Genomic DNA, 56,532 nt, shown 5'->3' on the forward strand with positions numbered 1-56,532 from the left:
AGGCAGTGCGGGAGGAGGTGGCCTTCTTGCAAGCGGTCAAGGTGATGCTGACCAAAAAAGAGGTCACCCAGAAGAAGAAAACGGACGAAGAGCGCGACTTGGCCATTCGCCAGATCATCGGCAATGCCGTGGTATCGGGCGATGTGGTCGATGTGTTTGAAGCGGTCGGCCTCGACAAGCCCAACATCGGTCTGCTAGATGATGAGTTTCTGGCTGAGGTACGCAACTTGCCGGAGCGCAATCTCGCCGTGGAGCTGCTTGAGCGGTTGCTGGAGGGGGAGATCAAGGCGAAGTTCGCGACCAACCTCTCCCAGGAAAAGAAGTTCTCGGAGATGCTGACCAAGGTCATCCAGCGCTATCAGAACCGCTCCATCGAGACTGCGCAGGTCATCGAGGAACTGATCGACATGGCCAAGAAGTTTGCCGCTGTGAGCAAGCGGGGGCAGGCCTTGGGCCTCAACGATGACGAACTCGCCTTCTATGATGCCCTTGCCAACAATGAGGCATCGGTACGTGAACTGGGGGACGAGATACTGGCCAAGATAGCCCATGAACTGACCGCCAGCCTGCGCCGTAGCGTGACCGTTGACTGGAGTAGCCGAGAGAGCGTCAGGGCCCGGTTACGTCTGTTGGTCAAACGCATCCTGCGCAAGTACAAGTATCCGCCAGACCAACAGGAAGAGGCTGCCCAGCTGGTGCTGGCGCAGGCTGAGAGCTTGTGTGAGGTGTGGTGTTGAGTGGGGGAGGCGCGAGCCTTCCTCGTTGTTTCGAGTGTCAGGTCAGGTGCGCTTTTTGTAGCGAGCTACTTGTTCGAGGAAGTAGCGGCCCAGTTCACCTTGATGTTGGCTCGCTTCGCTTTCTGCGCTGGCCAAGTGACCATTGCGCTCCTTCCATACCGCATATGCGGCGGCCTTCTCGACTTCGACCCGTTCTTGCTGCTCTTTCGGTAGGACACACAGATTGTGACTCATACTGACCTCTTTGTTATCTATTGGCGCCATGGTACGCCATCACTGGCATGCGGGACTTGCGCTGGTTCAAAGGTGGTGCGCTATAATGGCTGTATATAAATACAGGTGTTGTTGCCATGAAGCTGTTAACCCCAGACCCATCACCCGCCGAAGTGACCATCCCGCTGTTCTTGCATCGCGCCTCTTGTGGCTTTCCCAGCCCAGCCAGCGACTATCTGGAAGGAAAGTTGGACCTCAACACCCACTGCGTGTCGCACCCTGCAGCAACCTTCTATCTGCGTGCCGAGGGGGAGAGCATGACCGGGGTCGGCATCTTTCCCGGTGACTTGCTGGTGGTCGATAAGAGCCTGACCCCGCGCCATCGTGATGTGGTAATTGCACTGCTTGACGGCGGCTTCACGGTCAAGACCTTGCAGCTCAAACCGAGGCTGCGGCTGTTGCCAGCTAATCCGGCGTTCGCACCTATCGACCCTTGTATGAGCCTCTCCCTGGAGCTGTTTGGGGTGGTCACCCATGTGATTGGCAATCTGAGGCAGCGTGATGGCCATAGCGCTCGTTGATGTAAACAACTTCTACGCCAGCTGTGAGCGGTTGTTTCGCCCTGAGCTACGTGGCCGCCCAATCGTGGTGCTCTCCAACAACGATGGATGCGTGGTGTCGCGCAGCCCCGAGGCCAAGGCGATGGGCATCAAGATGGCCGGGCCCTACTTCAAGATCCGCGAGCAGTTCGAGGCCAATGGCGGTGTGGCGTTCAGCTCCAACTACGCGTTCTATGGCGATATGTCTGGCCGGGTGATGAGCACGTTGGAGACCATGTCCCCCGAGCTGGAGGTCTACTCCATCGATGAAGCATTCCTGTCTCTGTCAGAGTCGTTTGCCGGGGACCTGACAGCCTATGGGCAACAGATCCGGCAGCGAGTGTGGCAGTGGACCGGCCTAACAGTAGGGGTTGGGATTGGCCCCACCAAAACCCTTGCCAAGCTGGCCAACTATGCTGCCAAGAAGTGGCCTGCCACAGGCGGCGTAGTGGACTTGCGTGACGAGCCGCGCCGCGCCCGGCTGATGGCTATCACCCCGGTGGATGAGGTGTGGGGCATAGGGCGGCGCTTGGGGGCCAAGTTGGTGGCACAAGGCATCAACACCGTTGCGGATTTGGTGGCTAGCGATGCCAAAGGGTTACGCGCCCAATACGGCGTGGTGGTCGAGCGGATCGTACAGGAGCTGCGTGGCCTGCCTTGCGCAGAGCTGACCGTTGAACCGGCAGCGAAGCAGCAGATCCTCTCGAGCCGTTCCTTTGGGGAGCGCGTGACTGACCGTGGGGAAATGGCCCAAGCGTTGTCAGGCTTTATGGCTCGCGCAGCCGAGAAGCTGCGGGCCGAGGGGATGTGTTGCCAGCGGGTGCACCTGTTCGTGCGGACCAGCCCCTTTGATGAGCGAGGGCCTTACTACAGTGAGCAGGCTGGCGTTCGGCTAGTTTGCCCTAGCGATGACACCCGGTTGTTGCTGCAGCAAGTGAACGTGCTGCTACCGCAGATTTGGCGCGATGGTTACCGCTATCAGAAGGGGGGCGTCATGCTGAGTGAGTTCACCCCCAAGGGGCAACAACAGGCCGATCTGTTTGCTCCGTCTTCCGCTCAATCGGATGCGCTGATGGCAGTGATGGACCAGATCAAAGCCAAGGGATTGGGGCGGGTAGGCTTTGCCAGCCAAGGCTCGGGGTCGCCTGAGTGGATGATGCGACAAGAGCACCTGAGCCCCTGTTACACCACACGCTGGGAGGACCTGCCGGTGGCCAGGTAAGTGGATACAGTAATGTGCCTACCGTTTGCTAGATGTGGTACCCCACGTGGTACCCCAAGCCAAAAAGCACAAATGGCTAGCTTCACCAAGAAGCTAACCCTTTGTTTTATATGGTGCCGATAAGGGGGATCGAACTCCTGACCTTCGCATTACGAATGCGCTGCTCTACCAACTGAGCTATACCGGCGTGCCACTAGATTCCCGAAAACAGCGGGGCAAGTCAATGAGCTGTACTCAGTTTTATGAGTGGGCTCATGGAGTTACGGCCAATGTCAGAGGTCGGCGAACTCCGGAATATGGGCCCGGCCACGGCTTTCGAGAAAATCGAGCAGCGCACGGGGGGAACGCGCCAGGATCCGCTCTGCCGGGAAGTCGGCCTCGGTGACCAGTCGGTGGCAGTGCTCGAAATCCCCGAGGCTGAAGGCCACGTGGGAGTCGGAACCGAAGGTGAGGTAGGCACCCATGTCCCGCGCTGCCTCGACGATGGCGCGGCAGTTGCCTTCACTGCCCGGGCGGGAGTGGCTGAAGGAGGAGTTGTTGAGCTCCAGCGCTACCCGATACTCTGTCGCCGCCTTGACCACGGCCTGGATATCGATGGGGAAGGCGGGATTGCCGGGGTGGCTTATCATGTCGACCCGGCCGCTCTTGATGGCGTTGATCATGGCCTGGGTGTGGGTGGCCTGATCGCAGGGGGGGAACACCGGCTCGTGAAAGCCTGCCATGATCATGTCGAGCCGCGATTCGTAGCGTTCGGGGAAGTCGATCTCGCCATCGATGTTCTTGATGTTGGCTTCGATGCCGCGCAGGATGCCGACCCCGTCGACCACCCGTGGCAACACGTGCAGATTGACGAAGTGCCAGAAGTGGGGGGCGTCCGCCATGTCGGGGCCATGATCCGTGGTGGCGAACAGCTTGATCCCCTTTGCCTTGGCGATGGGCAGGTAGTCGTGAATGGTGCTGTAGGCGTGGGTGCTGGCGACGGTGTGGGTGTGGGTATCGACCGTGTACTTCATCTTATCTTCCCCTCTGGCGTGAGGCGCCAGCATAGCAAAGGCGGCGGGTCGAGACCATGTCGTGGCTTGTCATACTTTGTCACAAATTGGGGCCTGGCTGACAAAGTTTGAACACGCTTGGCGGTCATGATGGTGTCATCGATGAAAGCCTGAACTCGCATCGATGGGTTGGATCAGGATGGTGCAACCTCATTTCCCCGCCGTCGCGCCCTGCGACGGTTTTTTTTGCCTGTTTGCCAGCGGTCTGCGAGGTTATCGGGCAAAAAAATGCCCAACTAGCATGGAGCAGGTTGGGCGAGACTTAATGTTTAATTGCAGTGGCATAGATATAGAGTCCGATTCGTCCGTGAAGTTCCCGCCTTGTTCCCCATTTTCAACAAAAACATTTCACTAACACCCATTCACATTCTCTTGACACAAAAGGTTGTGAAACGTACTTTTTAAACATTCGTTTAAGTGAGGTGTCCTGTGAGTAAAATCGATACCAAAAACCGCATTCTCGATGCCGCTGAGGTGTTGTTTGCCGAACGGGGGTTCGCCGATACCTCTTTGCGTCTGATCACCAGCGAGGCCGATGTCAACCTGGCCTCGGTGAACTACCACTTCGGCTCCAAGAAGGAGCTGATCCAGGCGGTGCTCGATCGCTATCTGAGCCTGTTCATGCCCGAGCTGGATGCACGCCTGCATACCCTGATGGCGCAGGAGCAGCTGACCCTGCTGCAGGTGTTCGAGAGCTTCGTCGACCCGCTGATGAAGCTGGTGGCGGTGCGTACCAATGGCCCGGCCATCTTCATGCAACTGCTTGGTCGTGGCTACATCGACAGCCAGGGCCACCTGCGCCGCTTCATCACTGCCCACTATGGCCCCATTTTGCAACGGATCACCCAGGCAATCTCCAAGGCCAATCCGGCCTTGTCGCCAGCGGATCTCTTCTGGCGCCTGCACTTCACCCTGGGCACCGTCGTATTCACCATGGCCTCCGCCGATGCGCTACGCGACATCGCCCTGGCCGACTTTGGCCAGCAGCTCGATGTGGAAGGGCTGGTGCGCAACGTTATTCCTTATCTGGCGTCCGGAGTCGGGGCGCCCGTGGAGTCGACCAGGCTCTCCCTGGCCGTGTAACAACCAACAATAAATCAACGGAAACAGTGAAATAGAAGGAACTTGAGTATGATCACATTGCTTATCCTGCTGGTGCTGGCGATAGCCGTCGTGCTCGGCGTGCCCTCCATCCGTAAAAAGGTGGTCACCCGCCCGGTGTTCGGCATCTTCAAGAAGATACTGCCGCCCTTGTCGGCCACTGAGCGGGAGGCCATGGAAGCCGGCTCCGTCTGGTGGGATGGGGAGCTGTTTCGCGGCAACCCCGACTGGAAAAAACTGCACGGCTACGGTAAAGCCGAGCTGAGCGCCGAGGAGCAGGCCTTCATCGACAACCAGGTCGAAACCCTGCTCGCCATGGTTGACGATTTCAAGATAGTCAACGAAACCAAAGACCTGCCGGAGCCGGTCTGGGACTATCTGAAGAAGGAAGGTTTCTTCTCCCTGATCATCCCGAAATCCTACGGCGGCCGTGAATTCTCGGCGATCGCCAACTCCACCATCGTCACCCGCATTGCCACCAAGAGCCTGAGCGTGGCGGTCACCGTCATGGTGCCGAACTCCCTTGGCCCGGGCGAGCTGTTGATGCACTACGGCACCCAGGCCCAGAAAGATTTCTGGCTGCCGGGGCTGGCCAATGGCAAAGAGGTGCCCTGCTTCGCCCTGACCGGGCCGGAAGCGGGCTCCGATGCCGGCGCCATTCCTGACAAGGGGATCGTCTGCAAGGGGATGCACAAGGGTGAAGAGGTGCTGGGTATTCGCCTCAACTGGAACAAGCGCTACATCACCCTGGCCCCTCGTGCCACCGTGCTGGGGCTGGCGTTCAAACTCTATGACCCGGAAAAACTGCTGGGTGACAAGGAAGAGCTCGGCATCACCTGCGCGCTCATCCCGACCAGCCACCCCGGCGTGCGCGTCGGCGATCGCCACTACCCCATGGGGCTGGCGTTCCTGAACGGCCCGACTTTCGGCAAGGATGTGTTCATTCCACTCGACTGGATCATCGGCGGTCCGGATTACGCCGGCCGTGGCTGGCGCATGCTGGTGGAGTGCCTCTCCGCCGGTCGCGGCATCTCGCTGCCAGCCCTTGGCACCGCTTGTGGTCACATGGCGAGCCGCACCGTGGGCGCCTACTCCTACGTGCGCAAGCAGTTCGGCATGTCCATCGGCAAGTTTGAAGGGGTGCAAGAGGCACTGGCCCGCATCGGCGGCCTCACCTATCAGCTGGAGGGGGCCCGCCGCATGACCGCAGGTTCCCTGGACCTGGGTCAGGCTCCGGCCATCGTCACCGCGATTTCCAAGTACCACATGACCGAAATGGCGCGCCAGATCATGGATGACTCCATGGACATCCACGCCGGCCGTGCCATCCAGCTGGGCCCGAAAAACTACACCGGCTACGCCTACATGGGCATTCCGGTGGCCATCACGGTGGAAGGGGCCAACATCCTGACCCGCAACCTGATGATCTTCGGGCAAGGGGCCACCCGCTGCCACCCGTACGTGTTTGCCGAGCTGGAAGCGGCGGCCGATACCGATGTGGAGCGCGGTCTCGAGAAGTTCGACGCCCTGCTGATGAAACACATCGCCTTCGGTGCCGGCAACTTCTTCGGTTCCCTGTTCCAGGGGCTGACCCTGGGCCAGTTCAACAGTGCGCCGGTGGCCGGCGAAACCGCCCGCTACTACAAGCAGCTCTCCCGCATGAGTAAAGGGCTGGCCCTGTGTGCCGACGTCTCCATGCTGATGCTGGGTGGCGATCTCAAGCGCAAGGAGATGATCTCCGCTCGTCTGGGTGACGTGCTGAGCCACCTCTATCTGGCCTCCGCCACCCTCAAGCATTACGAGGATCAGGGCCGTATGGTCTCCGATCTGCCGTTCGTGCAGTACGCGGTGGAGCGCAACCTCTACCTGATTGGCAAGGCGTTCGAGGGCTTCTTCCAGAACTTCCCGAACAAGGTGGTGGGTGCCGTGCTCAAGCGGGTGGTGTTCCCGTTTGGCGTCGGTTACAAGATGCCGGCAGACGATCGCTGCCACGCCATCTGTCTGGCTATGATGAAGCCGGGTGAGTTCCGCGACCGTCTGACGGCGCTGTGCTACGTCGGCAAGGACGAGGCGGATCCGGTCGGTCTGATGGAGCGTGCCTTCCAGGCCATGGTCTCGGTGCAGCCCTACGAGAAGAAGCTGGTGCAGGCCCAGAAAGAGGGCAAACTGCCCCGCAAACTGGCGCTGCCGGAGCTGGTTGCCGCTGCCCTGTCCCAATCCATTCTGAGCAAGGACGAAGCGGACAAGCTGCTGGCCGCCGATGCCCTGCGCTACGAGGCGATCCAGGTGGACAACTTCGCCCCGGGCGAGCTGGAGGGGTTATCCCAGCAAAATCCGGTGGTGCACGCCGCCTGAGAGGGCTCTCACTTCTGAACCTGAAACCGGCCATCATGGCCGGTTTTTTTGTTTGTTAACCCTGCATTTACAACCTCGATTAATTCCAGTCTAATGCAATGGCCCCTCACCCTTGGGGCAGGAAGCAAGGCCAGCGGAATGGCCGACAACAACAAACTCAGGAAGAGTGAATGAATCTCGCCAAAACGGCGATCGAACGCCCCATCTGGGTGGCGGTCTCGATCGTGCTGATTTTTCTGCTGGGCCTGCTCAGCATCCGGGGGCTGCCGATCCAGCTGTTTCCCGACATCGATCGCCCGCACCTCAATATCTCGGTGGACTGGCGCTCGGCCTCGCCCCAGGAGATGGAGTCGGAGATAACCGACCCCATCGAGCAGGAGATGCAGGGGGTGCAGGGGCTCAAGAACCTCACCAGCAACAGCTTCCCCGGCTTCACCGAAATCGACCTGGAGTTTGCCCTCGGCACCGACATGCAGCGGGCCCAGCTCGACGTTATCTCCCGCCTGAACCGGGTCTCCGGCCTGCCGGACAAGATTGGCGGCCCCTACGTCAACAACTACAGCAGCAACGACACCCTCACCTTCTTCTTCATCCAGCAGCTGCCCGGTGCCAAGGGGCAGATCGACGATCACCAGGCGCTGATCGAGGCGCGGGTCAAGCCGGAGCTGGAGCGCATCCCCGGGGTGTCGACGGTCGACATCGAGGGGATCAACGAGCGCCAGATCCAGATCCGTTTCGACCCTTACCGCGCCGCCGAGCTGGGGGTGGAGATCCCGGTACTGGCCAGTCGGGCCAGCACCGGCTGGGATGTCTCCGCCGGCACCCTCGACATCGGCCGCTGGGAGTACAAGCTGCGCTTTGCCGGTCGCTACGACGTGGCGACCCTGGGGGACAAGGTGGTGGACTGGCGCGACGGCCTGCCCATCTACCTGCGTGATGTGGCCGAGGTCAGGTTGGCCCGGGAGGAGAACCCGGTACTGCGCATCCAGAACGGCAACACCGCCATCGCGGCCCAGATCTTCAAGGAGAGCGGTGCCAACGCCCTGGCGGCGCTGGAGGCCATCAAGCTCAAGGTGGGCGAGCTCAACCGCGAGGTGCTGGAGCCGGTCGGGCTACACATGGAGCAGTCGTTCGACGCATCTCTCTACATCAACCGGGCGGTGGGCATGGTGACTGCCAACCTGGGGCTCGGCGTGCTGCTCTCCTGCGCCATCCTCTGGGTCTTTCTGCGCCAGCTCAAGGCGACCCTGATGATCGCGATCTCCATTCCCATCAGCATCATGCTCACCTTCTGCCTGCTCAAGGTGCTGGGGCGGACCCTCAACGTCATCTCGCTGGCGGGGATTGCCTTTGCGGTGGGCATGGTGCTTGATGCCGCCATCGTGGTGCTGGAGAGCATCTACCGGCGCCACGAGCGAGGGGATCTGAACAAGGCGGAGGCGGCGCTGGAAGGCACCAGCCGGGTGTGGACCGCGCTGGTGGCATCCACCCTGACCACGGTCGCCATCTTCCTGCCGGTGCTGCTGCTCAACGACGTGGAGGGTCAGCTGTTTGCCGATCTGGCGCTGACCATCGCCTGCGCAGTGAGCGTCTCCATGCTGGTGGCGGTGACCGTGCTGCCGGCGGTGGCGGCGCGCTGGATGGGGCGTGAGCGGCTGATCGATCCCTATGAGGGGCTGTGGCAGAGCACCACCCGACGGGTGATCCGCTGGACCGGCACCTCCCGCCAGCGCTGGACCGTCATCACCCTGATGATGAGCCTGCCGGCGCTGGCCACCTGGGCCCTGCTGCCGAAGATGGACTATCTGCCGGACGTGAAGCGCGATGCGGTGGATGTCTGGATGAACTTCACCCCGGGCTTCAACCTGCAGGCCCAGCGGGAGGAGGTGATCGACACCCTGATCGCCCGTCTCGCCCCCTACATGAAGGGGGAGCGGGAGCCGGCCCTCAAGAACTACTACATCCTGCGCTACCCGGGCGGCGCCCAGATCGGGGTGCGGCCGAAAGAGGAGGATCAGATCAAGGTGCTGGAGCAGCTGTTGATGAAGCAGCTGCTGGTGGGGATCCCCGACACCCAGGTGTTTGGCGGTCAGGGCTCGCTGTTCGGCGGCTTTGACAGCGAGAACGGCATCTCTCTGCTGTTGCAGGGGGGCGATCTGGCCGAGCTCTACCAGGCGGCGCGGGCCGCCATGGCCATCGTCAAGCAGGATCTGCCGGGCGCCCAGGTGAGGCCGCAGCCGGATCTCGATTTCACCGCCCCCGAGCTGCGGCTGGTGCCGCAGGACAGGCGTCTGGCCGAGGTAGGCTGGGATCGCTCCCCCATGCCCGCCATCATCCAGACCTTCGGCGACGGGCTGCGGGTTGGCGAGTATTTCGACGGGGAGGAGCGGCTCGACATCATGCTGATGGGACAGACTTCGGCCAACCCGGACGAACTCAAGGCGGTGCCGCTGGCGACCCCGTCCGGGCGCATCGTGCCGCTTGGCGAGCTGCTGCGGGTGGAGCACGACATGGGGCCGGCCAGCATCTTTCGGGCCGACGGCCGGCGCAGCATCAGCCTGCAGATCTCGCCCCCGGCGGGGATGAGCATGGAGCAGGTGCTCGATACCCTGCAGAGCAAAAGCTTTGCCGCCATCCGGCCACTGCTGCCCGCCGGCGGTGAGCTGCGGGTCTCCGGCAATGCCGACAGCCTGCAGCAGGCGCTGGGCAACCTGGGGGCCATCTTCCTGTTTGCAGTGATGATCCTGCTGATCCTGTTGTGGGGGGTCTTTGCCTCCCTCAAGGATGCCGTGCTGGTGCTGCTGACCCTGCCGCTTGCCACCGTCGGCGGCGTGCTGGCGCTGCACCTGAGCGGCCTCCTGGTGCCGCTGCCGATGGATCTTCTGACCATCATCGGCTTCGTCATTTTGCTGGGGCTGGTGGTCAACAACGCCATCCTGCTGGTGCATCAGACCCGCACCGCGGAGCGGGAGGGGATGAGCCGCCAGCTGGCGGTGGCCGATGCCCTGCAAAGCCGGATGCGGCCCATCGCCATGACCAGCCTCACCAGCATCTTCGGCATGCTGCCGCTGATGCTGAGCCCGAGCGAGGGCAGTGAAATTTACCGGGGGCTGGCCACCGTCATCGTCGGCGGCATGAGCTGCAGCACCCTGTTTACCCTGATCCTGTTGCCCGCTTTCCTGCGACTGGGAGAGCGGGTCGAATCACCGCTCGCCCTGCGCCAGCGGGCCTGAGCAAGGAGCTCATCGATGACACACGGTTATACAAGGATGGTAGTGGGCGCGGCGCTGCTGGCGGGTAGCGTGCTCCCCGCACTGGCGCAGGGCAAGATGGTGACCCTGGCGGACGTGACCCGGGGGGAGGCGGCGGCCAGTATCTGGGTCAGCGGCACGGTGGCGAGCCGCCAGCAGGCGGCGCTCAGCGCCGAGGTGAGCGGCCGGGTGGAGTGGATCGCCGAGTTCGGCAGCCGGGTCAGCAAGGGGGATGAGCTGCTGCGCCTCGACAGTGCGGCGCTGCGGCTCTCGCTGGAGCAGGCCCAGGCCGAGCAGGCCAAGTGGGAGAGCAACGTGCGCTTCGCCCGCGCCGAGTTTGGCCGGCTAGCGACGCTGCACCGTCAGAAGAGCACCTCCCAGAGCCAGTATGACAAGGCGCGCTTCGACGTGGAGCAGGCTGAACTGGCCGAGCGGCTGGCGCGGGTACAGGTGCGCCAGATTGAGGAGCAGCTGCGCAGAAGCCACATCTTCGCGCCGTTCGACGGGGTGGTGAACAACCACTTCATTCAGCCGGGGGAGCACGTGGATGCCGGCGAGCAGGCGCTGGAGCTGGTCAATCCCGATCAGCCCGACATCCGGCTGCAGGCCCCCATCGTCTGGGCCGGTCAGCTGGCGCCCCAGACCCGGCTGCGGGTGGAAGGGGAGCAGCTGAGCGGCCACGGTGTCTATTACCAGCGGGCGGCGAGTGCCGATCCCAAGTCGCGCCTCATCGAGCTGCGCCTCAAGCCCGAGGCGGGCCGCTTCATCATCGGCTCGCCGGTGCGGGTGGCGCTGCCACTGGCGGAGCAGCAGACCATGCTGCTGCCGCGTGATGCCCTGGTGCTCAACACCGAGGGGAGCGTGGTCTATCAGGTGGAGCAGCGCGGCGAGGAGCTGACGGTGAACCGGGTGCCGGTGACCGTGCTGTTTGGCGACAGCCGGCAGGTGGCGGTGAGCGGAGCGCTCAAGCAGGGGGACAGGGTGGTGGTACGCGGGGCCGGCAGCCTGCAGGACGGCGACAAGGTCGAACTGTTTCGCGGCTGAGGCGGCGGTTTCGCCATAAAAAAACGGCTCCCGCGGGAGCCGTTTTTGGTGCCGGTGAAGGGCGATTACTCGACCATCATCACCTTGCAGGTGTTGGTACTGCCGACGGTTTCCATCTTGTCGCCGTGGGTCAGCAACACCATGTCGCCGCTTTGCAGCAGCCCCTTGGCCTTGAGCACGTCCAGCGCATCGCGGCACACTTCGTAGACCGGCTTGGTCTCGTCGCCGTCAAACAGCACCGGGGTGACGCCGCGGTAGAGGTTGGTCCAGGCCAGGGTCTTGTTGTGCGGTGACATGGCGAAGATCGGCAGGCCGGAGCTGATGCGGGACATCAGCAGCGGGGTGGTGCCCGATTCGGTCAGCGCCACGATCGCCTTGACCCCTTCCAGGTGGTTGGCCGCATACATGGTGGACATGGCGACGGCCTCTTCCACCGAGGTGAAGGTGTAGCTCATGCGGTGGTTGGAGACGTTCAGGCTCGGGTGCTTCTCGGCACCGACGCAGACGCTGGCCATGGAGGTGACGGTCTCGATGGGGAACTGACCGGCGGCGGTTTCGGCGGAGAGCATCACCGCATCGGTACCGTCCAGCACGGCGTTGGCCACGTCCATCACTTCGGCGCGGGTCGGCAGCGGCGCGTTGATCATCGACTCCATCATCTGGGTGGCGGTGATGACGACGCGGTTCAGGCGACGGGAGTGGCGAATGAGTTTTTTCTGCACGCCGACCAGCTCGGGATCGCCGATTTCGACGCCCAAGTCACCACGCGCCACCATGACGGCATCGGAGCCGAGGATGATGTCTTCCATCGCCTCGTCGGTGGCGACGGTTTCGGCGCGCTCGACCTTGGCCACGATCTTGGCGTTGGAGCCGGCTTCACGGGCCAGCTCGCGGGCGTAGCGCAGGTCATCACCGCAACGGGGGAAGGAGACGGCCAGGTAGTCCACGTTCATGCGGGCGGCGGTCTTGATGTCTTCCTTGTCCTTTTCGGTCAGCGCCGGGGCGGAGAGGCCGCCACCCTTCTTGTTGATGCCCTTGTTGTTGGAGAGCGGACCGGCCACGGTGACCGTGGTGTGGATGCGGGTGCCTTCGACCTGCTCCACCTTCAGTTGCACGCGACCGTCGTCCAGCAGCAGGATGTCGCCTGCGATCACATCGCTCGGCAGGCTCTTGTAGTCGATGCCGACCTGCTCCTGACAGCCTTCACCCTTGCCGAGGGCGGCATCGAGGATGAACTTGTCGCCGACGGCCAGATAGATCTTGCCGTCCTTGAAGGTGGAAACGCGGATTTTGGGGCCCTGCAGGTCGCCCATGATGGCGACATGACGACCCAGCTTGGCGGCGATGTCACGCACCTGGTTGGCGCGCAGGATGTGGTCTTCAGCAGTGCCGTGGGAGAAGTTCATCCGCACCATGTCGGCACCGGCACGGATGATCCCCTCGAGGATCCCTTCGCGATCGGTGGCCGGACCGAGTGTGGTTACAATCTTTGTACGTCTTGGCATGAAAGACTCCAGTTTTGAAGTTGATATGACTTGAGATACTGCCCCGTCAAGCGCATGACCCATTGCACCCGCTTGCAAGCCATCTGGGTGGCTTTTGTTACTAAATTACAATACTACACCAAGGAAGGTGGCAGAGACAGCCGGGGGCCGAGGCCCCCGCTGCTTACGAAGAGTGGGGTGTATCAAAGCGGGATTCGCGCAAACCTTCTTTGACTTTCTTCAGGTTTTCGCGAAATTTCATGCCGCGGCGCAGGGTGAAACCGGTCGCCAGCACGTCCACCAGGGCGAGCTGGGCGATGCGCGACGCCATCGGCATGTAGACGTCGGTGTCTTCCGGCACGTCCATGGAGAGCACCAGGTTGCACTCGCGCGCCAGCGGGGAGTCCTTGGCGGTCATGCCGATGACGGTGGCGTCGTTTTCACGGGCCAGCGCGGCAATCTCCACCAGTGCCTTGGTGCGGCCGGTGTGGGAGATGAGCACCACCACGTCCCCTTCGCTGCTGTTGATGCAGCTCATGCGCATCATGACGATGTCATCGAAGCTCACCACCGGGATGTTGAAGCGGAAGAACTTGTTCTGGGCATCGCGGGCGACGGCGGAGGAGGCGCCGAGGCCGAAGAAGCTGATCTTCTTGGACTGGGTCAGGATATCGACGCAGCGATTGATGGCGGAGATGTCCAGGCTGTTCTTGGCGGCATCGAGGCAGGCCATGGTGGATTCGAAGATCTTGGCGGTATAGGTATCGGGCCCGTCTTCCGCCTCCACGTGGCGGTTCACATAGGGCGTGCCGTTGGCCAGGCTCTGGGCCAGATGCAGTTTGAAATCGGGAAAGCCTTTGGTATCGAGACGGCGGCAGAAACGGTTGACGGTCGGCTCGCTGACGTCAGCCATCTTGGCGAGGGTGGCGATACTGGAGTGGATGGCCGTCTGCGGGGAGGCCAGGATGACCTCGGCGACTTTACGCTCTGATTTACTGAAACTTTCCAAATTATTAGTAATTTTATCAAGGGTATTCATCATCACCACCAGGCGTTTTTGTAATTTAGCTTCAGTGTCTTTGCACTAAATTCATGGCTAAGCAGGTTTCCAATCAACTTGATGACTATACAAGACAAGCTCTTATCGAAACTAATCTCGGCCCTGCAAAGTATGACTCATGTCTAATTATTTCGTTGTTTTGGTTACAAACTTCCAGTCATTCCGTGAAAGCGCTTACAAATGTTGCAAAGCAACAACACTGTGAGCGGGCGCACAGTTGCACCCATCAAACGCGCCGCAAGGGGAGGGGCTCGGGTAGAATTGGCACCAAATAATAAGTGCGGGACGGTAACGGCCGCCCCGACCCCAGTAACGAAGGAGTTGTTTTATGCAGCATACCCATGCGCTGGTCGGCGACGTAGGCGGCACCAATGCCCGGTTGGCCCTGTGCGAGCTGGCAACCGGCACCATTTCCCAGGCCAAGACCTATTCCGGGCTGGCCCATCCCACTCTGGAAGCCGTGGTTCGCCTCTATCTGGATGAGCACAAGGTGCAGGTGGGCGAAGCCTGCATCGCCATCGCCTGCCCCATCAACGGCGACTGGGTCGCCATGACCAACCACAGCTGGGAGTTTTCCATCAGCGAGATGCAGGCCAATCTGGGCCTGAGCCGGTTGCAGGTGATCAACGATTTTACCGCCGTCTCCATGGCGGTGCCGGTGCTGGACGTGGCTGACTGCATCCAGCTGGGGGGCGCGGCGCCCGTGGCCGGCAAGCCCATCGCCATCTACGGGGCCGGCACCGGCCTTGGCGTGGCCCACCTGGTGCACACCGGCGAGCAGTGGCTGAGTCTGCCGGGCGAGGGCGGCCACGTGGACTTTGCTGCCAACAGCGAAGAAGAGGATGCGGTGCTGCAGGTGATGCGCGCCGAGCTGGGCCACGTCTCGGCCGAGCGGCTGCTCTCCGGCCCCGGCCTCGTCAACATCTACCGTGGTCTGGTGAAATCCGACGGCCGCGAGCCACAGGCGTTCGAACCCAAGGACATCACCGAGCGGGCGCTGGCGGGCGAGTGCCTGGACTGCCGCCGTACCTTGAGCCTGTTCTGCGTGCTGATGGGCCGCTTTGCCGGCAACCTGGCGCTCAATATGGGTACCTTCGGCGGCGTCTACATCGCCGGCGGCATAGTGCCGCGCTTTCAGGAGTTCTTCATCGGCTCGGGCTTTCGGGTGGCCTTCGAAGACAAGGGGCGTTTCAAATCCTACCTCAAGGATATCCCCGTCTTCCTCATCACCCACGAGGGGCCGGGTCTGCTCGGCGCCGGCGCCTATCTGCGCCAGTCGCTCGGCATCAAGCTATAAGCAGGAGGCTTGCCGGGGGACGGATCGGCCATGGTTCAGCCTTGATTCAGTGACCATGGCGTAGAGTGTCAACACGTACTCAAGAAGGCAGGGCTCCATAAGGAATTGGGACTTGTCTTCATCCGCTGGGTGCGTTTGTCACCTGACAAGCCTGAACTGTTTCACCGGCCCTCGCGGCCGGTTTTTTTATGCCTGCGCTTTGCCGGCTGGATGGGGATGTCGTCATCTACAACAAGGATGGGCCTGCGCCGCAATGCACTGCGCCTGCCGGGTGGCAGACGCAGTGGGTAGGGATGGGCTCAGGGCAGGTCGAGGGTGAAGCGGGCGCCCCCGAGCGGGGATTCATCCACCATGATCTGGCCGCCGTAGCTGTGCACGATTTCGGTGACCACCGCCAGCCCGATGCCCTGGCCAGGGGAGCTGTCGGCGCGCACTCCGCGCTGAAAGATATGCTGCGACTTGCCGGGGTCGATGCCGGGGCCGTCGTCCTCGATTTCGATCCGCAGCCGGTCGAGCCGGCGGCTCACCGTCACCTTGATCTCGCTGATGGCGAACTTGAAGGCGTTGTCGAGCAGGTTGCCCATCAGCTCCATCAAGTCCCCCTGCTCGCCGGCGAAGAAGACGTCGTCATCGAACTTGAAGCGGGTCTGCAGCTTCTTGTGGCGATAGACCTTGGCGAGGCTGGCCAGCAGCTTCTCGATGAGGGGCACCGGCTCGGTGCCCTTGCTGGCGAGGCGCTTGCGGCCGGTGACGGCGCGGCGCAGCTGGTACTGGATGATCTGATCCATGGTCAGGATCTGCTCATTGATGTTGTCGTGGATGTCGCGCCCCAGCTTGACCTCCTGCGCCGTCATCTGGATCAGCGCCAGCCGGGTTTTCAGGCTGTGGGCCAGATCGTTGAGGGCGTGCTGGTAGCGCTGGGTCTGCTGGCGTTCGTTTTCCAGCAGCTGGTTGACCGACTCGGTCAGCGGCGTCAGTTCCCGCTCATAGTCGTTGGAGAGCGCCTCCCGCTTGCCGGCCCGGATCTCGTCCATCTGGCGCGCCATGGTGCGCAGGGAGCCCAGGCTCCAGAAACTGGTGAGCAGCAGCAGGGCGCCGAGCAGGGAGTAGGCGAGCAGGGCCTGGCGGATGCACTGGTAGAGGTAATCACGGGTCTGGGCCAGGTAGCGCTTGGCCGAATCGACCATCACCACGTAATAGGTGGTGGGGCCGTCGCCGTGATTGCGCAAAAAGCGCAGGCTGTAGATGAAGTAGCTCTCGCCGTTCTTGATGGTGTGGCGCTTGAAGAAGTAGTCCTGATCCAGCCCGCCCAGATACTTCATCAGATCCTGGCAGATGGTGTCCCTGGCCTGGATCACCTCCGGCATGTGCATGCTGGACCAGCTCAACTGGCCGTCGGCCCGGCAGATCAGGGTATCCAGATTGGGGTCGACGGCATCCGGGGTGATCCGGCCCAGATCCGTGGTGGCATGGGCGTCCGGCAGCTTGGAGGAGAACAGCTTGGAGAGGTTCTCCTGCATGCGGGTGCTGGCCTTCTGGGCCTGCTCCTCGGTGTGACCCAGATAGAGGATGTAGACCGAGAAGGCCATGATGAGCGCGATGACCAGCATGGCGCTCAGCATCAGCTTGATGTGCAGCGAGCGGCGGATGAAGCGCATGGGGCGCAGCAGACGAGAGTCCATCAGTTGCACGACAGGTTGAAGATGTAACCCTGGCGGCGGATGGTGGAGATGGGCTGGATGGTCCCCTCCGGATCCAGCTTCTTGCGCAGCCGGCTCACCATCACCTCGATGGTGTTGGGGTCTCCTTCACCGTCGCCGTAGAGCTGGTCCAGCAGCTGCTGCTTGGAGACCACCTGGCGGGCGTTGCGCATCAGGTATTCGAGGATCAGGTATTCAAAGCTGGTGAGCACCACCGGGGTGCCGGCGATGGTCAGCTCCTTGCGGGAGAGATCCAGCTCGTAGTCGCCGGCCTTGACCCTGGGGGAGATGAAGCCGGCGCTGCGGCGCACCAGGGCGTTGAGGCGGGCCAGCAGCTCGTCCTTCTGGAACGGCTTGACCAGGTAGTCGTCCGCCCCGGCTTCCAGCCCTTCCACCTTGTCCTGCCAGTTGCCACGCGCGGTCAATACGATGATGGGAAAGGGGATCTGCTGCTCGCGCAGCTGGCGGATGAGCTGCAGGCCGTCCATGTCCGGCAGGCCCAGATCGATGATGGCCACGTCGATGGGATAGTCGGCGGCGTAATGCAGTGCCACCTGGGCACTGTCGGTGCTGTATACCTGATTCTGGGCTTCGGTCAGCAGGGTGCTGAGGTGGTGATTGAGCAGCTTGTCGTCTTCGACCAACAATATTTTCATAAGGTGCGCGATCATGGGGATCCAGGCTGTCAATTAGATGGTTTATGCCGGGGAGAGTCAATCCGGATCCTAACAGGAGTGCCTGTATCGGGACTGAATCAGTGTCTCCTTTATGGTGCCGTGAGTACCCCCTCTCCGGTATACCGCCAGGTATACCGTCTCAACAAGGCCAGCAGTTCGTCGTGGCGGTCGGATTCTTCGAGTGGTCCTGTGTCCATCACTGGTCGGTCTCGCAGAAGATATCGAGGTGACAGACGATACTGGTCAGGGGACGTCCGTGGCGGGTTGCCGCCTCGGATTTGTAATCAAGAACCAAGGTGGCCTTGCTGAACAACGGTCTCTTGGGGTTGCGCCCGGTACGGCGGCACAAGGAACATCAACAAAAAAGCCAGTCAGGGTCACTGACTGGCTTTTTTTATTGGCGCCTGCCGGACAGGCGCCATCATGGACTGCGGACTTAGCCTATCAGGCTGGCCCAGAGGTCGTATTCGTCCGCTTCGTCGATGCGGACCTTGACCAGATCGCCGGGTTTGAGGCCGGTTTCACCGTTCAGGTAGACCAGACCGTCGATTTCGGGGGCATCGGCGAAGGAGCGGCCGGTAGCACCCTCTTCGTCCACCTCGTCAATCAGCACAGTCATCTCCTTGCCGACCTTGCGGGCCAGCTTGCGAACGGAGACCTGCTGCTGCAGTTCCATGAAACGCTGGAAGCGCTCTTCCTGTACTTCTTCCGGCACAGGATCCGGCAGTTCGTTGGCCTTGGCACCCTCGACCGGGCTGTATTTGAAGCAGCCGACGCGATCCAGCTCCGCCTTGTCGATGAAGTCCAGCAGCATCTGGAACTCTTCTTCGGTCTCGCCGGGGAAGCCGACGATAAAGGTGGAGCGCAGGGTGATCTCGGGGCAGATCTCGCGCCACTTCAGGATGCGCTCCAGGGTGCGCTCGACGGTGCCGGGGCGCTTCATCAGCTTCAGAATGCGCGGGCTGGCGTGTTGCAGCGGGATGTCGAGGTAGGGCAGCACCTTGCCATCGCGCATCAGCGGTATGATGTCATCCACGTGGGGGTAGGGGTAGACGTAGTGCAGACGCACCCAAATGTCGAGCTTGGCCAGCTCTTCGCACAGGGCCACCATGCTGGTCTTGACCGGCATGCCGTCATAGAAACCGGTGCGGTGCTTGACGTCCACGCCGTAGGCGGAGGTGTCCTGGGAGATCACCAGTATCTCTTTGACGCCGGCTTCTTTCAGGCGCTTGGCTTCGGCCAGCACTTCGCCGATGGGGCGGCTCACCAGATCCCCGCGCATGGAGGGGATGATGCAGAAGGTGCAGCGGTGGTTGCAGCCTTCAGAGATCTTCAGATAGGCGTAGTGACGGGGGGTCAGTTTGACGCCGTGGGCCGGCACCAGGCTGGTGAAGGGGTTGTGGGTCGGCTTGGCCACGTACTTGTGGACGTGACCCAGCACCTCTTCATAGGCGTGGGGACCGGTGATCTCGAGCACCTTGGGGTGGATCTCGCGGATCTGGTTCTCTTTGGCACCGAGGCAACCGGTGACGATCACCTTGCCATTCTCGGCCAGGGCTTCGCCGATCGCTTCCAGGGATTCCTGTACCGCGCTGTCGATGAAGCCGCAGGTGTTGACCACCACCAGCTCCGCATCGTCATAGCTGGGCACCACGTCGTACCCTTCGGTACGCAGCTGGGTCAGGATGCGCTCGGAATCGACCAGGTTTTTGGGGCAACCCAAGGAGACGAATCCTACTTTGGGGGCCTGTTTTGTGTTGGACATCGCTCAATCACTCTTAGGTGGCTCTCTTATAAGGGCGCGGATTTTACCGGAATGGCTAACCAAAAACTATACAGCCAGCACGGCAGAATCGAACAATATCTCTGACGGGGTCAGATTGTCCGTGCGTAGCAGCCGCGACGGGTGTCTCTTGCGGGATGTTGTTTGCATAGACGCTGGTTGCGTCATTATTGATATTTCAATCAACCTGTTGGGAGGGGAAGGGCGGGTATCACTATACTCCCAGCAGGCACATCAAGGGGGAAGGGTGAGATGGATAGCTCATTTGGCGAGAAAATGCAGAATGTGCACGCCACGCTCAGGCAGCGCTTTGACAAGTTGAGCCGGGTGGCCATCGCTATCTATGACCAGCATACGGATCAGCTCAAGACCTTTGCCCACAGTACGGAGGGGCGATCCCCTCTGGTTCAGTACGAGGTCAAGTTGAGCGAGGTACCCTCCCTGCGCTATCTGGCCGAGCATAAACAGCCCCGCGTGCTCGACAATCTGGATTCCCTGCTGGGTTCGCGCTCGGAACACAGCCTCAAACTGCTGGCGGCCGGTTATGAGTCAAGCTACACCGAGCCGCTGCTGTTCAACAACAAGCTGTTCGGCTTTCTGTTTTGCGATGCGAAAGAATCTGGTTACTTCGATGCGGCCATTCGCACTGAGCTGGCGGCCTATGCCCAGATCCTGGCGGCCATCATTGCGGTGGAGTTTTTCTCCATTCAGACCCTGAGCGGAGCCCTCAGCACGGCGCGGGAGTTCAGTCGCTACCGGGATGAAGAGACTGCCAACCATCTACATCGTATGTCGGCGTATTCTCGTCTGATTGCCAAGACGCTGGCCCCCGCTCACGGCCTGAACGACGAGGAGGTGGAGTTTATCTATCTCTTTTCCGAGCTGCACGACATCGGCAAGATTGCAGTACCAGATGCCATACTGCTCAAACCGGGCAAGCTGACGCCGGAAGAGTTCGAGATCATGAAGATCCACCCTGGCAAAGGGAGGGAGATGATTAGCCTGATGATCAACGAATTTGGTCTTGATGGCATTCACCACACCGACATGTTGAAGAACATCATCGCTTGTCACCACGAGCGATTCGACGGCAATGGTTACCCGCAGGGGCTGGCGGGGGAGGCGATCCCGCTGGAGGCCCGCATCGTTGCGGTGGCCGATGTGTTCGATGCCCTCACCAGCGAGCGTCCTTACAAGCAGGCCTGGGCCTTCGAGAGTGCTATCGAATATATCGAGGAGCATGCCGGCAGCCAGTTTGATCCCGCCTGCGTCGAGGCAGCGCTTTGCAACAAGGAGGCGTTTCTCCTCATACATCAGCAGTATCAGGATCCCGACACCCACTAGGGCTGCCGCCATTGCGTACTCCTTCACTCAAGCATGTCGTCCCACCTTATCCGCAAGTCATGCCGGTCACGGTACTCCTCGATGGGGAATTCAGCTGCAGGTGTGGCCTGGGCTTCCCCCCTTGCCCTGCTGACACCCGGTTTTCCCTTCGCGGTGGCAGCATCCCCCCTGGCAAGCATGACGGCCATGCTCGTCTGCATTGGTGTGACTGACGGGCTTGATGGCGTGAATGATGGATGGGCGAGCCTTGCACCGGGACGGACGACCCTGACTGGCTTCAGTCAGTGGCAGCAGGCTGCTCGATGTCAGCAGTTGCGGCCACGGCAAGCGCGCTGAGCGACACTGCATCACTTGCATGCCACTGGCGAGCAGGCGTCCCAGCATGCGTTCACCTATGTTGCGCACCAGCACCCGATCGACCTGATGGGCCTTGAGCGCCGCCAGCAGCGCCTGCTTGCCGCTGCAGCCCTCGCCAGCCGCCGGGTTGGGCAGGGTGGCGAGCACGGCACCCTCCGGGCTCATGATCTGCAGTTGTTCGGCGCGAGTAAAGTGTGCGGCCAGCCGGCCCTGGCTCAGCATGACGGCGCTGTTGGTTGTCTGGTTATCTGTTTGATTCATTGAAATTCTTCTCCATGAGGTTCGGGGTCGCCGGCCTGCATCATCAGGGCTTTGCCCTGGCTCAGGCAGTCCACCACCTTGTAGCGCGCTTTTTTCAGTATGTTGGCCAGGGTCTGACGGGAGACGCCCATCACCAGGGCGGCCTGTTGTTGCTGCATGCCTTCCAGATCTACCAACCGCAGCGCCTCGAACTCGTCGGCGGCCAGGGTGATCTTTTCCAGCTGGTGCATGGGGCGGCCATTGGGTTTGAAGCAGCTGTTGGCGGGGCGGCCGCAGATCTGGCGGGCAATCTTGGGTCTGGGCATGGGGGCTCCTGATTGGCATATGCCATATATCTCGATGGTAATTAGCATATGCTAATTAAGGGAAGATGTGATTCAGGTACATGATCGGCTGATCCGAACGAGCAGCACGAGCGGCACCAGCGTATTGCCCTGATGTGATGGGGCGCAGTGATGTATATGGGCAAAGGTGGTTCAGTCATCGGGTTTTGCTCGTGACTTGATCATTTCAATGATTCTTGTATAATTGAAATGACAAATCGTTGAGAACAAGGGTGAACAGCATGGACAAAGAGACGGCCACCAAGGTGTTTGAATCGCTTGCCTCCGGCATTCGGCTGGATGTGTGGCGGTTGCTGGTGAAAGCGGGGCTGGATGGGCGGGTCGCGGGCGAATTGGCCAGCGAACTCGATGTCGCCCCCAATACCCTGTCGTTTCATCTCAAGGCCATGCTCAATGCCGGCCTGCTGTCGGTGGCGCAGGAAGGGCGCTTCCTGCGTTACCGCGCCAACATTCCCTTGATGCTGGACATGATCGGCTATCTCACCGAGGAGTGCTGCGCCGGCCATCCCGAGGCGTGTGGCATGATGCGCGCCGAGTCTGCCTGCTCCCCCCATGTTCTGCCTGCGCAGCCCTGCTGCAACAAGGAGTAATGCCATGTCAGCCATTCAGATTTTTGATCCCGCTCTCTGCTGTTCCAGCGGTGTCTGCGGCACTCAGGTCGATCAGGCGCTGGTCACCTTCGCCGCTGACGTGGCCTGGGCCAAGGAGCAGGGAGTTGCCATCGAGCGTTTCAATCTGGCGCAGCAACCCATGCAGTTTGCCGAGACATCGGCTGTCAGCACTTTTCTGACCGACTCGGGGGAGGAGGGGTTGCCGCTGGTGCTGGTGGAGGGTCAGGTGGTGTTGACCGGCCGCTATCCGAGTCGCAGCGAGCTGGCCCGCTATGCGGGTCTGCCCGCGCCGCAGGCGGCCATCAAGGGGATCGTCAAGGGGGATTGCTGCTCCGGCAGCGGTTGCTGCTGATCCCCTGAGTCAACCCAGATTGCCCAGCCGGGCTCGTCACTCTGTCGACAGGAGTTCGTCATGTTTCAGTTTCTGACCGATCCGCCCCCCTTTCTCTTCTTCACCGGCAAGGGCGGGGTGGGCAAGACCTCGCTGGCCTGCGCCAGCGCGGTGGCGTTGTGTGATTCTGGCAAGCGGGTGCTGCTGGTGAGCACGGATCCCGCCTCCAACGTGGGGCAGGTGTTTGCCACCGAGATCGGCAATCGCGTCACCGCCATCGCCGCAGTGCCGGGTTTGTCGGCGCTGGAGATAGATCCCCCCGCAGCGGCCAAGGCCTATCGGGAGCGGATCGTCGGACCGGTACGCGGCAAGCTGCCCGAGCGCGTGGTGCGCAGCATAGAGGAGCAGCTCTCCGGCGCCTGCACCACCGAGATTGCTGCCTTTGACGAGTTCACCGCTCTACTCACTGACCAAACGTTGCTGGCCGAGTATGACCATATCGTGTTTGATACGGCGCCCACCGGCCACACCATCCGGTTGCTGCAATTGCCGGGGGCCTGGAGCGAGTTTCTGGAGCAAGGCAAGGGGGATGCCTCCTGCCTTGGCCCGCTGGCGGGGCTGGAGAAACAGCGCAGCCAGTATGCCGACGCGGTCGCCGCACTGGCCGATGCTGCCCACACCCGGCTGGTGCTGGTGGCTCGCGCCCAAAGTTCCACCCTGCGGGAAGTGGCCCGCACCCACGAGGAGCTGGCCGCCATCGGCCTGTTGAACCAGCAGCTGGTGATCAATAGCCTCTTCCCCGAGGACGCCATCGCCGGTGACGGGCTGGCCCTGGCGCTCTGGCAGCGTGAGCAGCAGGCTCTTGCCGCCATGCCGGTGGCCCTAAGGGCCTTGACGCAGGATCAGATCCCGCTGCTGGCCACCAATCTGGTGGGCGTTGAGAGCCTGCGTCAGTTGCTGCAACCCTGTGCATCCAAAGGGAGTCAGGTATCCGTTGCCCAGCCTCACGACAGTGTGACCCAACCCGATCTGGGGACGCTGGTGGACGAGCTGGCCGCCGACGGCCATGGCCTCATCATGCTGATGGGCAAGGGCGGGGTAGGCAAGACCACGCTGGCGGCCGCCGTGGCGGTGGAGCTGGCAAGCCGCGGTTTGCCGGTTCACCTCACCACCTCGGATCCCGCTGCTCATCTGAGCGAGACGCTGGCTGGTAGCTTGCCCCATCTTGAGATGAGCCGTATCGACCCCCACGCCGAGACCGAGCGTTACCGTGCCCAGGTGCTGGCTACCAAGGGGGCTGCGCTGGACGAGCAAGGTCGGGCACTGCTGGAGGAGGATCTGCGCTCCCCCTGTACCGAGGAGATCGCCGTGTTTCAGGCCTTCTCGCGCATTATCCGCGAGGCGGGCAAGCGCTTCGTGGTGATGGATACCGCTCCGACCGGCCACACCCTGCTGCTGCTCGACGCCACCGGTGCCTACCACAGGGAGATCGCCCGCCAGATGGGGAGCAAGGAGCTGCACTTCACCACCCCCATGATGCAGTTGCAGGACCCCAAACAGACCAAGGTGCTGATCGTGACGTTGCCCGAGCCGACGCCGGTGCAGGAGGCGGCCAATCTGCAGGCCGATCTGCGCCGGGCCGGCATCGAGCCCTGGGGATGGCTCATCAACCACAGTTTGCAGCAAGCCGCAGTCAGCTCGCCTTTGCTGCAACTGCGGGCCGAGCGCCAGTTGCCCCATATCGAAGCGGTCGAGCGGCAGCACGCCAGCCGTTACGCCGTGGTGCCGCTGCTCGCCGAGGAGCCGGTGGGGCCGGATGCCCTGCGCCGCCTCTGCCAGCACCATTGAGCTGCCGGGGCGGCTTGAATATGCCGTTAACTTGTTATGAACCCTTGTTTCGAACCTCTTTTTTGAACAAATAGGAGATGCGGGATTGCGCCGCATCGGGAGCTGTGATGTCTGCAACCTGTGATGCCAAGGCAGTCCCTGCCATCGGTTTTTTTGAACGTTATCTGACCGCCTGGGTCGCCCTCTGCATTCTGGTGGGGATTGGTCTGGGGCAGGGGTTGCCGGATCTGTTCAAGGCAATCGGCGCCATGGAGGTGGCCAGGGTCAACCTGCCGGTGGGGCTGCTTATCTGGGTGATGATCATCCCCATGCTGCTCAAGATTGATTTTGGCGCCCTGCATCAGGTGAAGGGTCACCTCAAGGGGATTGGGGTCACGCTCTTTATCAACTGGCTGGTCAAGCCCTTCTCCATGGCCTTCCTTGGCTGGCTGTTTATCCGCGTGCTGTTTGCCGACTGGTTGCCAGCGGATCAGCTCGACAGCTACGTCGCGGGGCTGATCCTGCTGGCGGCGGCCCCCTGTACCGCCATGGTGTTTGTCTGGAGTCGCCTCACCAACGGCGATCCCTACTTCACCCTGTCGCAGGTGGCGGTGAACGACCTCATCATGGTGTTTGCCTTCGCGCCGCTGGTGGCGCTGCTGCTCGGGGTCTCCAGCATAGTGGTGCCCTGGGATACCCTGCTCACCTCTGTGGTGCTCTATATCGTCATCCCTGTCATCATCGCCCAGCTGCTGCGCAATGCCTTGCTGCAAAAGGGGCATGATCATTTTGACGGCGTCATGACCCGCATCCAGCCCTGGTCGGTGGCGTCCCTGCTGCTCACCCTGGTGCTGTTGTTCGCCTTTCAGGGCAATGCCATCATCGAGCAGCCACTGGTTATTGCCCTGTTGGCGGTGCCAATCCTGATCCAGGTGCTGTTCAACTCGGGGCTCGCCTACTGGCTCAACCGCAAGGTGGGGGAGAAGCACTCGGTCGCCTGCCCTTCAGCCCTCATCGGCGCCTCTAACTTCTTCGAGCTGGCGGTGGCCGCCGCCATCAGCCTGTTCGGCTTTCACTCCGGCGCCGCGCTCGCCACCGTGGTCGGCGTGCTGATCGAGGTGCCGGTCATGCTGCTGGTGGTGCGCGTGGTCAACGCCAGCAAACCTTGGTACGAAGCGGGCCTGCGCCGCTAAGGTTTGCTATCTATTTTTTATTCACTTGAGCCATGAGAGACACGCAAATGAGTGCAATCACTATCTATCACAACCCGGAATGTGGTACCTCCCGCAACACCCTGGCGCTTATTCGCAACAGCGGCGTCGAGCCCACCGTGATCCACTATCTGGAGACGCCCCCCTCCCGCGCCCAGCTGGTGGCGCTGATCGCCGCCATGGGCATGCCGGTGCGCGAGCTGCTGCGCAAGAACGTGTCCCCCTACGAGGCGCTCGCTCTGGCGGAAGATCGCTTCAGCGATGATGAGCTGATCGATGCCATGCTGGCCCACCCGATCCTCATCAACCGCCCCATCGTTGTCACCCCCCTTGGCACCAGGTTGTGTCGCCCGTCGGAGCTGGTGCTCGATATTCTGCCCGATCAGCAAAAAGGGGCCTTCGCCAAGGAGGATGGCGAGCAGGTGGTGGATGCGGGCGGCAAGCGCCTCAAGTAATACCCGCGCTCAGGCAGACATGATGAATGATCACGAGGGCGCCAGGCGCCCTCGTGCACAAGCGCGCGGGTGCCGATGGCGGCACTTATTGACCACGTCGTGAGCATCGCCTTATCCGGCGGCGTCCAAATCTGCTACTGTGACCATCGATTCATCACAGAGGGTGGAGAACAGCATGAAGATTCGATTCCTGGTGATTGCAACGACGCTGGCACTGGCGTCGGCCCCCGGTCTGGCCGATTGGGCGAAGCTGAAGGCGGCTGCGACCGACCTTGGCATTGCTGTGAGTGACACCAGCAAGGAGGCGTGGCAAAGCGTGACCGACTTCTCCAAGGAGACCTGGGCGTCCGTCTCCCAGTGGGGTTCGGAGGCGTTCAATACCGCCGGGGTCTGGACCGACAAGAGCATAGCGACCGGCAAGGAGTGGCTGGTGGTGGCCGACAAGAAACTCGACGAGATGCTCGAGCCCAAGACGGCCGACGAGGCGCGACTCGCCCTCGACACCATGGCCGATACCGCGCTGGTGCGACTGTTCAACGAACAGCCTTCCGCCAAGTTGTTGTTTGACAAGGCCTATGGCTATGCAGTGTTTGATTCGCGCAAGTTCTCCCTGATGCTGCATACCAACCAGGGCGCCGGAGTAGCGGTCGATCGCAAACGCGGTCAGCACACCTACATGAAAATGTTCGGTGCCGGCCTTGCGGCCGGGCTCGGTGGTAAGTTTTACCAGCAAGTGATCCTGTTTGAAGACAAGGCCAGGTTCGATGCCTTCGTGACTCAGGGCTGGGAGGCCACCTCGGAGATGGGGGCCGTCGCAGGCAAGGACAGCGCCGAGCTCACCGCCAAGTACAACGGCGGCATGGCCATCTACCAGATCGGCGAGAAGGGTCTGCTGCTAGATGCCAATATCTCGGGATCCAAATACTGGGTGGACGAGGATCTGACCAAGTAAAAATACGTTGCAATAATGGCAAGTATTTTTTCTTCTATCATGTTGAAATACTGTCTGTTTAAATGATGCGACTTGCAGTAAAAAGAGGGCCTCGGGCCCTCTTTTTTCATGGGCGAAAGGATGAATATGTCGTTGCATCAGGAGAGTGGTATGGATCAAGCACAGGAACCCGCAGTCGCCGCACAGGCCCAGAGCCGGGAGTGGGACAGACAGAGTATCTATCTGCGCCTGCAGGAAGGGATCCCCATGGCCTTCTGGGTTTGGGGCGATCTGGTTGCTCCCCTCGAGCCCAGGCCCGATCTGTTCGAGCATGATGGCGGGTTTGACTGGGGCCGACCACAGGCGGCAACCATGGCCCTGGCGGTCGCCATCATCGCCAAGCTGGTGGACGTGGGGCTGGTCGCGCCTGAGCAGGCGAGCGCCAAGGCGTCCTACCTGCATGATGAGGTACTGGTCAAGCTGCCTGCCGGTGAACACTATGATCTTCACCTCAGTTACCTGAGGTTGCTGCTGGCGTAAGCGGCCAGTCTCCATTTCCTGATACCCAGCCGTCACTTGCGGCGAGCATGCCACCCTCTGGCGGGGTGGTTGCACCATTCCTGTTAAACAGACCTTCTCCATTTCTCGGTAAGTTGCTCTGGTTGGCACCCTAATTGCTTGTTGCCTGTCAGCGTCAATGATTTGTCTGGGGATGGAATATGGAAATTAGTGCAAGCAGCCTGATGCAAGAGATGCAGGCACTCAAGGTGGAAGCCGGAGCGACACCGCTGGCTCAGCCCGGTCGTCAGGTCACGTCCGACTTTGGTCAGTTGCTGCAGCAGGCCCTTGGCAACGTCAACGAGTTGCAAGGGGCCGCCAATGATCTGCGCACTCGCTTCGACATGGGCGACAAGTCGATCGACCTGTCCGAGGTGATGATCGCCGGCCAGAAATCCTCTATCGCCTTCGAGGCAACGGTGCAGGTGCGTAACAAGATGGTCGATGCCTACAAGACCATCATGAACATGCCGGTATAAGGATCGTAAATCGTGGCGACTGAGCATCATGAACATGTCAGCAATAAGGACATAAATCGTGGCTACTGACCAAAACGGCGAACTGCTGATGCACGATGAGGGCTCCGCCGCCCTCGATGAGAATGAGCAGAAGAGTTCCGCACTCGGCTTCCTGTCCAACACGGATGTGCTGCGGCAAATCACCCTGATCCTGGGCTTGGCCATCTGCCTGGCGATCGCCGTTTTTATCCTGCTGTGGGGCAAGGAGCCGGACATGCGTCCGCTTGGCACCTACAGTACCCAGGAACTGGTTTCTACCCTCGATTATCTGGATCAGCAGAAGATCCCCTATGAGGTGGATGGCAAGAGCGTGCTGGTCAGCGCCGAAAACTATGCCGATATCCGCCTGCGTCTGACCCGTGCCGGTCTCGCTACCAATACCGATGCCAGCAACGATGGCGAGTCCATCTTGCTCAAGGACTCCAGCTTCGGTGTCAGCCAGCGCATGGAGACGGAGCGCCTCAAGCTGAGCCGCGAGCGCCAGCTGGCGAGCGCCATTGAGCAGTTCCAGAACGTGGCCAAGGCCCAGGTGCTGCTGGCCATTCCCAAGGACAACGTATTCGCCCGCAACGAGCGCAAACCCAGTGCGACCGTGGTGCTGAACCTCAAGGGCAACGCCCTCGGCCAGGGGGAAGTAGACTCCATCGTCGACATGGTCGCCTCGGCCGTGCACGGCCTGGAGCCGACTCGCGTCACCGTGACCGATCAGAGCGGCCGCCTGCTCAACTCGGGTTCCCAGGATCCCGTTTCTGCCCAGACTCGCAAGGAGTTTGCGATGCAGCAGAAGCAGGAGCTGGAGTACAAACAAAAAATTGACGCCATCCTGATACCCGTACTTGGCGCCGACAATTATACGGCGGAGGTTGATCTCTCCCTCGACTTCTCCCAGCAGGAACAGACCCGCAAGACCTACAACCCGGACTTGCCGGCCGTGCGCTCCGAGATGACCCTGGAAGAGAACAGCGCCAATGGCAGCAGCGGCGGTATACCCGGCGCACTCTCCAACCAGCCACCGGCCGCCTCCAATATTCCCCAGCAGGCGACCGGCCCCAATGCCGATGCCAGTGCCGCTGCCTCCGGTCGCTCCCGCAAGGAGGCGACCCGCAACTTCGAACTGGATACCACGGTCAGCCATATTCGGCGCCAGATGGGTGGCATTCGTCGCATGACAGTCTCGGTCGCGGTGGATTACAAATCGGCCACCGCCGCCGATGGCAAGGTGACCCGCGAGGCGCGCACCCAGCCTGAACTCGATACCCTGCGCCGTTTGCTGAGCGGCGGGCTTGGCTTTGATGTGACCCGCGGTGATACTCTGGAAGTGGTCGCCATCCCGTTCAACCGGCCAGAGCTTGAGAACGTGGCCGAAGCGCCCATCTACGAGCAACCCTGGTTCTGGCGCGCGGTGCGCATCGCCGCCTCCGTGCTGGTCATCATAGTGTTGATCGTCACAGTCGTGCGGCCCATGCTCAAGCGCCTGCTCTACCCGGATGCACGTCCGGAAGGGGATCTGGATCTGGACAACAGCATAGTGCTGGGCGGGGATGACGAGCTCAGTCTGCTGGCCGCTCAGGCCGAGTCCGAGCCGGTGTTCGGGGTACGTGACGGCCATCTGAAACTGCCGGATCTGCACCGTGACGAGGATTTGCTCAAGGCGGTACGTGCGCTGGTGGCGAACGAACCGGATCTGGCCGCACAGGTCATTAAAGAATGGGTAACGAACAAAGATGCCTGAAGAAAGTAAGACCCAAGTCACCGGCAATGACATTACCGACAGCCAGCGCCAGATCCTGGACCAGATGAGCGGGATGGAGATGGCGGCTGTGCTGATGCTGAGCCTCAACGAAGAGGATGCCGCCCAGATCTTCCGCCATCTCGAGCCCAAGCAGGTGCAGCGGCTCGGCATGTCCATGGCCTCCATGTCTGACTTCAGTCACGACCGGGTGGCGGCGGTACACCGTCAATTCATCGACGATATCCAGAAATACACCAACATCGGCATCGGCAGCGAAGACTTCGTGCGCAAGGCGCTGGTGGCCGCCCTTGGCGAAGACAAGGCCAGCAATCTGGTGGATCAGATCATCCTGGGTTCCGGTGCCCGTGGCCTCGATTCCCTCAAGTGGATGGATGCCCGCCAGGTCGCCAGCATCATCCAGAACGAACACCCGCAGATCCAGACCATCGTCCTCTCCTATCTGGAGCCGGAGCAGTCCGCCGAGATCCTGAGTCAATTCCCGGAGCAGGTGCGCCTGGATCTGGTGATGCGCATTGCCAACCTGGAAGAAGTACAGCCGGCGGCGTTGCAAGAGTTGAACGACATCATGGAGAAACAGTTCGCCGGTGCGGCGGGTGCCCAGGCAGCCAAGATGGGCGGCCTGAAGGCGGCGGCCAACATCATGAACTACCTGGATACCAACATCGAAGGCCAGCTGATGGACTCCATCCGCGAGTCGGACGAAGAGATGAGCCAGCAGATCCAGGACTTGATGTTCGTGTTCGAAAACCTCATCGATGTGGACGATCGCGGTATCCAGACCATGCTGCGGGAAGTGCCGGGGGATCTGCTGCAGCGGGCCCTCAAGGGCTCCGACGACCAGATGCGCGAGAAGGTGTTCAAGAACATGTCCAAGCGGGCCGCCGAGATGCTGGCGGACGATCTGGAGGCCATGGGGCCGATCCGGGTCTCCGAGGTGGAAGCGGCCCAGAAAGAGATCCTCTCCATCGCCCGCCGTCTGGCGGATGCCGGCGAGATCATGCTGGGTGCCGGTGGCGGCGAGGAGTTCCTCTAAACCATGGACCATCAACTATACGGTGTCGCCGGGCCGCATCTGGTAGTGGCGAGGAGCGCTTCTAAAGCATGAACAACAAGCTGCGTGGCTATGTACGCCCCGACGGGGACGACGCACGGGTCGAAGCTTGGGGCTGGCCAGAGATGGAAGTCGAATCCGAGGTCGAGACCAATGCTCTTGGACTGACGCCAGACTGGTATCAGCAACAGGAAGTGGAGGCACCGGTCGAGGAGCCGGCAGAGGAGCCGACTCCCAGCATCACGGCAGAGGAACTGGAAGCCATCCGTCAGGCCGCCTGGGACGAGGGCATGGCCGAAGGCCAGGCCGCCGGTTTTGCCAAGGGGCTGGAGGAGGGCAAGCTTGAAGGCCTGCAACAGGGTCATGCCGCTGGGTTGGAGCAGGGCAAGGAGGAGGGGCTGGCCATGGGCCGCGAGCTGGTGGATCAGCAACTGGCCCACTGGCAGTCACTGGTTGATCGTCTCGCCACCCCCCTCAACGAGCTGGATCAGGCGGTGGAGCAGCAACTCATCGCCTTGGTGCTGCAGCTGACCCGCGCCCTCATCCGGCACGAGGCCGAGACGTCTCCCCGTATCCTGCTGGAGGCCCTCAAACAGGGGTTGGCCTTGCTGCCTGCCGCCGAGCAGGGCGTCACCCTGATGCTGCATCCCGATGACATCACCCGGGTCGAGCAGGCGTTCGGGGTGGAAGAGTGCGCCAAGCGTCACTGGCGGTTGCAGAGCGATCCCACCCTCTCCCCCGGCGACTTGCAGCTGGCGACCGAACTCTCCAGCATCGACCTGACGCTGTCGGGACGCATCGATCAGCTGCTGCGCAACTTCTTGCGGGACAATCACGAATAACCTGCGACGGGCCGGCGCAAGCCGGCACGTCGCAGGCATGACCCATCTCAATATCGCTTTCAGGAGGCCAGATGAGCGGCTCGTTACTCACTCGGTTGCAAGGGTATCGGGTGCGCGATATCGCACCCAAGCCGCCCGTCGCCGGCAAGTTGACCCGGGTGGTGGGCCTCACGCTGGAAGCCATCGGCTGCCGCGCCGCCATCGGTGCCCTCTGTCGCATCGATACCCAAGACGGCATGCTGGAAGCGGAAGTGGTCGGTTTCTCCGGCGATCGCCTGTTTCTGATGCCGAGTGAACAGCTCAAGGGGGTCATTCCCGGTGCACGGGTGGTGCCTATCACAGAGGAGCATGGCATTCCGGTCGGCATGAACCTGCTGGGCCGGGTCATCGACGGCATAGGCCAGCCGCTGGACGGGCTCGGCCCCATTCTCTCCTCCCAGACGGTGCAGTTTGCCCAGCACCGCATCAATCCGCTCTCCCGTCGTCCCATCCATCAACCGATGGACGTGGGGGTGCGCGCCATCAACGCCGTGCTGACCGTGGGGCAGGGCCAGCGGATGGGGCTGTTCGCAGGCTCTGGCGTTGGCAAATCGGTGCTGCTCGGCATGATGACTCGCGGCTCGGTGGCGGACGTGGTGGTGGTGGGCCTCATCGGTGAGCGGGGCCGGGAAGTGAAAGAGTTCATCGAAGACATTCTGGGGGAGGAGGGGCGTGCCCGCTCCGTGGTGGTGGCTGCCCCGGCCGATGCCTCGCCGCTGATGCGCCTCAAGGGGTGCGAGACGGCGCTCGCCATTGCCGAATACTTTCGCGATCAGGGGCTCAACGTGCTGCTCTTGATGGATTCGTTGACCCGTTACGCCCAGGCCCAGCGGGAGATCGCGCTGGCGGTGGGCGAGCCACCGGCGACCAAGGGGTATCCGCCCTCGGTATTTGCCAAATTACCGGCGCTGGTGGAGCGGGCCGGCAATGGCAGTGACGGCCAGGGCTCCATCACTGCCTTCTTCACCGTACTGACCGAGGGGGATGATTTGCAAGACCCCATCGCCGACGCGGCGCGGGCCATTCTGGATGGTCATATCGTGTTGTCGCGCGAACTGGCCGATGCGGGCCACTACCCGGCCATCGACATCGAAAAATCCATCAGCCGGGTCATGCCCATGGTGACTTCGCCCCAGCACATGGAGCTGGCGCGGACTCTCAAGCAGTTCTACTCCCTCTATCAGCAGAACCGGGATCTCATCACCATAGGTGCCTATAGCCAGGGTTCGGATCCCCGCATCGATCGCGCCATCGTGCAAAAACCCTATCTGGATCAGTTCTTGCAGCAGGGAATGCGCGAGGTCATTCACTACGATGAGGGCCTGCAATCCCTGCAACTGGTGGCCATGCCCCTGATGCGTTGACGATGTGATGAAGAGGGAAGGCGGTCATGAGTAAAGGCTTGGTGATGTTGTCCGAGCGGCTGGTGGAGGCCGAACAGCAGGCGGCGCTGGCGTTGGCCAAGGCCCAGCAGGATCTGAAAATCTTCATGGAGCAGCAGGAGGCGCTCAACCAGTACCGCCAGATCTACCATCAGCAGTGGACAGATCGCGGCCTGCAGGGCATAGCAGCCCAGCAGAATGCCCAGTACCACGCCTTCATCAACAAGCTTGAGCAAGCGGCCACCCAGCAGTACGAAGGTGTGCTGCAGGTGCGCCAGGCATTGGCGTTGCGGCGCGAAGAGTGGCTGGCCGCCCAGCAGAGGCGCAAGGCGGTGGAGTTGCTGCTGGCCAAGCAGGCTGGGCGTGAGCAGTTGAAGGCCCAGCGTCAGGAGCAGAAGATGCTGGATGAGTACGCCATGCTGCGCCGCTTCCATCATTCTGGCCTGTAACTTGCTTTCTTCTGCCCATCCAGTGTGCGCCTCACCGCCATCGCGTTCGTGAGGGCCGCACCAGAACCCGATTGTCGTCAGGGATTTTCATCATGATGCAGACACTGCTTACCACTACCCCTCCCGTTCAGGCTGCTGCGCCTGCCGACAAGAGTGCTCAGCTCCCGCCCCCCTCCGACAGCGGCGAACCGACGCCGCAGGGTGAGCCGAAAGGCGGTTTCTCCGATGTGATGGCCAAGGCCCAGGCTGATGGTGCGCCTGTGACCAAGGCCGCTCAGGCTGCAGCGGGCGAGCCTAAGGCCGATGGTCAGGTCGTCACTGACCCGGTGGCCGGTGACAAAGGTGCCAGTGACAAGCACGCCGATGCCAAATCTTTGGCGAATGCCACCGAAGGCACGGCGGCCAGCGACGATAAAAAGAAGAAAATGGAGGAGGCCGAGAGCAGTGCCTCTCCCATCGATTTCTTGCAGCGTTTGCAAGATGCCCTCAAGCAGGACACCAGCCTGGTCTCCCCTGCGCCCCTCAACCTGGTAGCGACCGCGCCAGCCGTGGACACGGACGGCAATATGTTGCCGCAAGCGGGGGAGGACGCAGAGGCGGCCGATGTGCTGGTCGGCGCGGGCGACAAGCCGCTCAGCCTGGATGACAGAAAAGCCGCAACCGGCGCCGCCTTGCAGGCACAACAGGCCGCCAGCCTGCTCAAGGGGGAAGGGGTCGAGGTGCCGGCAGCTGAGGGCGAGGCGCAAGCCATGGAGAGCGATGCTGCCGCCATGGCTGCCCAGCTGAAAGAGGCCGGCAAGGAGCCGAAAGAGGCAGGCAAGGACAAAAGCGCGGCTGGCACCGACAAAGCGGGCAAGGCCGAACTCACCGGCGCCGAGCGGGCCGCCTTGCTGAGCAAGGTGTTGCCGACCGAGGCGGTGGACAAGGCCGCCAAAGGCGAGGGGAACAAGTCCGTCGAGATCGATGCCAGCGCCAAACCCGTCACTCCTCCCATGAGCAACAAGGAGGGTGCCGAGAAAGCACATCCCCAGCGTGCGATGGAGCAGGCCGTGCCCACCCAGACGAGCGCCACCAGGGCGTTTGAAGCGGGTCAGGAGCGGGCCGACACGGATACGACCCGCTCGGCGGATGGCGCTCAGGCCAGGGGCGCTGCCGAGGGGGGCGAGCAGCCCCAGGCCAGGGCGACCACGGCCGCCAAGTCCGAGAGTCCACTGGCCGCCGCTGGCAGCAGCGCCACGGCGCCGGCGGCCGAACCCGTGTTGACGGCCCCGCAACAGGTGCTGGCCAGCAGTGAATCCCAGGGGCCACAGGCCTCGCTGAGCGCCTTGTCGGCCGGGATCAAGCAGATGGAGGCCAGCGAAGGCCGCGAGGCTGCCAAGGTCAGGAGCGAGGTCAAGGTGGACGTGAAGCAGAAGGTGGCCGAGTTTGGCAAAGGCAGCGCCCTCGGGACCGAGTCCAGCACCCACGACAGTCATCACAGCCAGCAGGTGCAGCAGAACAGCCAGCCCCAGGTGGCCAACAACGACAGCAAACCCACGGTCGACATAGCGGCGCGGCGCGATCCCCAGAATCTGCCATACCTCAAGCTGGCCAATCCGGAGGCACCGGCCCAGCTGCACCAGAAGGTGAATCTGATGCTGGCGGACAAGTTGCAGCAGGCGGAGATCCAGCTCGATCCCCTCGGCCTTGGCAAGATGAAGATCCAGATCCAGATTGGCGCTGACAGCCAGGCCAACGTGCACTTCGTGGTACAACATGGTCAGACCCGCGAAATGCTGGAGCAGGCCATGCCACGGCTGCGTGATATGCTGGCCGGGCAGGGCATCCAGCTCGGTCAGACCGTGGTGCAACAGCAGCCGCAGCAACAGTCACAGGGCCAGTCGGCATTTGCCGGACAGGGCCAGCAAGGTCAAAAAGAGAGCGGAACTTTTGCCGAAACAGGCCAAACTGAGGCAGAGGTCACGGCCACAGGCAGTCGTTTGCTGACGGAATCGACAAACGACAGCGGAATTGATTTCTATGCTTGATGCCTGCCTGAGTAAGTTTATGATATCGAACAAGTTTGAGACTAGGGTGGACAAGGGATGGCAGATGATAACGAACTGACGCTGAAAGACCCGGCGGCAGGCAAGAAAAAGAAGCTGATCATGATCATCGCCCTGGCCGTGATTGTGCTGGGAGGCGGTGGTGCCGGTGCCTGGCTGATGCTGTCCGGCGGCGACAAGCCGGCGGCCGAAGCGTCGGCGGAAGGGAAGGATGCCAAGCCCAAGGAGACTGCGCCCCAGCCTTCGCTCTATGTGGGCATGCCGCGCCCCTTCGTGTTCAACGTTTCGGGTGGCGAGCGGGATCGACTGGTGCAGATCAAGATCCAGCTGATGGTGCGTGGTGCCGCCGATGAGACCCTGGCCAAGCAGAATATCCCCCTGATCGAAGGCACCTTGCTGCGGGTCTTCAGTGCTGCTACCAGCGAACAGCTGATGACCTTTGAAGGCAAGGAGAAGCTGCGCAAGGATTCACTGGAAGAGTGCCGTCGGGTGCTGAACGACCTGGTCTCTTCCCCCGTTATCGAACAAGTGCTGTTTACCGGCTTTGTAATGCAATAAGGGTGATGCGTGAGCGATCTGTTAAGCCAGGACGAAATTGATGCCCTCTTGCACGGTGTCGATGATGTCGAAGAGGAAGAGATAGGCGCGGCGGGTGATCCCGGCGTTGCCCAGTTCGACTTCTCCTCCCAGGACCGCATCGTCCGTGGTCGCATGCCGACCCTGGAGCTGGTGAACGAGCGCTTTGCCCGCCACATGCGGATCAGCCTGTTCAACATGATGCGCCGCACCGCCGAGGTCTCCATCAACGGCGTGCAGATGCTCAAGTTTGGCGAGTACGTCCATACCCTGTTCGTGCCGACCAGCCTGAACATGGTGCGCTTCCGTCCGCTCAAGGGCACGGCCCTCATCACCATGGAAGCCCGCCTGGTGTTCATCTTGGTGGAGAACTTCTTCGGCGGCGATGGCCGCTATCACGCCAAGATCGAGGGGCGCGAGTTTACCCCCACCGAGCGGCGCATCATCCAGATGCTGCTCAAGCTGGTGTTCGAGGATTACAAGGATGCCTGGGCACCCGTGATGGATGTGGGCTTCGAATACCTCGACTCCGAGGTGAACCCGGCCATGGCCAACATCGTCAGCCCCACCGAGGTGATCGTGGTGAGTTCGTTCCACATCGAGCTCGATGGCGGCGGCGGCGATTTCCACGTGGCCATGCCTTACTCCATGCTGGAGCCCATCCGCGAGCTGCTGGATGCCGGTGTACAGAGCGACAAGGGTGACACCGACGTGCGCTGGAGCAAGGCGCTGCGCGACGAAATCATGGACGTCAAGGTCGAGCTCAGAGCCAAGCTGCTGGAAACGGATCTGACCCTGCGCGAGCTGATGGAGCTGCGACCCGGTGACATCATCCCGGTGGAGATGCCGGAGAACCTGCTGGTCTATGTGGAAGATTTGCCCACCTTCCACGCCAAGATGGGGCGGACCAAGGAGAATGTGGCGCTCAAGATTACCGACAAACTCAAACGCCCGGAAGGGGTCAAGACAGAGATGCATCTGGTGACCCGGGGCGGCATACGCATCGATGGTGAGGCCGAGCTGGAAGAGCTTGAGCGCAGCATCGAAGATCAACAGCGATAACATGGACTGCCTGTCACGACAGACGGTCACGAAGCAGCATAAGGAAGCAAGATGAGCGGAACTGATGAAGAGGATCTGATGGCGGACGCCTGGGCTGCCGCCCTGGAAGAGCAGGTGATTGCCGAAGCCAAGCCGGCTCCCCTCGAGGAGCTGACCGATGACGCCCCCATCAGTGCCGAGGAGCGGCGCAAGCTCGACACCATACTCGACATCCCGGTCACCATCGCCATGGAAGTGGGTCGCAGCCAGATCAGCATCCGTAACCTGCTGCAGCTCAACCAGGGCTCGGTAGTGGAGCTGGATAGGGTAGCGGGCGAGCCGCTGGACGTGCTGGTCAACGGCACCCTGATCGCCCACGGCGAGGTGGTGGTGGTAAACGACAAGTTCGGTATCCGTCTGACCGATGTCATCAGTCAGATTGAAAGGATCAAGAAACTCAAATGATCAGAACCATTGCGTTGACTGGTCTCATCATCAATCAGGCCGAAAGGATCAAAAAACTCACATGATCCGCGCGTTCCCGTTACTGCTGTTGTCCCTCCCGGCACTGGCCAATCCCGGTGCGGGGGCCAATCCTCCCAGCCTCACCTCCTGGCTGCTCTCCAGTCTGATGGTCATAGGCCTCATCCTGGTGCTGGGCTTTCTGCTCAAGAAGAGCAAGATTGCCACCGCCATGGGCGGCGGCCAGATGCGGGTCATCGCCAGCCTGCCGGTGGGCTACAAGGAGAAGCTGCTGGTGGTCAAGGTGGGCGAGCAGCAGTTGCTCATCGGGGTGACGCCGCAGCAGGTCAACTTCCTCTATCGCCTGGAGGCGCCGCTGGACGAAAGCCAGCCCCAGGCGTTTTCCCAGCAGCTTGGCAAATTGATGGGCAAGCATGAAAAAACCTAACCGCTTATGGTCACAGCTTGGGCTGCTGGTCGGCCTGTTGGCATCCCTGCTCCTGTTGTCACCGCTGGCACTGGCCCAGGATGGCATGTCGGCTGTCACCATCAAGACCATGGCGGACGGCAGTCAGGAATACAGCCTGACCCTGCAAGTGCTGGCGCTGATGACGGCGCTCTCCTTCTTGCCGGCCATGGTCATCATGATGACCTCGTTTACCCGCATCATCATAGTGCTGGGCATACTGCGACAGGCCATAGGTCTGCAGCAGAGCCCCTCCAACCAGGTGTTGATCGGTATTGCGCTGTTCATGTCGTTCTTCATCATGTCGCCCGTGCTGGATCGCATCAACGACGAGGCGCTGCAGCCCTATCTGGCCGAAACAATCCAGGCCAAGGAGGCGCTGGAGAAGGCAGAGCTGCCCATCCATCAATTCATGCTGGCCCAGACCCGGATCAAGGATCTCAACACCTTCATGGAGATAGCCAACGTGCAGGTGGACAAGCCCGCCGAGGTGCCGCTGCGGGTGCTGATCCCGGCGTTCGTCACCAGTGAATTGAAGACTGCCTTCCAGATAGGTTTCATGCTGTTTCTGCCCTTCCTGGTGATCGATCTGGTGGTGGCCAGTATCCTGATGGCCATGGGGATGATGATGCTGTCGCCTATGCTGGTCTCCCTGCCGTTCAAGCTGATGCTGTTCGTCATGGTGGATGGCTGGAACCTGATCCTGGGTTCCCTGGCCAACAGCTTCGGGCTGGGTGCCGGTGGTTAAGGCGGACAAACGCAAGGAGCAAGCAGCATGAGTCCGGAAACCTTTATCGATGTCTTTCGCGAAGCACTCTGGCTGGTGACCATCATGGTGTGCGCCGTGATCCTGCCCAGCCTCTGCGTCGGCCTGCTGGTGGCCATTTTTCAGGCCGCCACCTCCATTAACGAACAGACCCTGAGCTTCCTGCCCCGTCTCATCGTCACCCTGTTTGCGCTGGGGGCGGGCGCGCACTGGGGCTTGCAGAGTCTGATGGACTTCTTCCTGCTGATGGTGAGCCAGATTCCCGAGGTGGTGGGATGAGCCATGCCCGGCAAGCGCCTTGGACGTCCTCCGACTGCCCGCTGATGGCGACATGTCACGCCAAGTCCAGGGGGGGGAGATGACCTACACGACCGCTCTCATCATGGAGTGGTTGTCTTCCATCCTCTGGCCGTTGGCGCGGGTGAGCGGCCTGTTGATGGTGATGGCGGTGTTTGGCAGTCGCCTGACGCCTGCCCGCATCCGTATCGGGTTGGCGCTGGCGCTGACCTTCATGATCGCCCCTCTGTTGCCTCCCATGCCCAAGATAGAGCTGTTCTCCGTCGGCAGCTTTCTGGTGTTGACCCAGCAGTTGCTCATCGGCATCGCGCTTGGTCTGATGACCCAGTTTCTGATGGAGAGCTTCGTGATGGCCGGTCAGGTCATCGCCATGCAGACCAGCTTGGGCTTCGCCACCCTGGTGGATCCCATGAACGGCCAGTCGGCCCCCGTGGTGGGTCAGTTCTACTTGATGCTGGCGACCCTGGTGTTTCTGGCGGTGGATGGTCATCTCATCATGCTGCGCATGGTGGTGCTGAGCTTTGATACCTTGCCGGTCTCAGATGCCGGGCTTACCCTGCCCGCCATCCGCAGTCTGGTCGGATTCCTGGGGGTCATGTACCAGGCCTCGCTGGTGATGGCGCTGTCGGCCATCATCGCGCTGTTGCTCATCAATTTTGCGTTCGGCGTCATGACTCGGGCGGCGCCCCAGCTCAACATCTTCAGCATAGGTTTCGCGGTCAGCATGATGTCAGGTCTGCTCATCCTCTGGCTCACCATAGGCGGCTTCCTCGGCCACTTCGACTCCATGTGGGAGCGGGTGCAGGAGACCAGTTGCGAGCTCATCAACGTCCAGTGCTTCGGTGGCCAGAATGGCTGATTGCATGCAGCTGGGTAGCGAACGACTCGATTCCCTCCGGGGGCGAGTACAACTGAGCAAGTTCCAATGGGTTGGAGGTCAGCATGGCTGATACCGATCAGGAACGTACCGAACAACCCACGGGCAAACGACTGCAACAGGCCCGGGAAAAAGGGCAGATTGCACGTTCCAAGGAGCTGGGTACCGCCAGCGTCCTGCTGGCCGCCGTCTTTGGTCTCTTGATGATCAAAGAGAGTCTGGCCGGTGCCATGGTCAAGATCCTCACCATAGGTTTCACGCTCGATCGGGATCAGGCCTTCGATCCCAACGCCATGGGGGCCATGGTGCCCACTCTGTTGAGGGAACTGCTGCATCCGCTCGGTCTGCTGTTCATGCTGGTGGCCATCGCGGCCTTCATCGGCAACACCCTGATGGGGGGCATGAACTTCTCCTCCGAGGCCATGCTGCCCAAGTGGAGCAAGTTGAGCCCGCTCAACGGCATCAAGCGGATGTTCGGGGTGCAGTCTCTGGTCGAGCTGATCAAGTCCATCGCCAAGGTGGTGTTTATCACCCTGTTTGCCTGGTGGATGCTGTCGAGTCAGTTCAACCACCTGCTCAACCTCTCTCTGGAAGGCTATCCGGGCGGCATCATAGATGCGCTGGATCTGCTGCTGTGGATGCTGATCATCCTCTGCTGCGCCCTGATCCCCATCGTTGCCATAGACGTGCCGTTCCAGCAGTGGAACCACATGCGCCAGCTCAAGATGACCAAGCAGGAGGTCAAGGACGAGTTCAAGGACAGCGAGGGCAAGCCCGAGGTGAAGGGGCGGATCCGCCGCTTGCAGATGGAGATGGCGATGCGCCGCATGATGGGGGATGTACCCAAGGCGGACGTGGTCATCACCAACCCGACCCACTACTCGGTGGCGCTCAAATATGACACCGCCAAGCCGGGGGCCGCGCCCAAGGTGGTGGCCAAGGGCACTGATGAAATAGCGATGAAGATCAGGGAGATAGCAAGGGAGTACGAGATCCCCATCATGCCCTCTCCCGGGCTCACCCGCGCTATTTTTCACTCCACCGAGATAGGTCACGAGATACCGGAGGGGCTGTTTGCGGCCGTGGCTCAGGTGCTGGCCTATGTGTATCAGCTCAAGAAGTTCCGCCGTGGCCGTGGCCGGCGCCCCAATCCGCTCGCCAACGAACTGCCCATTCCACCTGAATTCCGCAAATGACAAACTTCTGACACAGTCAAAATAAAATCATTTAAAATCAATGCATTGAATTGTTGGCTTGATGTTTGCTTTAATCTTGCACCAGCGGTTTGAGATTGAGAAAAACGATGAAATTCCAGGCATCATTGGGCCGATTGAAAGAGCACAGGGGATTGCTGACCAAGGGGGTGGGGACACCGCTGCTGGTGCTGGCGTCTCTAGGTATGGTCGTGTTGCCCATACCGCCGCTGATGCTGGATATCCTGTTCTCCTTCAATATCGCGCTTTCCATCGTGGTGCTGCTGGTCGCGGTCTATACCCGCCGGCCGCTGGAGTTTGCCGCTTTTCCAACCGTCCTGCTGCTCGCCACCTTGCTGCGCCTGGCGCTCAACGTGGCGTCAACCCGGGTGGTCTTGCTGGAAGGCCACAACGGCAGTGCGGCGGCCGGTCATGTGATCGAGGCGTTCGGCAACGTGGTGATCGGCGGCAACTATGCCGTCGGCATCATCGTTTTTACGATCCTGATGATCATCAACTTCGTGGTGATCACCAAGGGTGCCGGGCGGATCGCCGAGGTGAGCGCCCGCTTTACCCTGGATGCCATGCCTGGCAAACAGATGGCCATCGATGCCGATTTGAACGCCGGGCTCATCAATCAGGAAGAGGCGAAGAAGCGCCGCCAGGATGTGACCCAGGAAGCCGACTTCTATGGCTCCATGGACGGTGCCTCCAAATTCGTGAAGGGGGATGCCGTTGCGGGCATCATGATCCTCTTCATCAACATCATAGGTGGCTTCATCATCGGCATGATGCAGCACCAGCTGACATTCAGCGAGTCAGCCCAGATCTATACCCTGCTTGCCATAGGTGACGGTCTGGTGGCCCAGATCCCGTCCCTGCTGCTCTCCATTGCCGCGGCCATCATAGTGACCCGGCAGAACACGGATCAGGACATGGGCACGGCGGTGCTGGGCCAGCTGTTTGACAACCCCAAGGCGCTGATCATCTCGGCCGGCATCCTGCTGATGATGGGGCTGGTACCCGGTATGCCGCACTTTGCCTTCCTGAGCCTGGGGGCCCTCTCGGCCGCCGGTGCCTGGTGGCTGCTGCGCCGCCAGAAGCTGGCCGCCGCCAAGGCTGCCAAGGGCGAACTGATGCCGGCTACGGCTGATCAACCCCATGAGCAGAAAGAGCTGAGCTGGGACGACGTGATGCCGGTGGACATCATAGGGCTGGAGGTGGGCTATCAGCTCATCCCGCTGGTGGATCGCAATCAGGGTGGGGAGCTGCTCAACCGGATCAAGGGGGTGCGCAAGAAACTCTCCCAGGAGCTCGGCTTTCTGGTACCGGCCGTGCACATTCGCGACAATCTGGACCTTGCGCCCAACCAATACCGCATCACCTTGATGGGGGTCAGTACCGGCGAGGCCAATGTTTATCATGATAAGGAGATGGCCATCAATCCGGGTCAGGTGTTCGGTCAGATCCAGGGTATTGCCACCCGGGACCCCGCCTTCGGGCTGGAGGCGGTCTGGGTCGCCAAGGAGCAGGTCTCCCAAGCCCAGACCCTCGGTTATACCGTGGTGGATACCGCCACCGTGGTCGCCACCCACCTGAGCCAGATTCTCTCCAATCATGCCGCCCTGCTGCTGGGTCATGACGAGGTGCAACAGCTGCTCGACATGATAGGGAAGCATCAGAACAAGTTGGTGGAAGGACTGGTTCCTGAAGTCATCAACATGGGTAACCTGGTGAAGGTATTGCAGAATTTACTCAATGAAGGCGTGCCAATCCGCGATATGCGCACTATCCTGCAGACCCTTGTGGAATATGCCCCGCGCAGTCAGGATCCGGAAGTGCTGACGGCCGCCTGCCGTATTGCTCTGCGCCGTCTGATAGTGCAGGAGATTGCCGGCCCGGATCCCGAGCTGCCGGTGATCACCTTGGCACCAGAATTGGAACGTATATTGCATCAATCCCTGCAGGCAGGGGGGGGTGATGGCGCCGGCATAGAGCCGGGCCTGGCGGAGCGGATGCAACGCTCGCTGGTGGAAGCCACTCAACGACAAGAACTGGAAGGCCAACCGGCCGTGCTTCTGACATCAGGGATACTGCGCAATACCTTGGCGAAATTTGTCAAGAATGCCATTCCTGGATTGCGCGTTCTGTCTTATCAGGAAGTGCCTGATGACAAGCAAATCCGCATCGTCAGTGCGGTAGGACAGAACTAGTTAGCGGAGATGACGGGTGAAGATTAAGCGGTTTTTTGCCAAGGACATGCGAACGGCTCTGGCCGAGGTCAAGGAGACTCTCGGGCCCGACGCCGTCATCATGTCCAACAAGAAGGTCACCGGTGGGGTGGAGATAGTCGCCGCTGTCGATTATCAATCTCAGGCACCGGGACCCAAAGATGCGCCGGTTCGCCGTCAGTTGAACGATGAGAGCGTCAATATCTCGTCTGCCGGGCGGCAGATGACCCGTCCTGCGCCCACTCAGGCTCAGGAACAGAACGAGCACTATGCCGATACCTTGGCCGCTCTGCTGGCGCGTCAGCAGAAGTTGAACCCGGCCAATCCGGCCGGTATCAAGGGGGCGGCACCTGTTGCCGCTGCCGGTTCAGCTCCCCGCACGCTGGCCGAACAGGGCCAGTGGGGCGCGGCTCCCGAACCTGCCAAGCCGAAGGCCAGGGCGGCGGCTCCCGGTCGCGCTTCCCAGCCCGCACAGCGGGATCCCGAGATGGAGGGGATGCGCAAGGAAATGGCCAGCATCCGCAAGTTGCTGGAGCACCAGATCTCCGGACTGATGTGGCAGGAGGTGGAACGTCGCGAGCCGATGCGAGCCCTGCTCATCAAGGAGCTCAAGAAGATAGGCTTTGACGATGCCTTTGCCGATCAGCTGGCGGGCCTCATCCCCGAGGACATGTCCATCCATCAGGCGATGGCCCAGCTGGCCGAGGTGTTGACCGCCCAGCTCAAGATCAGCGAAGACGATATTTTACGTCAGGGTGGGGCGGTTGCCCTGCTCGGACCGACCGGGGTGGGCAAGACCACCACCATCGCCAAACTGGCGGCGCGGTTTGCCATGAAGTATGGCGCCGAACAGGTGGCGCTTATCACCACGGACAACTACCGGATTGGGGCCCATGAGCAGTTGCAGACCTATGGTCGCATCATGGGGTGCCCGGTACGGCAGGTGAGGGATGCCGAGGAGCTGGCCAATGCGCTCTATCAGTTCCGCCATCGTCGGCTGGTACTGATCGATACCGCCGGGGTGGGGCAGCGGGATATCCGCCTGACCGAGCAGCTCGATACCCTGGTCAAGAATGCCAAGGTACGCATCCGCAGCTACCTGGTAATGTCCGCCACTTCCCAGCGTCGAGTGATGCAGGAGGCGGTAGACCATTTCCGGCGTATTCCATTAAGCGGCTGCATACTTACCAAATTGGATGAGAGTCTGAATCTGGGCGAAGTGATTAACGTGTGTATCCAGAATGCACTGCCCATCAGCTATATCACTGATGGACAAAGGGTTCCGGAAGATATTCAAGTTGCCAATGCGGCGCAGCTCGTCGGAGCTGCCATGGGCTCGCTGGAGCGGGAAACAGAAGAACCCTATTTCTGGGGTGCAGGCTTTGGCGAGGCCGAAGATTCGGAGTTTTATGAGTAACATGTATATGGATCAGGCGAGTGGTCTGCGCAAAATGCGTCAAAACAATCGAGTAAAAGTGATCGCCGTTTCCGGTGGCAAGGGTGGCGTGGGCAAGACCAACGTGACCCTGAACGTGGCAGGCGCCATGGCTGCACAAGGTAAACGGGTGATGGTGCTGGACGCCGACCTTGGCCTTGCTAACGTTGACGTCATGCTGGGGCTGCGGGTACACCGCAACCTCTCTCATGTACTGGCCGGTGAGTGCACCATAGACGACATCATAGTCGAGGGTCCCTACGGCATGATGATAGTGCCGGCCACATCAGGCACCCAGTCCATGGTCGAGCTCTCTCCGGTACAGCATGCCGAACTGATCCGCGCCTTCAGCGAGATGAAGACCCAGGTCGACATCCTGCTGGTGGATACGGCGGCGGGGATCTCCGACATGGTGCTGAGTTTCACCCGCGCCGCCCAGGACATCATGATAGTGGTGTGCGATGAGCCGACCTCCATCACGGATGCCTATGCGCTCATCAAGATCCTCTCCAAGGATCACGGCGTGTTCCGCTTCAAGGTAGTGGCCAACATGGTGCGCAGCCTGCGCGAAGGGCAGGAGCTCTACGCCAAGTTGACCCGGGTCACCGACCGTTTTCTGGATACCTCGCTGGAGCTGGTGGCGTGCGTACCTTATGACACTAACCTGCGCGCCGCCGTGCGCAAGCAGAAGCTGATTGTCGAAGCCTTCCCCAAGTCGCCTGCGGCGCTGGCATTCAGAGCGCTGGCCAACAAGGCGGCAAGCTGGCCCATTCCTAACCAACCCGGCGGTCATCTCGAATTTTTCCTGGAAAATTTGCTGCAAAAGCCGGTCATAGCACAGGAAGGTTCCCGTGAATAAAGCCCAAGCGTACTTGCGTCATCAGGATTCCTATGTGCTGGTCGAGCGTCACGCTCCGCTGGTGAAACGGATTGCCCAGCATTTGTTGGCTCGCCTGCCAAGCAGTGTCTTGCTGGATGACCTGATCCAGGCAGGTATGATTGGGCTGCTCGAAGCTTCCCGCAACTTTGACGGCAGCAAGGGCGCCAGCTTTGAAACCTACGCCGGGATCCGCATCCGCGGTTCCATGCTTGACGAGATCCGGCGGGGAGACTGGGTGCCACGTTCGGTACACCGCAACAGCCGCTCCATCGCCGAAGCCATCGAAAATGTTGAACAAGCGCACGGTCGTGATGCCCGTGATACCGAGGTGGCCGCCCAGATGGGGGTCAGCCTCGGCGAGTATCACGCCATGCTGCAGGATGTCTCCTGCGGCAAGATCATCGGGATCGAGGATCTGGGGGTCAGCGAAGATGTGATCGGCCACCCCGACGATGCCGCAGGCAACAGCGGTTTTGACGATCTGGCGGCAGAGCGCTTTCAAGGCGCCTTGGCCGAACACATAGGCCGCCTGCCGGAGCGGGAAGCGCTGGTTCTCTCCCTTTACTACGATGAAGAACTGAACTTGCGTGAAATAGGCGAGGTATTGAACGTCAGCGAGTCTCGCGTGAGCCAGATACACAGTCAGGCCATGCACAGATTACGCGCTCGTTTAAGAGATTGGCATGTATAAGTGTTTGTACTAGCTACACTGAAACAAAACTCTAAGGCATAATCCGCAAAACAAAACCTGCGATCTGCATCATGTAAGTGAGCCGCTATGGCGGCTATTTAGGAGGGAATTTTGGACAAGAACATGAAAATCCTCATTGTTGACGATTTTTCAACGATGCGCCGGATTATCAAGAACTTGCTGCGTGACTTGGGATTTAATAATACCCACGAAGCAGATGATGGCAACACGGCCTTGCCAATGTTGAAAAATGGTGATTTTCAGTTTGTCGTCACCGACTGGAACATGCCCGGTATGCAAGGCATCGACTTGCTCAAGGCTATTCGTGTCGATGACAAGCTCAAGCATCTGCCGGTACTGATGGTAACGGCTGAAGCCAAGCGCGAACAGATCATTGAAGCCGCCCAGGCGGGGGTCAATGGCTATATCGTCAAGCCTTTCACTGCTGCAACGCTCAAAGAGAAACTCGACAAAATCTTTGAACGAATCGGCTAAGGAGCAGCAGGGATGAAGGCCAAAACGAGTGCAATGATTTCGCTCGAGCAGGCAAGGATGCTTGTTGCCCATCTTGAGCAAGGCGAATTTGAACAGGCCGATACTATCATTGCAGATGCATGTGCTCCCAATGCGGCAGCTCTGTTCGACAAAGTGGGACAACTGACCCGGCAACTACATGATTCACTGCAGGATTTTAGGCTGGATCCCAGAATCCCCGACTTGGCTACCCATGAAATTCCCGATGCACGGGAGCGTCTCAGTTATGTGATCGACATGACCGACAAGGCTGCTAACCGCACTATGGATGCAGTGGAGGCGAGTCTCCCGATTGCTGACCGGCTCAATGACAATATTCAACTTGTGATGCCCAATTGGAATGCCCTGATGAGCAGGGACATGAGCGTCGGGCAATTCAAGTCGTTGTGTCACCAACTGGATGATTTTATTAAGGCTTCTGAATCTGATGCCGATAAATTACGGCAACTGCTGACAGAAATCCTGATGGCGCAAGATTTTCAGGATTTGACCGGCCAGATGATCCGCAAAGTGATCAAGTTGGTCCAGGAAGTTGAAACTAAATTAATAGAAATGCTGACTATGTTTGGTGAGGCATCTGCTGAGCATTCTTCTCGCAGCCTTCCTGTAAGCGGGATTGAAGCCGAAGGCCCCATCATGAACCCTGAGGCTCGCTCCGATGTGGTCAATGGTCAGGATGATGTGGACGATCTGCTGTCTAGCCTGGGATTCTAATGGAGTGACGCATGGCCTTCGAAGTTGATGAAGACATACTGCAAGACTTTTTGGTCGAAGCATCCGAAATATTGGAACAGTTGTCCGAACAACTGGTCGACTTGGAAAAGCGACCCGATGACAAGAATCTGTTGAATGCCATATTTCGCGGCTTCCATACCGTCAAAGGCGGTGCCGGTTTCCTCTCTCTGGGTGAGTTGGTAGATGTTTGTCACGGTGCTGAAAACGTGTTCGATATCTTGCGCAATGGCAAGCGAACCGTCACGGCCGAATTGATGGATGTCATTTTGCAGGCGCTGGATGCCATCAATGTGATGTTTGCCCAAGTGCAAAATCGCGAACCGCCTAGCCCTGCCTCTGCTGAAATTCTGCATGACCTGCATGAGCTCTGCAAACCTGAAGGGGAGGAGCAGTTGTTGACCGCCTCTGCGGGCAATAGTGCACCTGCAGAAACTGAAGTATCTGCTGACAATGTGGTCGCGGTTTCTGAGCCTGAAGCGGTTGCCGAACCCGTGGCCGTCAATGGTGGCGGCTCCATCGATGAGATCTCGGCCGATGAGTTCGAGCGCTTGCTCGATGAACTGCATGGCGTCGGCGGAGCCCCGACTCCGGTTGCGAGTCCCGTGCTAACCGGTACGGGAGATATCACGGACGACGAGTTTGAAGCCTTGCTCGACCAGTTGCACGGTCAGGGTCAACATAGCGGCGCGCCTGAGATCAACCCGTTGAAGTCGGTGCAAAAAGAGGTCGACGAGCTGATCGATGATGATGAGTTCGAACGCCTGCTCGATGAATTGCATGGTCGTGGTCAAGGGCCAAAAACCAGCATCACGCCTCCTGTTGCGCCAACAGTCGCAGCGCCAGCACCAGCAACCCCTGTGACTCCTGCCCCCGTTGCCAAGCCAACGCCGGTTCCTGTACCCAAGCCGGCAGCCGCGCCTGTTGCTGCCGCCAAACCGGCACCAGCCCCCGTCAAGCAAGCCGCTGCACCAGCAGAGAATGCGGTGCAAAGCGATACCACGGTGCGAGTGGATACCAAGACGCTGGACGTCATCATGAACATGGTGGGTGAACTGGTGCTGGTACGGAATCGCCTGGTGAGCCTCGGGATTGCCAGTAATGATGAAGATATGTCAAAAGCGGTTGCCAATCTGGATGTGGTGACCGCAGATCTGCAAGGCGCCGTGATGAAAACGCGCATGCAGCCTATCAAGAAAGTATTCGGCCGCTTCCCCCGGGTAGTACGCGATCTGGCCCGCACTCTCAAGAAAGATATTGAGCTGGTGATGGTTGGGGAAGAGACGGATCTGGATAAAAACCTGGTAGAGGCCCTGGCCGATCCGCTGGTTCACCTGGTACGCAACTCCTGTGACCATGGGGTCGAAATGCCTGATGTACGGGAGAAAGCGGGCAAACCACGGCAGGGGACTATCACCCTGAGCGCTTCTCAGCAGGGTGACCATATTCTGCTTTGTATCGAGGATGATGGCGCAGGCATGGATCCGGAGAAGCTCAAGTCCATCGCCATCAGTCGTGGGGTGCTGGATGCTGACACGGCAGCACGCATGAGCGACAACGATGCTTATAACCTAATTTTTGCTCCCGGTTTCTCGACCAAGTCTGAGATTTCCGATATCTCCGGCCGTGGCGTCGGTATGGATGTGGTGAAGACCAGCATAGTGAGCCTCAACGGCTCTGTGCATATCGACTCTACCTGGGGTAAGGGTACTCGCCTCGAGATCAAGGTGCCCTTGACTCTGGCCATCTTGCCAACGCTGATGGTGGAAGTGGGCGAGCAGACATTTGCCTTGCCGCTGGGGTGTGTGAACGAGATTTTCCATCTGGACCTCAAGAAAGCCAACATGGTAGACGGTCAGCTCACCATCATAGTGCGCGACAAGGCCATCCCGCTCTTCTACCTGCACAAGTGGCTGGTGAGAGGGTCAAACAAGAAGTCACGGCAGGATACGGGTCATGTGGTCATAGTGCAGATTGGTACACAGCAGATAGGCTTTGTCGTGGATAATCTGATTGGTCAGGAAGAGGTGGTGATCAAGCCGCTGGACAACCTGCTGCAAGGAACCCCAGGCATGGCCGGGGCCACCATCACCAGCGATGGTGGTATCGCACTCATTCTGGATGTGCCAAGTCTGCTCAAAGCATATGCGCGTAGACATTGATAGCTCAGGCCCAAGGAGTTAGAAAAATAACAATGGCAGTCAAGGTATTAGTTGTCGACGACTCGAGCTTCTTCCGCCGCCGGGTCAGTGAGATCATCAATCAGGATCCTATGCTGACGGTGATCGATACGGCCCAGAATGGACGGGAAGCGGTAGACAAAGCGCTGGCGCTACGGCCGGATGTGATCACCATGGACATAGAGATGCCAGTGATGGATGGCATCAGTGCCGTGCGCGAGATCATGGCCAAGTGTCCCACACCGATCCTGATGTTCTCCTCCCTGACCCATGAAGGGGCCAAGGCCACCCTCGATGCCCTGGATGCGGGCGCCCTAGATTTTCTGCCCAAGAAGTTCGAAGACATAGCCCGTGACAAGGATGAAGCTGTTCGCTTGTTGCAACAGCGGGTTAAGGAGATATCGCGCAAGCGCTTCCTGATGGCCGCGCCTGCCAGGCCAAAAGCGCCTGAACCTGCCGCTCGCAGCCCACTGGGCGGTTCGCTGTCACGTCCAGGCGATCGTCAGGTCGAGCCACAGCGAGTCGTACCGGTTGCCGCGTTTAAACGCAGCGGGAAAACCTACCAGCTGGTGGCTATCGGCACCTCTACCGGTGGCCCGGTAGCCTTGCAAAATGTGCTGACCAAACTGCCGGGCGATTTCCCTCATCCCATTCTGCTGATCCAGCACATGCCGGCAACCTTTACCGCTGCATTTGCCGCTCGTCTCAACGGTCTGTGCCAGATCGGTGTCAAGGAAGCTGAGGATGGTGATGTGCTCAAACCCGGTCACGCCTATCTGGCGCCGGGTGGCAAACAGATGTTGCTGGAAGGGCGCGGAGTTGGTGCTCGCATCCGGATCGTCGATGGCAATGACAAGGTCAATTACAAGCCGTGCGTGGACATCACCTTCGCATCGGCAGCCAAGACCTATGCCGACAAGGTGCTTGCCATCGTATTGACCGGCATGGGGGCGGATGGCCGGGATGGTGCGCGTCTGCTCAAGGAACAGGGCTCCACCATTTGGGCCCAGGATGAAGCCTCTTGCGTCGTATACGGTATGCCGCAAGCTGTCGCCAAGGCGGGTATCGCCACTGAATCACTGCCGCTGGATCGGGTAGCACAACGTATTCTGGTTGAGCTGGGTCGCTAAAGATGGGCATGTTTGGCCTGATCCTGGCTCTGGGAGCCATTGCCATTGCCCAGCTTTGGCATGGCGGCACCCTGCTCACTCTGCTCGATGGTCCGGCATTTGTCATCGTTGTTGGTGGCACCTGGGGGGCCGTCATTTTGCAGACGCCGCGCAAATATCTGCTCGAGGCGATCAGGCAGCTGCGCTGGATGTTGCTCCCTCCTGATTGGGATCTGGTCAATCAGGCCGAACGCTTGCAGGCTTGGGCGGTGTTTGCCCGCCAGCAGGGTCTGCTGGCGCTGGAAAATCAGGCCGATCAGGAGAGTGACGAGTTCACCCGTCAGGGGCTCACCATGATAGTGGATGGGGTTTCAATTGACGATATTCGCATGTTGCTGGAAGCGGATATCGACATCGAGCAGGAGCGTAACGAGCACTCGGCCCGGGTATTCGAAGCCATGGGGGGATACAGCCCGACCATCGGTATCATAGGTGCTGTAATGGGTCTGATCCAGGCCATGTTCCATCTGGAGGATCCGGCAGCCCTCGGTGCTGGCATTGCCGTTGCGTTTGTTGCCACCATTTACGGGGTCGGTTTTGCCAACCTCTTTTATCTGCCGATTGCCAACCGCCTGCGTGCCTTTCATTATCATTACGCCTTGTTCCAGGAGATGACGCTGGAAGGTTTGATGGCGATTGCCCACGGTGAAAATGGCCCGCAGGTTGAACGGCGGTTGAAGGCTTATCTGAAAGGAGAGTAGCCATGCGCAAGCGCTATCGTTTGCACCTGCAAGGTCGAGAACATCTCGATCGCTGGCTGGTTTCCTACGCCGACTACATGACGCTGATCTTTGCGCTGTTTGTGGTGCTCTATTCGGTGGCGCTGGTCAACAAAGACAAATATCGCGCCGTCATCGACGGCATGACCCAGGCGTTCAACGTCATGCAGCCCCGCAGTGATGGCCTGCTGGAAGGGCAGGGGAAGTCACTGTTGAACAACGAGGTATCGGCTGCTCCCTCAGTGCTGGAGAGTGCTCTGCCACCTTCTCCCTCTCTTGCTCCCATCTCCGGTGTGCCTATCAAACAAGATGGCATGACGCTTGCGAAGATAGACACGCAGCTGAGAGAGAGCATGGGCACTCTGGTCGAAGCTGGGGTGGTCAAGCTCACGCTGGATGACAACTGGTTGACGGTGGAGTTGAGTTCGGGTCTCTTGTTTGGCAGCGGCAGTGCCTTTATGAGCACCAATGCCGATCCTGTACTCAATACGCTTTCAGGTATTCTGAAACCAGTCGATAACTATGTGAGAGTGCGGGGCTATACAGATAACCAGCAGATAAATAATGAAATTTTTCGCTCCAACTGGACGCTGTCTGCGGCAAGGGCCGAGGCTGTGCTCACCGCTCTTATCGCCAAGGGCATAGCACCACAGCGGCTTGCCTACGAGGCATACGGGGAGTTTTCTCCCTTTACTGGGAATGACAGCGAACAGGGACGCTTACAGAATCGCAAGGTGGTGGTCGCTATTTCCAAGTTCGCCTGGGCGCCACCCGCTCCCGCCAAGCCTGTGATGGTGGAGCCGGTTCCTGCAGTGCAACAGGCGGTAGAGGCAGGCGAGGTCAAGGTGATCACTCTGCCAGGTGGTGGCATACGCATAACAACAAGGCAGGATTGATACAGTGATTGTTTGGACGGTTGCCAACCAAAAAGGTGGGGTCGGTAAAACCACCACAGTGGTCTCGTTAGCCGGTATCCTGGCTCAGCGTGGCCAGCGGGTGCTATTGATTGACACCGATCCCCATGCTTCCCTGACCTCTTATCTCGATTTTGACTCGGATCGACTGGACGGCACTCTCTATGAGTTGTTTCAGGCCGTCAAACCGACGGCCGAGCTGGTCAATAAACTGACGCTACGAACCAAATTCGAAAATATCCATCTTTTGCCGGCTTCTATTACCCTGGCCACTCTGGATCGGGTGATGGGCAACCGGGAAGGCATGGGGTTGGTGATCAAGCGTGCCCTGCTGCGGATTCAGGATCAGTATGACTATGTGCTCATCGACTGTCCGCCTGTGCTGGGAGTCATGATGGTTAACGCTCTGGCGGCCTGCGATCGGATCCTGGTGCCGGTTCAGACCGAATTCCTGGCCCTCAAGGGGCTGGAGCGGATGATGAAGACCTTCGAAATCATGCAGCGTTCCAAGCGGGAGAAGTTCCGCTTCACCGTGATCCCCACCATGTTTGACAAGCGTACCCGCGCCTCTCTGATGACATTGAAGTCCATCAAGGATCAACATGGCGATGCGGTATGGAACGCCGTCATCCCCATAGACACCAAGTTTCGGGATGCCAGCTTGCTCCACATTCCCCCATCCATTTATTCGCCGAGCAGTCGCGGCACTTATGCCTATGAGACCTTGCTCAACTATCTTGATGCCCAGGAGCGTCAACGTGCTCATGAGGTGACATCATGAGTGACACGACCCAAGTCCGGGCCATGGATGATTACTTCCACTCCCTGTTGCTGGATGAGGCGCTGTTGCCTGATCTTCCAGATGAGCCGGAACCCGCACCTGTTATCCGGCTGCAACGTCAGGTTCAGGTGCAGCCCGAGGTGGTGGTACAGCCCTATCTGGAGGCAGATGAGCGACTCGAACAACTGAGCGAGCTGCTCGCCCAGGTGGGTCAGGTGCAGTTTGAGATGGACGCCCTGAGCCACGAAGAGGTGATCAGCGAGCCGCTGCAGATAGAGGTCGAAGATGCCTTGCTGCCGGTTGAACCTGTCTGGCCGGAGGAGATGCCTGCCCCTGCGGTGGCAGAGCCATCTGCGCTGGTGATGACAGAGACGGCGGTGGAACTGGCCCCTCAGGCAGACGTCGCACCATCTACCTGGGAGAATATCGATACCGGCAAGGAGTTTCAGGCGCTCTTCTTCGAAGTTGCCGGTGTCACCTTTGCGGTGCCCCTGACCGAACTTGGCGGTATCCATCAGCTGGGAGAGGTCTCATCACTGTTCGGTCAGCCTGATTGGTACCGTGGCATCATGACCTCGCGCGAGCAGAAGATGAACGTGGTGGACACGGCGCAGTGGGTGATGCCGGGCCAGCATCTGGAAATAGCAGATTATAAGTATCTGATCATGCTGGGTGAATCTCCCTGGGGACTCGCCTGTCATCATCTGAAGGGCACAGAGTTATTGCATCGTGATCAGGTCAAATGGCGTCACCAGGAGGGCAAGCGCCCCTGGCTGGCGGGCATGGTCAAGGAGAAGATGTGTGCCCTGTTGCACGTCAGGGAATTGCTCCTGTTGCTGGAGCGTGGGGTCAACATAGAAGGTCGCTGATAACTTCTGCACTTGTGCTGTTTTATTGCTAGTTTTACCAGTAGACGTTTTCATAAAAGGAATAAAAACATGACAGAAAAGCGCAATATTGCACAGAATATGGCCGAAGATGAAGTGCTGCAATGGGTCACCTTCCAGCTGGAAAATGAAACCTACGGCATCAACGTGATGCAGGTGCAGGAGGTGTTGCGCTACACCGAAATCGCCCCTGTGCCAGGTGCCCCCGAATATGTGCTGGGCATTATCAACCTGCGGGGCAACGTGGTGACTGTCATCGATACCCGCTCCCGTTTCGGCCTGCCTTCCGGCGATGTGAGCGAGAACTCGCGCATCGTCATTATCGAGGCGGAGAAGCAGGTGATCGGCATCATGGTCGACAGTGTGGCCGAGGTGGTCTATCTGCGTTCCTCCGAGATCGATGCCGCCCCTGCGGTGGGCACCGAAGAGAGTGCCAAGTTCATTCAGGGCGTCAGCAACCGCGATGGTCAGCTGCTGATCCTGGTCGATCTGAACAAGCTGCTCTCCGATGAAGAGTGGGAAGATATTGGTTCCCTCTGATAGGAAAATGATGTGTTGATGATTGAAATAGCCGCCTTGGGGGTGTCCTTGTTGGCGTTGGTGCTGGCCCTGTACGGGGTGATCAGCAGCCGACGTGGCCAGCGAGAGTCCGAGGCCAGGGGGGAGACGCTGCAAGGCCAGCTTGAGAGTCTGCGCAAGCAGATGATGGAGCTGCACACGGGGGCCATCGGCATGGGTCAGCGTTTGCAGTCCGTTGAAGGAACCATGCAGCAGGTCAATGACCGCCAGCAGGAGTTGACCCTGCAGGATCCGGAACGCCGACTTTACAGCCGTGCCGCCAAGATGGTAGAGCTTGGTGCCGACCTCGATGAGGTCATGAATGAATGTGAATTGCCGAAGGCCGAGGCAGAACTATTGATTTCATTGCGAAAAGGCCGGTCATAGATCCTCAGGAAGGCGCCCGCCTTCCTGATTTTTTTCACCCGTTTGGCGTGCCCCAAAGGCGGGATCTCACCCACAAATCCTGCTGATAGTTGGCATCTTTGAAAAGACGCTCTCCAATACTGTGTTAATATGCAGGCCGCTTCTTTTCACTGATTACATCCTCATGCTGCTTCAAATTAACAATCTGAGCTGCGTGCGTGAAGATCGCACTCTGTTTGAACATCTCTCCTTTGCGGTGGCTCCCGGCGATCTGGTGCAAATTGAAGGTCCCAACGGGGTGGGGAAGACCAGCCTGCTCCGGTTGCTGACCGGTCTCTCCCTGCCGTTTTCCGGCGAGGTGTGCTGGAATGGCGAGAATATTCGCAGCTGTCGCGATGAATATCATGCCAACCTGCTCTATCTGGGCCACCAGCCTGGCGTCAAGGCGGCACTGACACCGCTCGAAAATCTCACCTTCTATCAAAAGTTGCATCATCCGGCGCAATCGACGGTAGATTTGTGGCGGGTACTCGCCCAGGTAGGTCTGGCCGGGTTTGAGGACTATCCCACCGGACAACTCTCCGCTGGCCAGCAGCGCAGGGTCGCGCTGGCCCGGCTCTGGCTCAGTGAAAAGCCGGCACTCTGGATCCTGGATGAGCCTTTTACCGCCATTGACAAGCAGGGGGTCAAAGTGCTGGAGCGGTTGTTCCTGGCCCACGCAGAGCGCGGTGGCATGGTGATCCTCACCACCCATCAGGACATGACTCTGATGGAAGGGCGGTTGAAGACCCTCTCCCTCACGCTCTTGCTGCAGGAGTAGTTTGATGTTGCGTGCCGTAATCCACCTTATTCATCGCGAGTTGTTGATGGCCCTGCGCCAGCGTTCCGACATA

Annotated in this window: 56 protein-coding genes and 1 tRNA gene (2 of these 57 running past the window's edge); 47 read left to right on the plus strand and 10 right to left on the minus strand. The window is 60.2% G+C overall.

Features of this window, described 5'->3' with window-relative positions:
* Positions 1-737 carry the 3' end of a type I restriction endonuclease subunit R gene (locus ACW5XD_RS13780; protein WP_194758957.1) on the plus strand. 2,362 nt of this gene lie to the left of the window's left edge, so only the last 737 of its 3,099 coding nucleotides appear in the window; the start codon falls outside the window, past its left edge; the stop codon is at positions 735-737.
* A 42-nt stretch (positions 738-779) separates the two neighbouring features.
* On the opposite strand, the gene ACW5XD_RS13785 is transcribed toward ACW5XD_RS13780, so the two are convergent.
* Entirely contained in the window at positions 780-971 is a 192-nt protein-coding gene (locus ACW5XD_RS13785; RefSeq protein WP_194758958.1) for a DUF3283 family protein, read from the minus strand.
* A gap of 116 nt (positions 972-1,087) precedes the next feature.
* Here ACW5XD_RS13785 and umuD point away from each other — a divergent pair, with 116 nt between their 5' ends.
* Positions 1,088-1,531, plus strand: coding sequence for a translesion error-prone DNA polymerase V autoproteolytic subunit (gene umuD / locus ACW5XD_RS13790; RefSeq protein ID WP_194758959.1), 444 nt, complete (start codon positions 1,088-1,090; stop codon positions 1,529-1,531).
* Positions 1,512-2,771, plus strand: a complete 1,260-nt coding sequence (gene umuC, locus ACW5XD_RS13795; protein WP_194758960.1) for a translesion error-prone DNA polymerase V subunit UmuC — start codon at positions 1,512-1,514, stop codon at positions 2,769-2,771. The genes umuD and umuC overlap by 20 nt, the downstream gene beginning before the upstream one ends.
* Before the next feature lie 111 nt (positions 2,772-2,882).
* Here the strand turns inward: umuC and ACW5XD_RS13800 are convergent.
* Both ACW5XD_RS13800 and ACW5XD_RS13805 read right to left on the minus strand, forming a co-directional pair.
* A tRNA-Thr gene (locus tag ACW5XD_RS13800) sits at positions 2,883-2,958 on the minus strand.
* Between the two features lie 85 nt (positions 2,959-3,043).
* Positions 3,044-3,784 carry a PHP domain-containing protein gene (locus ACW5XD_RS13805; RefSeq protein WP_456495374.1) on the minus strand — a complete coding sequence of 247 codons (741 nt, stop codon included), beginning with the start codon at positions 3,782-3,784 and terminating at the stop codon, positions 3,044-3,046.
* Positions 3,785-4,252: 468 nt separating this feature from the next.
* On the opposite strand from ACW5XD_RS13805, the gene ACW5XD_RS13810 reads away from it, so the two are divergent.
* The 4 genes from ACW5XD_RS13810 to ACW5XD_RS13825 all read left to right on the plus strand — a co-directional run bounded on the left by ACW5XD_RS13810 (position 4,253) and on the right by ACW5XD_RS13825 (position 11,574).
* On the plus strand, positions 4,253-4,906 hold the full coding sequence (locus tag ACW5XD_RS13810) for a TetR/AcrR family transcriptional regulator (RefSeq protein ID WP_135320300.1): 654 nt from the start codon (positions 4,253-4,255) through the stop codon (positions 4,904-4,906).
* Positions 4,907-4,954: 48 nt separating this feature from the next.
* Entirely contained in the window at positions 4,955-7,279 is a 2,325-nt protein-coding gene (locus ACW5XD_RS13815; protein WP_043168226.1) for an acyl-CoA dehydrogenase, read from the plus strand.
* Between the two features lie 170 nt (positions 7,280-7,449).
* Positions 7,450-10,512, plus strand: a complete 3,063-nt coding sequence (locus ACW5XD_RS13820) for an efflux RND transporter permease subunit (protein ID WP_456495375.1) — start codon at positions 7,450-7,452, stop codon at positions 10,510-10,512.
* A 15-nt stretch (positions 10,513-10,527) separates the two neighbouring features.
* Positions 10,528-11,574 (plus strand): efflux RND transporter periplasmic adaptor subunit, encoded by a 1,047-nt coding sequence (locus tag ACW5XD_RS13825; RefSeq protein ID WP_456495376.1) that lies wholly within the window; start codon positions 10,528-10,530, stop codon positions 11,572-11,574.
* Between the two features lie 65 nt (positions 11,575-11,639).
* On the opposite strand, the gene pyk is transcribed toward ACW5XD_RS13825, so the two are convergent.
* Entirely contained in the window at positions 11,640-13,079 is a 1,440-nt protein-coding gene (gene pyk / locus ACW5XD_RS13830; RefSeq protein ID WP_060388857.1) for a pyruvate kinase, read from the minus strand.
* A gap of 163 nt (positions 13,080-13,242) precedes the next feature.
* The gene (locus tag ACW5XD_RS13835) at positions 13,243-14,097 is read right to left on the minus strand and encodes a MurR/RpiR family transcriptional regulator (protein ID WP_005298732.1); all 855 of its coding nucleotides are present in this window, start codon (positions 14,095-14,097) and stop codon (positions 13,243-13,245) included.
* 349 nt (positions 14,098-14,446) lie between these two features.
* Between ACW5XD_RS13835 and glk the strand changes: the two genes are divergently transcribed.
* Complete coding sequence (glk, locus tag ACW5XD_RS13840) at positions 14,447-15,415, plus strand: glucokinase (protein ID WP_456495377.1); 969 nt, start codon at positions 14,447-14,449, stop codon at positions 15,413-15,415.
* Between the two features lie 299 nt (positions 15,416-15,714).
* Here the strand turns inward: glk and ACW5XD_RS13845 are convergent, their stop codons facing one another.
* The 3 genes from ACW5XD_RS13845 to rimO form a co-directional block, all read right to left on the minus strand.
* Positions 15,715-17,097 (minus strand): ATP-binding protein, encoded by a 1,383-nt coding sequence (locus ACW5XD_RS13845; RefSeq protein ID WP_456495378.1) that lies wholly within the window; start codon positions 17,095-17,097, stop codon positions 15,715-15,717.
* Positions 17,097-17,771, minus strand: a complete 675-nt coding sequence (locus ACW5XD_RS13850) for a response regulator (RefSeq protein ID WP_456495379.1) — start codon at positions 17,769-17,771, stop codon at positions 17,097-17,099. Before ACW5XD_RS13850 ends, ACW5XD_RS13845 begins: the two co-directional genes overlap by 1 nt.
* Positions 17,772-18,228: 457 nt before the next feature.
* The gene (gene rimO, locus ACW5XD_RS13855) at positions 18,229-19,557 is read right to left on the minus strand and encodes a 30S ribosomal protein S12 methylthiotransferase RimO (protein WP_456495380.1); all 1,329 of its coding nucleotides are present in this window, start codon (positions 19,555-19,557) and stop codon (positions 18,229-18,231) included.
* Between the two features lie 270 nt (positions 19,558-19,827).
* Between rimO and ACW5XD_RS13860 the strand changes: the two genes are divergently transcribed.
* Positions 19,828-20,919 (plus strand): HD domain-containing phosphohydrolase, encoded by a 1,092-nt coding sequence (locus ACW5XD_RS13860; RefSeq protein WP_456495381.1) that lies wholly within the window; start codon positions 19,828-19,830, stop codon positions 20,917-20,919.
* Between the two features lie 90 nt (positions 20,920-21,009).
* On the opposite strand, the gene ACW5XD_RS13865 is transcribed toward ACW5XD_RS13860, so the two are convergent.
* Together ACW5XD_RS13865 and ACW5XD_RS13870 are read right to left on the minus strand one after the other, a co-directional pair.
* Positions 21,010-21,537: a NifB/NifX family molybdenum-iron cluster-binding protein gene (locus tag ACW5XD_RS13865; RefSeq protein ID WP_456495382.1), complete on the minus strand. Its 528-nt coding sequence runs from the start codon at positions 21,535-21,537 to the stop codon at positions 21,010-21,012.
* Entirely contained in the window at positions 21,534-21,842 is a 309-nt protein-coding gene (locus ACW5XD_RS13870; protein ID WP_456495383.1) for a DUF134 domain-containing protein, read from the minus strand. The genes ACW5XD_RS13865 and ACW5XD_RS13870 overlap by 4 nt, the downstream gene beginning before the upstream one ends.
* Before the next feature lie 260 nt (positions 21,843-22,102).
* On the opposite strand from ACW5XD_RS13870, the gene ACW5XD_RS13875 reads away from it, so the two are divergent.
* The 38 genes from ACW5XD_RS13875 to ccmB all read left to right on the plus strand — a co-directional run.
* Complete coding sequence (locus ACW5XD_RS13875) at positions 22,103-22,471, plus strand: ArsR/SmtB family transcription factor (protein ID WP_456495384.1); 369 nt, start codon at positions 22,103-22,105, stop codon at positions 22,469-22,471.
* 4 nt (positions 22,472-22,475) lie between these two features.
* Entirely contained in the window at positions 22,476-22,844 is a 369-nt protein-coding gene (gene arsD, locus ACW5XD_RS13880) for an arsenite efflux transporter metallochaperone ArsD (protein WP_456495385.1), read from the plus strand.
* A 60-nt stretch (positions 22,845-22,904) separates the two neighbouring features.
* The gene (gene arsA / locus ACW5XD_RS13885) at positions 22,905-24,671 is read left to right on the plus strand and encodes an arsenical pump-driving ATPase (RefSeq protein ID WP_456495386.1); all 1,767 of its coding nucleotides are present in this window, start codon (positions 22,905-22,907) and stop codon (positions 24,669-24,671) included.
* 107 nt (positions 24,672-24,778) lie between these two features.
* Positions 24,779-25,843, plus strand: coding sequence for an ACR3 family arsenite efflux transporter (gene arsB / locus ACW5XD_RS13890; RefSeq protein ID WP_456495387.1), 1,065 nt, complete (start codon positions 24,779-24,781; stop codon positions 25,841-25,843).
* 47 nt (positions 25,844-25,890) lie between these two features.
* On the plus strand, positions 25,891-26,316 hold the full coding sequence (gene arsC, locus ACW5XD_RS13895; RefSeq protein ID WP_456495388.1) for a glutaredoxin-dependent arsenate reductase: 426 nt from the start codon (positions 25,891-25,893) through the stop codon (positions 26,314-26,316).
* A 175-nt stretch (positions 26,317-26,491) separates the two neighbouring features.
* Complete coding sequence (gene befA / locus ACW5XD_RS13900; RefSeq protein WP_456495389.1) at positions 26,492-27,268, plus strand: beta cell expansion factor BefA; 777 nt, start codon at positions 26,492-26,494, stop codon at positions 27,266-27,268.
* Between the two features lie 150 nt (positions 27,269-27,418).
* Positions 27,419-27,787 (plus strand): hypothetical protein, encoded by a 369-nt coding sequence (locus ACW5XD_RS13905; RefSeq protein WP_456495390.1) that lies wholly within the window; start codon positions 27,419-27,421, stop codon positions 27,785-27,787.
* 179 nt (positions 27,788-27,966) lie between these two features.
* Positions 27,967-28,284, plus strand: coding sequence for a flagellar hook-basal body complex protein FliE (fliE, locus tag ACW5XD_RS13910; RefSeq protein ID WP_456495391.1), 318 nt, complete (start codon positions 27,967-27,969; stop codon positions 28,282-28,284).
* A gap of 58 nt (positions 28,285-28,342) precedes the next feature.
* Positions 28,343-30,055: a flagellar basal-body MS-ring/collar protein FliF gene (gene fliF, locus ACW5XD_RS13915; protein WP_456495392.1), complete on the plus strand. Its 1,713-nt coding sequence runs from the start codon at positions 28,343-28,345 to the stop codon at positions 30,053-30,055.
* Complete coding sequence (gene fliG / locus ACW5XD_RS13920; RefSeq protein ID WP_098984612.1) at positions 30,048-31,109, plus strand: flagellar motor switch protein FliG; 1,062 nt, start codon at positions 30,048-30,050, stop codon at positions 31,107-31,109. The genes fliF and fliG overlap by 8 nt, the downstream gene beginning before the upstream one ends.
* Positions 31,110-31,177: 68 nt before the next feature.
* Complete coding sequence (fliH, locus tag ACW5XD_RS13925; RefSeq protein WP_456495393.1) at positions 31,178-31,969, plus strand: flagellar assembly protein FliH; 792 nt, start codon at positions 31,178-31,180, stop codon at positions 31,967-31,969.
* Positions 31,970-32,040: 71 nt separating this feature from the next.
* Complete coding sequence (fliI, locus tag ACW5XD_RS13930) at positions 32,041-33,372, plus strand: flagellar protein export ATPase FliI (protein WP_065402885.1); 1,332 nt, start codon at positions 32,041-32,043, stop codon at positions 33,370-33,372.
* A 26-nt stretch (positions 33,373-33,398) separates the two neighbouring features.
* Positions 33,399-33,839, plus strand: coding sequence for a flagellar export protein FliJ (gene fliJ / locus ACW5XD_RS13935; protein WP_456495394.1), 441 nt, complete (start codon positions 33,399-33,401; stop codon positions 33,837-33,839).
* 92 nt (positions 33,840-33,931) lie between these two features.
* Complete coding sequence (locus tag ACW5XD_RS13940; RefSeq protein WP_456495395.1) at positions 33,932-35,866, plus strand: flagellar hook-length control protein FliK; 1,935 nt, start codon at positions 33,932-33,934, stop codon at positions 35,864-35,866.
* A gap of 57 nt (positions 35,867-35,923) precedes the next feature.
* Complete coding sequence (fliL, locus tag ACW5XD_RS13945) at positions 35,924-36,442, plus strand: flagellar basal body-associated protein FliL (RefSeq protein ID WP_456495396.1); 519 nt, start codon at positions 35,924-35,926, stop codon at positions 36,440-36,442.
* A gap of 9 nt (positions 36,443-36,451) precedes the next feature.
* Positions 36,452-37,522, plus strand: a complete 1,071-nt coding sequence (gene fliM, locus ACW5XD_RS13950; RefSeq protein ID WP_042871998.1) for a flagellar motor switch protein FliM — start codon at positions 36,452-36,454, stop codon at positions 37,520-37,522.
* Between the two features lie 51 nt (positions 37,523-37,573).
* Complete coding sequence (fliN, locus tag ACW5XD_RS13955; protein ID WP_017412373.1) at positions 37,574-37,966, plus strand: flagellar motor switch protein FliN; 393 nt, start codon at positions 37,574-37,576, stop codon at positions 37,964-37,966.
* 61 nt (positions 37,967-38,027) lie between these two features.
* The gene (gene fliO / locus ACW5XD_RS13960; RefSeq protein WP_456495397.1) at positions 38,028-38,411 is read left to right on the plus strand and encodes a flagellar biosynthetic protein FliO; all 384 of its coding nucleotides are present in this window, start codon (positions 38,028-38,030) and stop codon (positions 38,409-38,411) included.
* Positions 38,398-39,177 carry a flagellar type III secretion system pore protein FliP gene (fliP, locus tag ACW5XD_RS13965; RefSeq protein WP_456495398.1) on the plus strand — a complete coding sequence of 260 codons (780 nt, stop codon included), beginning with the start codon at positions 38,398-38,400 and terminating at the stop codon, positions 39,175-39,177. Before fliO ends, fliP begins: the two co-directional genes overlap by 14 nt.
* A gap of 27 nt (positions 39,178-39,204) precedes the next feature.
* The gene (gene fliQ, locus ACW5XD_RS13970; RefSeq protein WP_011705282.1) at positions 39,205-39,474 is read left to right on the plus strand and encodes a flagellar biosynthesis protein FliQ; all 270 of its coding nucleotides are present in this window, start codon (positions 39,205-39,207) and stop codon (positions 39,472-39,474) included.
* 79 nt (positions 39,475-39,553) lie between these two features.
* Entirely contained in the window at positions 39,554-40,351 is a 798-nt protein-coding gene (gene fliR, locus ACW5XD_RS13975) for a flagellar biosynthetic protein FliR (protein WP_042872181.1), read from the plus strand.
* Between the two features lie 83 nt (positions 40,352-40,434).
* On the plus strand, positions 40,435-41,565 hold the full coding sequence (gene flhB, locus ACW5XD_RS13980; RefSeq protein WP_456495399.1) for a flagellar biosynthesis protein FlhB: 1,131 nt from the start codon (positions 40,435-40,437) through the stop codon (positions 41,563-41,565).
* A 107-nt stretch (positions 41,566-41,672) separates the two neighbouring features.
* The gene (flhA, locus tag ACW5XD_RS13985; RefSeq protein ID WP_456495400.1) at positions 41,673-43,775 is read left to right on the plus strand and encodes a flagellar biosynthesis protein FlhA; all 2,103 of its coding nucleotides are present in this window, start codon (positions 41,673-41,675) and stop codon (positions 43,773-43,775) included.
* A gap of 16 nt (positions 43,776-43,791) precedes the next feature.
* Positions 43,792-45,210: a flagellar biosynthesis protein FlhF gene (gene flhF, locus ACW5XD_RS13990; protein WP_456495401.1), complete on the plus strand. Its 1,419-nt coding sequence runs from the start codon at positions 43,792-43,794 to the stop codon at positions 45,208-45,210.
* 1 nt (position 45,211) lies between these two features.
* Positions 45,212-46,087, plus strand: a complete 876-nt coding sequence (locus ACW5XD_RS13995) for a MinD/ParA family protein (protein WP_456495419.1) — start codon at positions 45,212-45,214, stop codon at positions 46,085-46,087.
* The gene (locus ACW5XD_RS14000) at positions 46,080-46,799 is read left to right on the plus strand and encodes an RNA polymerase sigma factor FliA (RefSeq protein ID WP_456495402.1); all 720 of its coding nucleotides are present in this window, start codon (positions 46,080-46,082) and stop codon (positions 46,797-46,799) included. Before ACW5XD_RS13995 ends, ACW5XD_RS14000 begins: the two co-directional genes overlap by 8 nt.
* Positions 46,800-46,922: 123 nt before the next feature.
* Entirely contained in the window at positions 46,923-47,294 is a 372-nt protein-coding gene (gene cheY, locus ACW5XD_RS14005; protein WP_005298814.1) for a chemotaxis response regulator CheY, read from the plus strand.
* A 12-nt stretch (positions 47,295-47,306) separates the two neighbouring features.
* Entirely contained in the window at positions 47,307-48,047 is a 741-nt protein-coding gene (locus tag ACW5XD_RS14010) for a protein phosphatase CheZ (RefSeq protein WP_456495403.1), read from the plus strand.
* Between the two features lie 11 nt (positions 48,048-48,058).
* The gene (locus ACW5XD_RS14015; RefSeq protein WP_456495404.1) at positions 48,059-50,227 is read left to right on the plus strand and encodes a chemotaxis protein CheA; all 2,169 of its coding nucleotides are present in this window, start codon (positions 48,059-48,061) and stop codon (positions 50,225-50,227) included.
* Between the two features lie 32 nt (positions 50,228-50,259).
* The gene (locus ACW5XD_RS14020) at positions 50,260-51,375 is read left to right on the plus strand and encodes a protein-glutamate methylesterase/protein-glutamine glutaminase (protein WP_043555984.1); all 1,116 of its coding nucleotides are present in this window, start codon (positions 50,260-50,262) and stop codon (positions 51,373-51,375) included.
* 2 nt (positions 51,376-51,377) lie between these two features.
* Positions 51,378-52,115, plus strand: a complete 738-nt coding sequence (locus ACW5XD_RS14025; RefSeq protein ID WP_181003653.1) for a flagellar motor protein — start codon at positions 51,378-51,380, stop codon at positions 52,113-52,115.
* 2 nt (positions 52,116-52,117) lie between these two features.
* Positions 52,118-53,029 carry a flagellar motor protein MotB gene (locus ACW5XD_RS14030; RefSeq protein ID WP_456495405.1) on the plus strand — a complete coding sequence of 304 codons (912 nt, stop codon included), beginning with the start codon at positions 52,118-52,120 and terminating at the stop codon, positions 53,027-53,029.
* A 4-nt stretch (positions 53,030-53,033) separates the two neighbouring features.
* Complete coding sequence (locus ACW5XD_RS14035; protein ID WP_456495406.1) at positions 53,034-53,828, plus strand: ParA family protein; 795 nt, start codon at positions 53,034-53,036, stop codon at positions 53,826-53,828.
* Entirely contained in the window at positions 53,825-54,697 is an 873-nt protein-coding gene (locus ACW5XD_RS14040; protein ID WP_456495407.1) for a chemotaxis protein CheW, read from the plus strand. Before ACW5XD_RS14035 ends, ACW5XD_RS14040 begins: the two co-directional genes overlap by 4 nt.
* A 69-nt stretch (positions 54,698-54,766) precedes the next feature.
* Positions 54,767-55,255, plus strand: a complete 489-nt coding sequence (locus ACW5XD_RS14045) for a chemotaxis protein CheW (RefSeq protein ID WP_456495408.1) — start codon at positions 54,767-54,769, stop codon at positions 55,253-55,255.
* Positions 55,256-55,273: 18 nt separating this feature from the next.
* Complete coding sequence (locus tag ACW5XD_RS14050) at positions 55,274-55,660, plus strand: DUF2802 domain-containing protein (RefSeq protein ID WP_456495420.1); 387 nt, start codon at positions 55,274-55,276, stop codon at positions 55,658-55,660.
* 163 nt (positions 55,661-55,823) lie between these two features.
* Positions 55,824-56,459, plus strand: a complete 636-nt coding sequence (gene ccmA, locus ACW5XD_RS14055) for a cytochrome c biogenesis heme-transporting ATPase CcmA (protein ID WP_456495409.1) — start codon at positions 55,824-55,826, stop codon at positions 56,457-56,459.
* A 4-nt stretch (positions 56,460-56,463) separates the two neighbouring features.
* Positions 56,464-56,532 carry the start of a heme exporter protein CcmB gene (ccmB, locus tag ACW5XD_RS14060; RefSeq protein WP_042034081.1) on the plus strand. The gene runs 600 nt beyond the window's last position, so the window shows 69 of its 669 coding nt (coding positions 1-69); its start codon is at positions 56,464-56,466; its stop codon lies beyond the right edge, outside the window.

The sequence above is a fragment of the Aeromonas enterica genome (assembly GCF_054052465.1).

What these genes read in the sequence shown, in the direction of transcription:
- ACW5XD_RS13905 (WP_456495390.1), top strand. Translation starts at nt 27,419, where the DNA reads ATGGATCAAGCACAGGAACCCGCAGTCGCCGCACAGGCCCAGAGCCGG.
- ACW5XD_RS13860 (WP_456495381.1), top strand. Translation starts at nt 19,828, where the DNA reads ATGGATAGCTCATTTGGCGAGAAAATGCAGAATGTGCACGCCACGCTC.
- ACW5XD_RS14015 (WP_456495404.1), top strand. Translation starts at nt 48,059, where the DNA reads ATGGCCTTCGAAGTTGATGAAGACATACTGCAAGACTTTTTGGTCGAA.
- ACW5XD_RS13870 (WP_456495383.1), bottom strand. Translation starts at nt 21,842, where the DNA reads ATGCCCAGACCCAAGATTGCCCGCCAGATCTGCGGCCGCCCCGCCAAC.
- fliI (WP_065402885.1), top strand. Translation starts at nt 32,041, where the DNA reads ATGAGCGGCTCGTTACTCACTCGGTTGCAAGGGTATCGGGTGCGCGAT.
- ccmA (WP_456495409.1), top strand. Translation starts at nt 55,824, where the DNA reads ATGCTGCTTCAAATTAACAATCTGAGCTGCGTGCGTGAAGATCGCACT.
- ACW5XD_RS13875 (WP_456495384.1), top strand. Translation starts at nt 22,103, where the DNA reads ATGGACAAAGAGACGGCCACCAAGGTGTTTGAATCGCTTGCCTCCGGC.
- ACW5XD_RS14050 (WP_456495420.1), top strand. Translation starts at nt 55,274, where the DNA reads ATGATTGAAATAGCCGCCTTGGGGGTGTCCTTGTTGGCGTTGGTGCTG.
- fliG (WP_098984612.1), top strand. Translation starts at nt 30,048, where the DNA reads ATGCCTGAAGAAAGTAAGACCCAAGTCACCGGCAATGACATTACCGAC.
- umuC (WP_194758960.1), top strand. Translation starts at nt 1,512, where the DNA reads ATGGCCATAGCGCTCGTTGATGTAAACAACTTCTACGCCAGCTGTGAG.
- arsA (WP_456495386.1), top strand. Translation starts at nt 22,905, where the DNA reads ATGTTTCAGTTTCTGACCGATCCGCCCCCCTTTCTCTTCTTCACCGGC.
- ACW5XD_RS13995 (WP_456495419.1), top strand. Translation starts at nt 45,212, where the DNA reads ATGTATATGGATCAGGCGAGTGGTCTGCGCAAAATGCGTCAAAACAAT.
- fliP (WP_456495398.1), top strand. Translation starts at nt 38,398, where the DNA reads ATGAAAAAACCTAACCGCTTATGGTCACAGCTTGGGCTGCTGGTCGGC.
- flhA (WP_456495400.1), top strand. Translation starts at nt 41,673, where the DNA reads ATGAAATTCCAGGCATCATTGGGCCGATTGAAAGAGCACAGGGGATTG.
- fliH (WP_456495393.1), top strand. Translation starts at nt 31,178, where the DNA reads ATGAACAACAAGCTGCGTGGCTATGTACGCCCCGACGGGGACGACGCA.
- fliO (WP_456495397.1), top strand. Translation starts at nt 38,028, where the DNA reads ATGATCCGCGCGTTCCCGTTACTGCTGTTGTCCCTCCCGGCACTGGCC.
- ACW5XD_RS13820 (WP_456495375.1), top strand. Translation starts at nt 7,450, where the DNA reads ATGAATCTCGCCAAAACGGCGATCGAACGCCCCATCTGGGTGGCGGTC.
- fliR (WP_042872181.1), top strand. Translation starts at nt 39,554, where the DNA reads ATGACCTACACGACCGCTCTCATCATGGAGTGGTTGTCTTCCATCCTC.
- flhB (WP_456495399.1), top strand. Translation starts at nt 40,435, where the DNA reads ATGGCTGATACCGATCAGGAACGTACCGAACAACCCACGGGCAAACGA.
- arsD (WP_456495385.1), top strand. Translation starts at nt 22,476, where the DNA reads ATGTCAGCCATTCAGATTTTTGATCCCGCTCTCTGCTGTTCCAGCGGT.
- ACW5XD_RS14020 (WP_043555984.1), top strand. Translation starts at nt 50,260, where the DNA reads ATGGCAGTCAAGGTATTAGTTGTCGACGACTCGAGCTTCTTCCGCCGC.
- ACW5XD_RS14045 (WP_456495408.1), top strand. Translation starts at nt 54,767, where the DNA reads ATGACAGAAAAGCGCAATATTGCACAGAATATGGCCGAAGATGAAGTG.
- befA (WP_456495389.1), top strand. Translation starts at nt 26,492, where the DNA reads ATGAAGATTCGATTCCTGGTGATTGCAACGACGCTGGCACTGGCGTCG.
- ACW5XD_RS13850 (WP_456495379.1), bottom strand. Translation starts at nt 17,771, where the DNA reads ATGAAAATATTGTTGGTCGAAGACGACAAGCTGCTCAATCACCACCTC.
- arsB (WP_456495387.1), top strand. Translation starts at nt 24,779, where the DNA reads ATGTCTGCAACCTGTGATGCCAAGGCAGTCCCTGCCATCGGTTTTTTT.
- ACW5XD_RS13815 (WP_043168226.1), top strand. Translation starts at nt 4,955, where the DNA reads ATGATCACATTGCTTATCCTGCTGGTGCTGGCGATAGCCGTCGTGCTC.
- ACW5XD_RS14025 (WP_181003653.1), top strand. Translation starts at nt 51,378, where the DNA reads ATGGGCATGTTTGGCCTGATCCTGGCTCTGGGAGCCATTGCCATTGCC.
- cheY (WP_005298814.1), top strand. Translation starts at nt 46,923, where the DNA reads ATGAAAATCCTCATTGTTGACGATTTTTCAACGATGCGCCGGATTATC.
- glk (WP_456495377.1), top strand. Translation starts at nt 14,447, where the DNA reads ATGCAGCATACCCATGCGCTGGTCGGCGACGTAGGCGGCACCAATGCC.
- fliN (WP_017412373.1), top strand. Translation starts at nt 37,574, where the DNA reads ATGAGCGGAACTGATGAAGAGGATCTGATGGCGGACGCCTGGGCTGCC.
- ACW5XD_RS13835 (WP_005298732.1), bottom strand. Translation starts at nt 14,097, where the DNA reads ATGAATACCCTTGATAAAATTACTAATAATTTGGAAAGTTTCAGTAAA.
- pyk (WP_060388857.1), bottom strand. Translation starts at nt 13,079, where the DNA reads ATGCCAAGACGTACAAAGATTGTAACCACACTCGGTCCGGCCACCGAT.
- ACW5XD_RS13805 (WP_456495374.1), bottom strand. Translation starts at nt 3,784, where the DNA reads ATGAAGTACACGGTCGATACCCACACCCACACCGTCGCCAGCACCCAC.
- ACW5XD_RS14030 (WP_456495405.1), top strand. Translation starts at nt 52,118, where the DNA reads ATGCGCAAGCGCTATCGTTTGCACCTGCAAGGTCGAGAACATCTCGAT.
- ACW5XD_RS13845 (WP_456495378.1), bottom strand. Translation starts at nt 17,097, where the DNA reads ATGGACTCTCGTCTGCTGCGCCCCATGCGCTTCATCCGCCGCTCGCTG.
- fliQ (WP_011705282.1), top strand. Translation starts at nt 39,205, where the DNA reads ATGAGTCCGGAAACCTTTATCGATGTCTTTCGCGAAGCACTCTGGCTG.
- ACW5XD_RS13785 (WP_194758958.1), bottom strand. Translation starts at nt 971, where the DNA reads ATGAGTCACAATCTGTGTGTCCTACCGAAAGAGCAGCAAGAACGGGTC.
- fliL (WP_456495396.1), top strand. Translation starts at nt 35,924, where the DNA reads ATGGCAGATGATAACGAACTGACGCTGAAAGACCCGGCGGCAGGCAAG.
- ACW5XD_RS14040 (WP_456495407.1), top strand. Translation starts at nt 53,825, where the DNA reads ATGAGTGACACGACCCAAGTCCGGGCCATGGATGATTACTTCCACTCC.
- umuD (WP_194758959.1), top strand. Translation starts at nt 1,088, where the DNA reads ATGAAGCTGTTAACCCCAGACCCATCACCCGCCGAAGTGACCATCCCG.
- fliJ (WP_456495394.1), top strand. Translation starts at nt 33,399, where the DNA reads ATGAGTAAAGGCTTGGTGATGTTGTCCGAGCGGCTGGTGGAGGCCGAA.
- ACW5XD_RS13940 (WP_456495395.1), top strand. Translation starts at nt 33,932, where the DNA reads ATGATGCAGACACTGCTTACCACTACCCCTCCCGTTCAGGCTGCTGCG.
- fliE (WP_456495391.1), top strand. Translation starts at nt 27,967, where the DNA reads ATGGAAATTAGTGCAAGCAGCCTGATGCAAGAGATGCAGGCACTCAAG.
- arsC (WP_456495388.1), top strand. Translation starts at nt 25,891, where the DNA reads ATGAGTGCAATCACTATCTATCACAACCCGGAATGTGGTACCTCCCGC.
- rimO (WP_456495380.1), bottom strand. Translation starts at nt 19,557, where the DNA reads ATGTCCAACACAAAACAGGCCCCCAAAGTAGGATTCGTCTCCTTGGGT.
- ACW5XD_RS14010 (WP_456495403.1), top strand. Translation starts at nt 47,307, where the DNA reads ATGAAGGCCAAAACGAGTGCAATGATTTCGCTCGAGCAGGCAAGGATG.
- ACW5XD_RS13865 (WP_456495382.1), bottom strand. Translation starts at nt 21,537, where the DNA reads ATGAATCAAACAGATAACCAGACAACCAACAGCGCCGTCATGCTGAGC.
- ACW5XD_RS13825 (WP_456495376.1), top strand. Translation starts at nt 10,528, where the DNA reads ATGACACACGGTTATACAAGGATGGTAGTGGGCGCGGCGCTGCTGGCG.